The sequence below is a fragment of the Bacillus sp. ABP14 genome (assembly GCF_001831375.1).
GTDB lineage: Bacteria > Bacillota > Bacilli > Bacillales > Bacillaceae_G > Bacillus_A > Bacillus_A paranthracis.
Window position 1 is genome coordinate 640,343 of record NZ_CP017016.1, and the last position, 57,671, is coordinate 698,013.

The 57,671-nt window shown below is 35.5% G+C and carries 56 protein-coding genes and 1 pseudogene (2 of these 57 running past the window's edge); 40 read left to right on the forward strand and 17 right to left on the reverse strand.

All coding sequences use genetic code 11. The annotated features are described in order from the left end of the window. Window positions 1-79 carry the 3' end of an alpha,alpha-phosphotrehalase gene (gene treC / locus BGI23_RS03275; protein ID WP_070805209.1) on the forward strand. It extends 1,583 nt beyond the left edge of the window, so 79 of the gene's 1,662 nt are visible here — the last part of the coding sequence; its start codon lies off the left edge, out of view; it ends in the stop codon at window positions 77-79. A 31-nt stretch (window positions 80-110) separates the two neighbouring features. Here treC and gerKC read toward each other — a convergent pair whose 3' ends face one another. From gerKC to gerKA, 3 genes are read right to left on the reverse strand one after another with little or no spacing between them, the layout of a single operon-like run. Next, window positions 111-1,235, reverse strand: a complete 1,125-nt coding sequence (gene gerKC, locus BGI23_RS03280; RefSeq protein WP_070805210.1) for a spore germination protein GerKC — start codon at window positions 1,233-1,235, stop codon at window positions 111-113. Continuing rightward, a complete protein-coding gene (locus tag BGI23_RS03285; protein ID WP_070805211.1) occupies window positions 1,216-2,322 on the reverse strand; it encodes a GerAB/ArcD/ProY family transporter in 1,107 nt (368 codons plus the stop codon). The genes gerKC and BGI23_RS03285 overlap by 20 nt, the downstream gene beginning before the upstream one ends. After that, a complete protein-coding gene (gene gerKA / locus BGI23_RS03290; protein WP_070805212.1) occupies window positions 2,303-3,805 on the reverse strand; it encodes a spore germination protein GerKA in 1,503 nt (500 codons plus the stop codon). The genes BGI23_RS03285 and gerKA overlap by 20 nt, the downstream gene beginning before the upstream one ends. A 149-nt stretch (window positions 3,806-3,954) precedes the next feature. Here gerKA and BGI23_RS03295 point away from each other — a divergent pair, with 149 nt between their 5' ends. The 12 genes from BGI23_RS03295 (at window position 3,955) to BGI23_RS03350 (ending at window position 15,036) form a co-directional block, all read left to right on the forward strand. After that, on the forward strand, window positions 3,955-4,611 hold the full coding sequence (locus BGI23_RS03295; protein ID WP_070805213.1) for a CPBP family intramembrane glutamic endopeptidase: 657 nt from the start codon (window positions 3,955-3,957) through the stop codon (window positions 4,609-4,611). 23 nt (window positions 4,612-4,634) lie between these two features. Then, complete coding sequence (locus BGI23_RS03300) at window positions 4,635-5,606, forward strand: phosphotransferase enzyme family protein (protein ID WP_070805214.1); 972 nt, start codon at window positions 4,635-4,637, stop codon at window positions 5,604-5,606. 157 nt (window positions 5,607-5,763) lie between these two features. Further along, window positions 5,764-7,224 (forward strand): alanine/glycine:cation symporter family protein, encoded by a 1,461-nt coding sequence (locus BGI23_RS03305; protein WP_070805215.1) that lies wholly within the window; start codon window positions 5,764-5,766, stop codon window positions 7,222-7,224. 136 nt (window positions 7,225-7,360) lie between these two features. After that, complete coding sequence (locus BGI23_RS03310) at window positions 7,361-8,089, forward strand: amino acid ABC transporter ATP-binding protein (protein WP_074564835.1); 729 nt, start codon at window positions 7,361-7,363, stop codon at window positions 8,087-8,089. Window positions 8,090-8,101: 12 nt separating this feature from the next. Further along, window positions 8,102-8,932, forward strand: a complete 831-nt coding sequence (glnH, locus tag BGI23_RS03315) for a glutamine ABC transporter substrate-binding protein GlnH (RefSeq protein ID WP_000916481.1) — start codon at window positions 8,102-8,104, stop codon at window positions 8,930-8,932. 70 nt (window positions 8,933-9,002) lie between these two features. Continuing rightward, a complete protein-coding gene (locus BGI23_RS03320; protein WP_001112662.1) occupies window positions 9,003-9,659 on the forward strand; it encodes an amino acid ABC transporter permease in 657 nt (218 codons plus the stop codon). Further along, a complete protein-coding gene (locus BGI23_RS03325) occupies window positions 9,660-10,304 on the forward strand; it encodes an amino acid ABC transporter permease (RefSeq protein ID WP_070805217.1) in 645 nt (214 codons plus the stop codon). 204 nt (window positions 10,305-10,508) lie between these two features. Beyond that, window positions 10,509-11,930 (forward strand): amino acid permease, encoded by a 1,422-nt coding sequence (locus BGI23_RS03330; protein WP_070805218.1) that lies wholly within the window; start codon window positions 10,509-10,511, stop codon window positions 11,928-11,930. Beyond that, window positions 11,905-12,282: an OsmC family protein gene (locus tag BGI23_RS03335; protein ID WP_046198908.1), complete on the forward strand. Its 378-nt coding sequence runs from the start codon at window positions 11,905-11,907 to the stop codon at window positions 12,280-12,282. Before BGI23_RS03330 ends, BGI23_RS03335 begins: the two co-directional genes overlap by 26 nt. 161 nt (window positions 12,283-12,443) lie before the next feature. Further along, entirely contained in the window at window positions 12,444-12,929 is a 486-nt protein-coding gene (locus BGI23_RS03340) for an HIT family protein (protein WP_157441014.1), read from the forward strand. Window positions 12,930-13,088: 159 nt separating this feature from the next. Beyond that, window positions 13,089-13,646 carry an RNA polymerase sigma factor gene (locus BGI23_RS03345; RefSeq protein ID WP_046198906.1) on the forward strand — a complete coding sequence of 186 codons (558 nt, stop codon included), beginning with the start codon at window positions 13,089-13,091 and terminating at the stop codon, window positions 13,644-13,646. Then, entirely contained in the window at window positions 13,612-15,036 is a 1,425-nt protein-coding gene (locus BGI23_RS03350; RefSeq protein ID WP_070805219.1) for a DUF4367 domain-containing protein, read from the forward strand. Before BGI23_RS03345 ends, BGI23_RS03350 begins: the two co-directional genes overlap by 35 nt. Before the next feature lie 41 nt (window positions 15,037-15,077). Here BGI23_RS03350 and BGI23_RS03355 read toward each other — a convergent pair whose 3' ends face one another. Then, complete coding sequence (locus tag BGI23_RS03355) at window positions 15,078-16,061, reverse strand: helix-turn-helix transcriptional regulator (RefSeq protein ID WP_172801678.1); 984 nt, start codon at window positions 16,059-16,061, stop codon at window positions 15,078-15,080. A 64-nt stretch (window positions 16,062-16,125) separates the two neighbouring features. Between BGI23_RS03355 and BGI23_RS03360 the strand changes: the two genes are divergently transcribed. After that, the gene (locus BGI23_RS03360; RefSeq protein WP_070805221.1) at window positions 16,126-16,647 is read left to right on the forward strand and encodes a dihydrofolate reductase family protein; all 522 of its coding nucleotides are present in this window, start codon (window positions 16,126-16,128) and stop codon (window positions 16,645-16,647) included. A 13-nt stretch (window positions 16,648-16,660) separates the two neighbouring features. On the opposite strand, the gene BGI23_RS03365 is transcribed toward BGI23_RS03360, so the two are convergent. Together BGI23_RS03365 and BGI23_RS03370 are read right to left on the reverse strand one after the other, a co-directional pair. Next, window positions 16,661-18,052 (reverse strand): sensor histidine kinase, encoded by a 1,392-nt coding sequence (locus BGI23_RS03365; RefSeq protein WP_070805222.1) that lies wholly within the window; start codon window positions 18,050-18,052, stop codon window positions 16,661-16,663. 11 nt (window positions 18,053-18,063) lie between these two features. Continuing rightward, entirely contained in the window at window positions 18,064-18,741 is a 678-nt protein-coding gene (locus BGI23_RS03370) for a response regulator transcription factor (RefSeq protein ID WP_070805223.1), read from the reverse strand. Between the two features lie 173 nt (window positions 18,742-18,914). Here BGI23_RS03370 and BGI23_RS03375 point away from each other — a divergent pair, with 173 nt between their 5' ends. From BGI23_RS03375 to BGI23_RS03390, 4 genes are all read left to right on the forward strand, one after another. Then, window positions 18,915-20,162, forward strand: a complete 1,248-nt coding sequence (locus BGI23_RS03375; protein ID WP_070805224.1) for a cell wall-binding repeat-containing protein — start codon at window positions 18,915-18,917, stop codon at window positions 20,160-20,162. A gap of 300 nt (window positions 20,163-20,462) precedes the next feature. Beyond that, window positions 20,463-21,914 (forward strand): SulP family inorganic anion transporter, encoded by a 1,452-nt coding sequence (locus tag BGI23_RS03380; RefSeq protein WP_070805225.1) that lies wholly within the window; start codon window positions 20,463-20,465, stop codon window positions 21,912-21,914. A 65-nt stretch (window positions 21,915-21,979) separates the two neighbouring features. After that, window positions 21,980-22,402, forward strand: a complete 423-nt coding sequence (locus BGI23_RS03385) for a universal stress protein (protein WP_070805226.1) — start codon at window positions 21,980-21,982, stop codon at window positions 22,400-22,402. A 208-nt stretch (window positions 22,403-22,610) separates the two neighbouring features. Next, entirely contained in the window at window positions 22,611-22,736 is a 126-nt protein-coding gene (locus BGI23_RS03390) for a DUF4027 family protein (protein ID WP_080776439.1), read from the forward strand. Between the two features lie 103 nt (window positions 22,737-22,839). Here BGI23_RS03390 and opp4A read toward each other — a convergent pair whose 3' ends face one another. The 6 genes from opp4A to glpT form a co-directional block, all read right to left on the reverse strand. Further along, window positions 22,840-24,621 (reverse strand): oligopeptide ABC transporter substrate-binding protein, encoded by a 1,782-nt coding sequence (gene opp4A, locus BGI23_RS03395; protein ID WP_070805227.1) that lies wholly within the window; start codon window positions 24,619-24,621, stop codon window positions 22,840-22,842. Window positions 24,622-24,635: 14 nt separating this feature from the next. Next, the gene (locus BGI23_RS03400) at window positions 24,636-25,541 is read right to left on the reverse strand and encodes an ABC transporter permease (protein WP_000880733.1); all 906 of its coding nucleotides are present in this window, start codon (window positions 25,539-25,541) and stop codon (window positions 24,636-24,638) included. A gap of 18 nt (window positions 25,542-25,559) precedes the next feature. Next, window positions 25,560-26,528, reverse strand: a complete 969-nt coding sequence (opp4B, locus tag BGI23_RS03405) for an oligopeptide ABC transporter permease (protein WP_000265445.1) — start codon at window positions 26,526-26,528, stop codon at window positions 25,560-25,562. Between the two features lie 14 nt (window positions 26,529-26,542). Beyond that, window positions 26,543-27,469: an ABC transporter ATP-binding protein gene (locus tag BGI23_RS03410; protein WP_001196379.1), complete on the reverse strand. Its 927-nt coding sequence runs from the start codon at window positions 27,467-27,469 to the stop codon at window positions 26,543-26,545. Continuing rightward, window positions 27,456-28,475, reverse strand: coding sequence for an ABC transporter ATP-binding protein (locus BGI23_RS03415; RefSeq protein WP_000795378.1), 1,020 nt, complete (start codon window positions 28,473-28,475; stop codon window positions 27,456-27,458). Before BGI23_RS03415 ends, BGI23_RS03410 begins: the two co-directional genes overlap by 14 nt. Before the next feature lie 283 nt (window positions 28,476-28,758). After that, a complete protein-coding gene (gene glpT / locus BGI23_RS03420) occupies window positions 28,759-30,108 on the reverse strand; it encodes a glycerol-3-phosphate transporter (protein WP_000466370.1) in 1,350 nt (449 codons plus the stop codon). A 272-nt stretch (window positions 30,109-30,380) separates the two neighbouring features. Here glpT and BGI23_RS03425 point away from each other — a divergent pair, with 272 nt between their 5' ends. From BGI23_RS03425 to BGI23_RS03475, 11 genes are all read left to right on the forward strand, one after another. Next, window positions 30,381-30,839, forward strand: coding sequence for a MarR family winged helix-turn-helix transcriptional regulator (locus BGI23_RS03425; RefSeq protein ID WP_001132364.1), 459 nt, complete (start codon window positions 30,381-30,383; stop codon window positions 30,837-30,839). A gap of 19 nt (window positions 30,840-30,858) precedes the next feature. Beyond that, window positions 30,859-32,472, forward strand: a complete 1,614-nt coding sequence (locus BGI23_RS03430) for an MDR family MFS transporter (RefSeq protein ID WP_000437635.1) — start codon at window positions 30,859-30,861, stop codon at window positions 32,470-32,472. 116 nt (window positions 32,473-32,588) lie between these two features. Next, entirely contained in the window at window positions 32,589-33,581 is a 993-nt protein-coding gene (rbsR, locus tag BGI23_RS03435) for a ribose operon transcriptional repressor RbsR (RefSeq protein ID WP_157441016.1), read from the forward strand. A gap of 13 nt (window positions 33,582-33,594) precedes the next feature. Next, entirely contained in the window at window positions 33,595-34,491 is an 897-nt protein-coding gene (gene rbsK / locus BGI23_RS03440; RefSeq protein ID WP_070805228.1) for a ribokinase, read from the forward strand. Then, complete coding sequence (rbsD, locus tag BGI23_RS03445; RefSeq protein WP_070805229.1) at window positions 34,488-34,883, forward strand: D-ribose pyranase; 396 nt, start codon at window positions 34,488-34,490, stop codon at window positions 34,881-34,883. The genes rbsK and rbsD overlap by 4 nt, the downstream gene beginning before the upstream one ends. An 18-nt stretch (window positions 34,884-34,901) precedes the next feature. Then, window positions 34,902-36,386, forward strand: a complete 1,485-nt coding sequence (gene rbsA / locus BGI23_RS03450; RefSeq protein ID WP_070805230.1) for a ribose ABC transporter ATP-binding protein RbsA — start codon at window positions 34,902-34,904, stop codon at window positions 36,384-36,386. Window positions 36,387-36,388: 2 nt separating this feature from the next. Next, on the forward strand, window positions 36,389-37,324 hold the full coding sequence (locus tag BGI23_RS03455; RefSeq protein WP_001074633.1) for an ABC transporter permease subunit: 936 nt from the start codon (window positions 36,389-36,391) through the stop codon (window positions 37,322-37,324). Window positions 37,325-37,338: 14 nt separating this feature from the next. Next, on the forward strand, window positions 37,339-38,265 hold the full coding sequence (rbsB, locus tag BGI23_RS03460; protein ID WP_000758976.1) for a ribose ABC transporter substrate-binding protein RbsB: 927 nt from the start codon (window positions 37,339-37,341) through the stop codon (window positions 38,263-38,265). A 34-nt stretch (window positions 38,266-38,299) separates the two neighbouring features. Further along, window positions 38,300-38,947, forward strand: a complete 648-nt coding sequence (fsa, locus tag BGI23_RS03465) for a fructose-6-phosphate aldolase (protein WP_000667661.1) — start codon at window positions 38,300-38,302, stop codon at window positions 38,945-38,947. A 317-nt stretch (window positions 38,948-39,264) separates the two neighbouring features. Further along, on the forward strand, window positions 39,265-41,664 hold the full coding sequence (gene inhA2, locus BGI23_RS03470) for a M6 family metalloprotease immune inhibitor InhA2 (protein WP_070805231.1): 2,400 nt from the start codon (window positions 39,265-39,267) through the stop codon (window positions 41,662-41,664). Window positions 41,665-41,983: 319 nt separating this feature from the next. Beyond that, window positions 41,984-42,325, forward strand: coding sequence for a hypothetical protein (locus BGI23_RS03475; RefSeq protein ID WP_070805232.1), 342 nt, complete (start codon window positions 41,984-41,986; stop codon window positions 42,323-42,325). Window positions 42,326-42,361: 36 nt separating this feature from the next. Here BGI23_RS03475 and BGI23_RS03480 read toward each other — a convergent pair whose 3' ends face one another. Continuing rightward, on the reverse strand, window positions 42,362-43,534 hold the full coding sequence (locus tag BGI23_RS03480; protein ID WP_070805233.1) for an MFS transporter: 1,173 nt from the start codon (window positions 43,532-43,534) through the stop codon (window positions 42,362-42,364). 225 nt (window positions 43,535-43,759) lie between these two features. On the opposite strand from BGI23_RS03480, the gene bdhA reads away from it, so the two are divergent. From bdhA to BGI23_RS03510, 6 genes are all read left to right on the forward strand, one after another. Next, window positions 43,760-44,812, forward strand: coding sequence for a (R,R)-butanediol dehydrogenase (bdhA, locus tag BGI23_RS03485; protein WP_000645822.1), 1,053 nt, complete (start codon window positions 43,760-43,762; stop codon window positions 44,810-44,812). 118 nt (window positions 44,813-44,930) lie between these two features. Next, window positions 44,931-45,275 carry a potassium channel family protein gene (locus BGI23_RS03490; RefSeq protein WP_000948232.1) on the forward strand — a complete coding sequence of 115 codons (345 nt, stop codon included), beginning with the start codon at window positions 44,931-44,933 and terminating at the stop codon, window positions 45,273-45,275. A 253-nt stretch (window positions 45,276-45,528) separates the two neighbouring features. Beyond that, window positions 45,529-46,380 (forward strand): phospholipase CerA, encoded by an 852-nt coding sequence (gene cerA, locus BGI23_RS03495; RefSeq protein ID WP_000731014.1) that lies wholly within the window; start codon window positions 45,529-45,531, stop codon window positions 46,378-46,380. Between the two features lie 58 nt (window positions 46,381-46,438). Beyond that, on the forward strand, window positions 46,439-47,455 hold the full coding sequence (gene sph / locus BGI23_RS03500; RefSeq protein ID WP_255369077.1) for a sphingomyelinase C: 1,017 nt from the start codon (window positions 46,439-46,441) through the stop codon (window positions 47,453-47,455). Between the two features lie 109 nt (window positions 47,456-47,564). After that, window positions 47,565-48,737: an amino acid deaminase/aldolase gene (locus BGI23_RS03505; protein ID WP_070805235.1), complete on the forward strand. Its 1,173-nt coding sequence runs from the start codon at window positions 47,565-47,567 to the stop codon at window positions 48,735-48,737. Beyond that, entirely contained in the window at window positions 48,725-50,038 is a 1,314-nt protein-coding gene (locus tag BGI23_RS03510) for a D-arabinono-1,4-lactone oxidase (RefSeq protein WP_070805236.1), read from the forward strand. Before BGI23_RS03505 ends, BGI23_RS03510 begins: the two co-directional genes overlap by 13 nt. Before the next feature lie 7 nt (window positions 50,039-50,045). Here the strand turns inward: BGI23_RS03510 and BGI23_RS03515 are convergent, their stop codons facing one another. Beyond that, window positions 50,046-51,197 (reverse strand): VanZ family protein, encoded by a 1,152-nt coding sequence (locus BGI23_RS03515; RefSeq protein WP_000127970.1) that lies wholly within the window; start codon window positions 51,195-51,197, stop codon window positions 50,046-50,048. 172 nt (window positions 51,198-51,369) lie between these two features. Here BGI23_RS03515 and BGI23_RS03520 point away from each other — a divergent pair, with 172 nt between their 5' ends. Then, window positions 51,370-51,573, forward strand: coding sequence for a hypothetical protein (locus BGI23_RS03520; protein WP_001268330.1), 204 nt, complete (start codon window positions 51,370-51,372; stop codon window positions 51,571-51,573). Window positions 51,574-51,631: 58 nt separating this feature from the next. Here the strand turns inward: BGI23_RS03520 and BGI23_RS03525 are convergent, their stop codons facing one another. Further along, window positions 51,632-52,444, reverse strand: coding sequence for an undecaprenyl-diphosphate phosphatase (locus BGI23_RS03525; RefSeq protein WP_000434544.1), 813 nt, complete (start codon window positions 52,442-52,444; stop codon window positions 51,632-51,634). Window positions 52,445-52,576: 132 nt separating this feature from the next. Next, window positions 52,577-53,080, reverse strand: a pseudogene (locus BGI23_RS28905) (methyl-accepting chemotaxis protein); the annotation flags it as partial. Window positions 53,081-53,741: 661 nt separating this feature from the next. Here BGI23_RS28905 and BGI23_RS03535 point away from each other — a divergent pair. The 4 genes from BGI23_RS03535 to BGI23_RS03550 all read left to right on the forward strand — a co-directional run bounded on the left by BGI23_RS03535 (window position 53,742) and on the right by BGI23_RS03550 (window position 56,551). Beyond that, on the forward strand, window positions 53,742-55,004 hold the full coding sequence (locus BGI23_RS03535; RefSeq protein ID WP_070805238.1) for a 3D domain-containing protein: 1,263 nt from the start codon (window positions 53,742-53,744) through the stop codon (window positions 55,002-55,004). A gap of 112 nt (window positions 55,005-55,116) precedes the next feature. Beyond that, complete coding sequence (locus tag BGI23_RS03540; RefSeq protein WP_070805239.1) at window positions 55,117-55,332, forward strand: helix-turn-helix transcriptional regulator; 216 nt, start codon at window positions 55,117-55,119, stop codon at window positions 55,330-55,332. Further along, a complete protein-coding gene (locus BGI23_RS03545) occupies window positions 55,329-55,802 on the forward strand; it encodes a DUF2178 domain-containing protein (protein WP_070805240.1) in 474 nt (157 codons plus the stop codon). The genes BGI23_RS03540 and BGI23_RS03545 overlap by 4 nt, the downstream gene beginning before the upstream one ends. Window positions 55,803-55,918: 116 nt before the next feature. Beyond that, a complete protein-coding gene (locus tag BGI23_RS03550; RefSeq protein ID WP_070805241.1) occupies window positions 55,919-56,551 on the forward strand; it encodes a class A sortase in 633 nt (210 codons plus the stop codon). A gap of 29 nt (window positions 56,552-56,580) precedes the next feature. Here BGI23_RS03550 and BGI23_RS03555 read toward each other — a convergent pair whose 3' ends face one another. Continuing rightward, a protein-coding gene (locus BGI23_RS03555; protein WP_000443147.1) for a peptide MFS transporter crosses the window boundary here: on the reverse strand, window positions 56,581-57,671 show its 3' portion. 295 nt of this gene lie beyond the right edge of the window; the window shows 1,091 of its 1,386 coding nt (coding positions 296-1,386); its start codon lies beyond the right edge, outside the window — the gene reads right to left on this strand; it ends in the stop codon at window positions 56,581-56,583.

Sequence of the window (57,671 nt, forward strand, 5' to 3'; positions counted from 1 at the left end):
TTATAAAGATTCCAGCAAGGATATTACAAAACTTAACTTAAGACCATACGAATCAATTGTATATCGATATACGAAATAAAAGGTTGTATGCCTGCGTGGCATACAACCTTTTATTTTAAGACACCACTATACAAAATATTTACGTCTACTTCTGGTTTAAACTTTACTTTTGCATAATCTTTATTCCACTTTTTTTTCTTCCATAAATCAGGATGATACGCGATAAGGTGTCTACCAATCCCAAAAGCATCACAATTTGCTTTTTGTAGTTTATTTGTTATTTTTTTCGCTTCTTTTGTAAGTTGCTTTGATAATTCTTTATTTAGCTTTTTTCTTTCATCCATTTTATAAAGATTATCTCTTGGAGCTTCAAGGGCTATAACTTTTAACTGAAGCTTAATATGAGCATAAACATTTCCTTTTTTATCTGTTGTTATTTTTAAATCTCGTTTTAATTTCCGATTACTCACTTCCATTGTTAAATAGTCAGATGTCTTCTCGGATTCATCGCTAGTAAGTTTTTGAGTTATACGGGCACTTGTTCCCATTTTTCCGGTTAATAATACGAATAAAACAGATTGTTTCAAAGGTAAATGCCCAGTTAATTTATCATTGTTAAATAAAGCTAATCCGTTTGTAATTACTTCTTTTCCTTTTATTTTTATAGAAGGGAGGGTAAAGTCCTTACCGGGATCTAACATTTTTGTAGCAGCTGTTTCTAAAGTTTCTTTTGGAAATACACTCATATCTTCTAAGCTTTTCACTTTTTTCTTTAGAAAATCTCCAATTAGTAAATTTCCTACTTTCTTTTTTTCTAGTATCTCCGATGTTTCACCATCTACTGCAATAAGCTTTACTAAAGCAGTTGGATTTGTTGGGTCCCGAAAGCTGACATCTAAATAGGGTAGTACCCCTTTTTTTAAAATTTTGGTTCCTAGTAATTGAACACCATATTTAAAATAGCGAATATTCCCAGTCACATTTTTTTTTAGGGCATCGCTTGTATCCCTTATGTTATGCCCTGTTGCTGAATGTATTTCATTCTCGAATGAAGATTGTTCTCCACTTGAACTTTTTACGAGCTCAATTGTTTGCTGGAGTTGATTCTCTTCCTTAATATCAGATCCAATACTATAAGCTAACCGTGCTTCCCTTAATGGTTCTTGATCCCAACAGCCGGCAAGGAATGCACTAGTACATAATACAAAAAGTAATTTAACTCTTTTTTTGAACATACTGTTCTCCTTTCTTATTTCTTATTACTGAATAAAGTAGAAATAAAAGAGGGAGGACAACGATGAAAATATACGTGAACTTATCAGTGAAAGTTGAGATTACTTTTAATTCTTCAGGTGTATCTATAAATAAAGCTACACTAAAGGCAATAATACCAACGATTGGGACAGCTTTTTTATGATTAGCAAGATTGAATATATGTCCAATCCCTATAGAAGCAGCGCAGTAATAACTAGCGATAGAAGCTACAACTGTTATCATCCAAATTGGTATGAATAGTAAATCAGTTCGGTCTATAATCCCGATATGCAAGGATCGTAATAAGTAAGCAACTGGTTCTGGAATAAGCTCAATTTGTTTTGGACTAAATACGATAAAGCAAATCCAAACAGTAAAAGTATAAAAAAGGGTTACAAATCCATTCGCGATAGAAATTGCCTTTAGTTTTGCTACAGAACTCCCGTTTACCTTTGGGAAAGCGATAAGAATAATTTCAAAACCATACATAGCTGTAATGGTTTCTTTTGATGCTTGAATAATATTCCACCATCCGGCTTCTGTAAGTGGAAAAATGTAAGAAAAATCAGCCCGTGTAAGCCCCAGTGCAATTAAAAGGGCCATTGGAAAAATGAGAATAGAAGCCATGACATAAAATCGGACGATCACTTTAAACGTATTATAAGCTACATAGCAACAAGCTATTGTAAATAGTATGAGAATTGCGTACCAAGGAGTTGCTTGCAAAATCCATACTTTAATGACATTACAAGCATTCAACATAACCGTCATACCAATAAGAGTAAAGTAAAAAACATAAGCAAAACCTAATAGTTTTCCAAACTTATTACCAAATAGCATACAAACACTTTCATACATATCTGCATCAGGGAATCGTTTTAAGAAAAGCCACATAAGTAAAATAATAAGCTGAATCGCAAGCCCGGCGATGAGCGCGGAAATCCATCCACCACCTTTTGCTATTGGGTGAAGACGGTTAGGCAGGGAAAGTATACCCACTCCAATTTGGCATTGAATAACGAAAAAGGTAAATTGAACTAGCGAAATTTTACTTTGCGTGTTTGTCACCGTCCTCATCCTCTCTCGTTACATGTTGGCGCTGCATTTTTTTCGGTTTTGGATCATGTGGTCGTTCCCAAAATGACCAAATTGGTAGTCTGACAAAAGAATCTTTCATATCTTTAATCCGCATTGGGGCAACAGGAGAAAGATATGGTGTATGAAAAGAATGAAGCTGACATAGGTGAACGAAAGTTATAATGAGACCGAATGATATTCCTACATATCCGAATAGGGCAGCAAGGAGCATTAATGGAAATCGAAGAATCCGAACTGCTGAACTCATATCGTTTGATGGAACGAGAAAAGATGAGATAGCAGTTAAAGCTACAACGATGATCATCGTATAAGAAACAAGTCCAGCTTTTACAATTGCATCCCCAATTACTAAACCGCCTACAATACCAATTGTTTGTCCAACTCGGCTCGGCAAGCGAATACCAGCTTCCCGTAATAATTCGAAAATTAGTTCCATTAAGAGAGCTTCAAAAATAGGAGGAAGTGGTACTTTCTCTAATGAAGCTTTAATTGTATACACAAGTTCGAGTGGCAATACATCAGGATGAAAGGCTACGGTTGCGATATATATAGCTGGTAAGAGAAAAGCAATCAAAAAACTCACTAAGCGAATCATTCGGACGAAAGAACCGACAATCCAGCGGTTATTGTAATCATCTGGTGATTGATAGAAAGCAAATAACGTAACAGGAACGATAAGCGCTGTTGGATCTCCATCAGATAAAATAGCAACTCGTCCTTCCATTAAATTTGCAGCGGTCCTATCTGGACGCTCTGTATTTAATTGCTGCGGAAATGGTGAGAAAGACGTATCCTCTATAAATTCTTGTATATATCCTGGAGGCATAAGTGCATCTGTCTTAATCGTTTCTAACCTTCTTTTTACTTCTGTAACTAAATCGTCATTCGCTATATTTTGCATATAAGCAATTGCCACTTTCGTATGCATTTCTTCACCAAGTGTGAAATATTTAACGACGACGTTTGGACTTTTTATAAGTTTACGAATGGAAGCTAAATTGGTTGCTAAATCTTCTACAAAACCAGTATGTGGTCCACGTACAATGCCTTCATTATCAGGCTCTGCTATATCTCTCTTTAAAGATAAAGCTGTTTCGAAAATACAAAAACTGTCGACTTGTTCATGAAAATATAATGATTTGCCTTGTAATAAAAGTTGCACACCGTAATTTAAATTTGTTTCTTTCTTCATACTTAATGTGGCAAAAGCTTTATCTAAAGACAAATCCGACCGAGTTAATAAAGGCTCAAGAGCTAATTGGTGAATCAAATTTGGGTCTGCTAAAGATTCGATATATAAGATTGTTCCTTTGCCGTTTTGGAAAGGAAGATCTAATTTTTTTATATCGTCTGAATGACAGAGCTTATTTTCGATATAATTAATGTTTTCCGGAAGTGATGGAAACATATGCTTTTGACCCGTACTTTCTTGTTGTTCTTTTTGCTCTGTCATAATTTCCACCTCTTTTAGATAAAGTTACTTCTGTTAATTTTTGCTTTTTGTGAGAAATTTATGCTTGGATTATTTTTGACAAAGTAGCTTGAAAGTTACGTTACGTCATCTTTTATACTATAGAAAATAGGATATAGGGGATGATATAAATGACTTTGAGGTATATGTGGGGATGGAAAGAAGTTTTATATTTATTTATGTTTGTATTTGTTATTGTTCCAGTAACTGTCGAATCCCTTTTTTATAAATATATTTTAGAAGTAATAGGTAACTCACTATATGCTGGAGTATTAATGGGCTTTATAATGGCAGTGATATTTACTACTGTAGTTTATCTTTTTTGTATCAAAAGATATAAACTCTCGTGGAAAGATATTTTATGGACAGTTGGAGCGGTTATTTTCTTAATTGTAGCTAGTATTGCTGTATTAGTGATAATGGAGAAAATGGGTATTTCCTTTGAAAATAGTAAGACGGAGACGGTCCAAAATGATAAATCAATCTATTCATTCTGTATCGCGGTAATTGGAGCAGCAATTATATCACCAATTTATGAAGAGATTTTATATCGAGGTGTTTTTTATACATTTTTTCGTAATAGATATGGCATGCGGGGCGGTATGTTTATCAGTTCCATAATATTTACCGTTGTCCATATTCCAACATATAACACATTACCGGTAAATTTTTTAAGTGGGGTAGTATTTGCTTGGTTATATGAGAAAACAAATTCTATTTTATCGGCTATGATTGCCCACGCATTATTCAATTTCATAGCAGTAATTTTAACATTTATGTCGAATTAAGAAGATATATAGGAGGGATACATATGGAAATAGCTGTAGAACGTATTTTTACGAAAGAGATTTTAAAAAGAGCAGCGAGTTTGTTTCATGTAACAGTGGACGAAAAGCCGCTTGGAGATTTTGAGAATTATATTTTTAAGGCGAAGGGTGATAATGATGAAGATTACGTATTACGTTTAACACATTCTTCTCATCGCTCTAAACAAGAGGTAGAGGCTGAACTAGATTTTTTACGATATGTTGCGGAGAATGGGGCAAAGGTAGCAGGACCTCTTTATTCAACGTCTCGAAATCTTGTAGAAGAAATCGTAACAGAAGATGAAACTTTCTTTTTCGCTTCTTTATTTACATATGCAAAAGGTGAGCAAGTAAAAGGAGCGGAGTCGCCTTATTGGGGAGACGCTTACTTTGAAGCATGGGGAAAAGCGATTGGACAACTGCATCGCCTTACAATGGATTATCCTAAAACAGACTACCGTGATACGTGGGAAGAAGATGAGAGTGGGATTGTTAATGAATTAGAAAATGATCAAGTGAAAAAGATCGCTGCGGTATTAATGGATGAGATAAAGGCCCTTCCAATTGAAAGAGAAACGTTCGGCCTTATGCATGGGGATATTCATCCAGGCAATTTTCATTATGATGGTAAAGAGCTAACAATCTTTGATTTTGATGATGCGGCTTATAATTACTTTATACACGATTTAGCGATGGTTCTTTATTACTCTGTTCTATTTACACCGTGGACAGCGGAAGAGAAGACAGATTTTGCTCGTAAACAATTACAAGTGTTAAGAAAAGGATACGAATATGAACATAAGCTAGAGGATAGTTGGTATGAATCGTTACCGTTATTTTTACGTTTACGCGATATAGGTTTATATGGCACGATCCAAAAGAAGTTTAAAGGGAAAGATATGCCAGATAATTTTCGAAAGTTATCAGAAGAGCTATACGAAAGAATTATAAAAAAAGAAGCAATTGTGAATATATAATACATTCTGTTCAAAACAAAGTATATAAAACAAATATATACTTTGTTTTTTTATACAAAAATATGTTTGTTTTATTAAAATAATATTGTCATAGATTCGGTATACATTTATAATTTTTATATATTCTGAATATTCTTGATAAAAAGGAGGGGGAATATTGGAAGCTTTCGTAAATTGGTTAAATAATATTGTTTGGAGTCCAGCACTTGTTTATTTATGTTTAGGAGCAGGTTTATATTTTTCGGTTCGAACGAGATTTTTACAAGTAAGGCATGTAGGAGAAATGGTGAAGCTGACGTTTCAAGGAGAAAAGTCGGAAGCTGGTGTTTCTTCATTCCAAGCGTTAGCACTTTCGTTATCAGGGCGCGTTGGAACAGGGAATATAGCTGGGGTAGCAACAGCAGTTGCCTTCGGCGGACCAGGAGCTGTATTTTGGATGTGGGCAGTAGCCTTTTTAGGAGCAGGATCAGCTTATGTAGAATCAACACTCGCGCAAATCTATAAGACGAAGCATCAGGGACAGTTTCGCGGTGGACCTGCTTATTACATTGAAAAAGGTTTAGGTGTGAAATGGTATGCTCTAGTATTTGTTGCAGCGACAATTCTTGCAACTGGGCTTTTATTACCAGGCGTGCAAGCAAATAGTATTGCTGTAAGTTTAGAGACAGCTTTTGGAATTAACACTACATTATCAGGGGCTTTATTAGTTGTTGTATTAGCTCTTATCATCTTCGGTGGAGTAAAGAGAATTGTTAACGTAGCGCAAGTTGTCGTACCGTTTATGGCTATTGGATATATTTTAGTAGCTTGTGTTATTGTCGCTATGAATATTGAAAAATTGCCAGAAGCATTTATGTTAATTATAAGAAGTGCGTTTGCATTAGAAGCAGCATTTGGTGGTATTATCGGTTTAGCAATTTCTTGGGGAGTAAAACGTGGTATTTATTCTAATGAAGCAGGGCAAGGAACTGGACCACATGCAGCTGCAGCAGCTGAAGTATCACATCCAGCTAAGCAAGGCTTAGTGCAAGCATTTTCCGTTTACATTGATACATTATTTGTTTGTTCAGCAACAGCATTTATGATGATTATTACAGGCATGTATAACGTATTTGATGCAAGCGGAAAAAACTTTATCGTAAATAAATTAAATGGTGCACAGCCAGGACCGGGATATACACAGGCAGCAGTAGAATCTGTTTTCCCTGGATTTGGAAACGGTTTCGTTGCAATCTCGTTACTATTCTTTGCATTTACAACAATTATGGCGTATTACTACATTGCAGAAACGAATATCGCGTACTTAAATCGTGATAAAGACCGCCCTTGGCTGTCTATGGTACTAAAGTTTGTATTTTTAGGAGCTGTATTCTACGGTTGTATCAAAACAGCAGCAACGGCTTGGGCTTTAGGCGATATCGGTGTAGGAATTATGGCATGGGTAAATATCATTGCGATTTTACTATTACAAAAACCTGCATTAGTTGCATTAAAGGATTATGAAAAGCAGAAAAAAGAAGGAAAAGATCCAGTATTCGATCCAGGGCCATTAGGCATTAAAAATGCTGATTTCTGGGAACATGAATACGGAAAAGATAAGAAAGAAGAAGTATCGTAATGGAATAGAGATGAAAAAGCAAAGGGGAAACCCCTTTGCTTTTTTTATGGGTGAAATGAGGATCAAAGTTATTTTTTTGCTTATTTTTGAATATAAAAAGAATGTACATGCTTTGTTAGGGGAAGGGGGGAGTATGTTGATAGAGTTTCGCAACGTAAATAAATATTATGGCAACTTTCAAGTTTTAAAAGATATTAATGTGCAAGTGAAAAAAGGTGAAGTGGTAGTAGTTGTTGGGCCTTCAGGATCAGGGAAAAGTACATTACTCCGGTGTATAAACCAGTTAGAGTCAATTACAGATGGAGAGTTAATTGTACAAAATACGGAGGTACACAATGCGAAAACAGATATGAATGAATTACGCCGAAATATTGGAATGGTCTTTCAACATTTTTATTTATATCCACATAAAACGGTTCTGCAAAATATTACACTAGCACCTATTAAAGTAAATAAAATTTCAAAAGAGGAAGCTGAGAAAACGGCGATGTTTTATTTAGAGAAAGTAGGAATCCCGGAGAAGGCCAGTGTATATCCACATCAATTATCCGGAGGACAACAGCAAAGGGTAGCGATTGCTAGGGGGCTCGCGATGCAGCCGGAAATTATGCTATTCGATGAGCCTACGTCTGCTCTTGATCCGGAGATGATCGGGGAAGTACTTGATGTTATGAAAACGCTAGCTAAAGAAGGGATGACGATGGTTGTTGTCACGCATGAGATGGGATTCGCGCGGGAGGTAGCCGATCGGATTTTATTTATGGATGATGGCAAAATCATTGAGGATACAACACCGGCACAATTTTTCGCAAGTCCTGAACAAGAAAGAGCGCGTCTATTTTTAAGCCGAGTGTTAAACCATTAAAGGAGGAGTTTTATGCTTAAAATGAAAAAGTTGTTTACGTTAATCGTATTTTCATGTTTATTCGTACTTGTCGTTGCTGGGTGCGGAAGTAAAAAAGATGAGGCGAAAGAAACGAATACGAAGCAAGGCGGGGCTGTTGAGCAAATTAAGAAGCGCGGGAAATTAGTAGTTGGGGTGAAGAATGATACGAACTTATTTGGATTGAAAAACCCTTCAACAGGGCAGGTAGAAGGATTTGATGTTGATGTTGCAAAGGCGCTTGCGAAAAAAATTCTTGGTGATGAAAAGAAATTGGAGCTGAAGGAAGTAACGTCAAAAACACGTATTCCACTATTGAAAAACGGCGATATTGATGCAATTATCGCAACGATGACAATTACAGAAGAACGTAAAAAAGAAGTGGATTTTTCAGATGTATATTTTAAAGCAGGACAATCGTTACTTGTGAAAAAAGGGAGCGATATTAAGAGTATTGATGATGTGAAAAAGGGCGTGAAAGTGTTAGCTGTCAAAGGTTCAACGTCTACAAATAACATTCGCCAAAAATCACCGGAAGCGACTGTATTAGAATTTGAAAATTACAGTGAGGCATTTACGGCGTTAAAAGCAGGGAAAGGTGATGTGTTAACGACAGATAATGCAATTCTTTACGGCATGGCAAAACAAGATTCGAATTATGAAGTTGTAGGGAAAATTTTCACGGATGAGCCGTACGGAATTGCAGTTCAAAAAGGTGCAGATGATTTAACGAAAGAGATTAATAGCTTAATTAAAGACATGAAAGCAAGCGGAGAGTATGACAAATTATATGAGAAATGGATTGGGCAAAAACCAGAGAAGTAAAGTGATAAATAGTAAAAGTGAGAGGATGAGAGTACTCATCCTCTTCTTCTAAAGAAAGAGGGGAGAATATGTGCCTGATTTTTCTATATTAACGAATAACATTGATATGTATTTAGAAGGATTTAAATATACAGTGATGTCTAGTGTCATCGCATTAATAGGCAGTTTTATTTTAGGCATAATATTAGCGGTAATGCGTATTGCACCGATTCGCATTTTAAATTGGTTGGGAGCAACTTTTGTAGAATTTGTAAGAAATATTCCACTCGTATTAATTGCATTTATATTCTATTTCGCTTTACCTGTAGTAGGAATTACTTTAAATGGTTTTGTAGCAGGAACGGTTACGCTTACCGTATATACTGCAGCGTTTATTGCGGAAGTTATTCGCGCTGGTATTTTATCAGTCGCGAAAGGTCAGATGGAAGCAGCACGTTCTTCAGGATTGACTTATACGCAAGCAATGTACCATGTCGTTTTACCCCAAGCGATGAAAATTGTAATCCCTCCTCTAGGAAACCAATTTCTCAATTTAGTAAAAAACTCTTCCATACTCGGAATTATTGCTGGAGCTGATTTAATGTATCAAGGAGACTTAATTTCAACGAAGACATTTGTTACGTTCGATGTGTATATATTTGTCGGGATGTTTTATTTAATATTAACAATTCCGCTCAGTATGCTAGTGCGTTATTTAGAAAAACGCTTAGCAAAGGAGGCGGTGTAAATGGATTTTAAGGGAGCAATAACAGGTGATCATATTCTATTTTTATTAAAAGGATTACTTATAACGCTAGAGGTAGCACTCATAGCAATTGTACTTAGTTTTATTATTGGTAGTGTAATAGGGATATTGCGCTACATGAAAATCCCTATTGTCTCACAAATATTAGGAATTATCGTTGAAGTAATTCGAAACTTACCACTACTATTAATTATATTTTTCACGTATTTTGCACTTCCAGAAGCAGGCTTGAAATTAGAAATTATAACAGCTGCAATTGTTGCATTAACAATATTTGAAGCAGCAATGATATCTGAAATTGTTCGAAGTGGCCTATTATCTATTGAGAAAGGACAGATTGAGGCTGCAAGGTCTTCAGGGTTAACGTATGTGCAAGCGCTTTGGCACATTATTTTACCGCAAGCGTTAAGAAGAATGGTTCCGCCGCTTGTTAGTCAGTTTATTTCATTGTTAAAAGATACATCATTAGCAGTTGTTATATCACTGCCAGAGCTTATGCATAATGCTCAAATTATTAGCGGACAAAATGTAAATTATATGATTCCAACGTTTATAGTAGTAGCTTGTATGTACTTTATCGTAAATTATAGTTTATCAATTTTATCGAGAAGATTAGAACTTCGTTGACTCTTACAATATATGTAAGGGTTTTTCCTTGTTTCTCCTTATTTTCCTCTAAATAGAATCTAAATCTTGCAATAATTCAATTTTTTATATTATTTTATCAGAAAAGTTTTAATTTTATATAGAAAATGTAATCGCTTTCGTGTATATTTTTATTATCAGAAAATTTTAACAAGATATAGGGGTATTGGTAGGGGGAGGATTTAGATGCAGCAACCAACGAATGAGAAATTACATCGTACGATGAAGAGTAGACATTTATTTATGATTGCACTAGGTGGTGTAATCGGAACTGGTTTTTTCTTAGGTTCAGGTTACACCATTAATCAGGCTGGACCAGGGGGAGCCATCCTTTCATATTTAGTAGGCGGATTTATTATGTATTTAACAATGCTTTGTCTTGGAGAGTTAACGGTAGCGATGCCAGTTTCAGGTTCTTTCCAAAAGTATGCGACGAAGTTTATTGGACCAGGAACGGGCTTTATGATCGGCTGGCTATATTGGCTTGGCTGGGCAGTAACAGTAGGATTAGAATTAACGTCAATCGGTTTAATGATGAAAAGATGGTTTCCAAATGTTGATGTTTGGGTATGGTGTCTCGTCTTCGGTGTTATTTTATATGCTTCAAACGCAATTTCAGCGAAAAGTTATGCTGAATTAGAATTTTGGTTTTCTAGTATTAAAGTAATTACCATTCTTGCATTTGTTGTTCTTGGAGGTAGTGCATTATTAGGATTTATATCATATGACGGAAAAGAAGCAGCACCTCTTTTCTCTAACTTTGTAAGCGAAGGTGGATTATTCCCGAATGGACTAGCTGCCGTATTACTTACGATGATTACAGTTAACTTCTCGTTCCAAGGAACAGAGTTAATCGGGATTGCAGCGGGAGAAAGTGAAAATCCAGAAAAAACAATTCCACGCGCAATCCGTAATACAGTATGGCGCATTATGTTATTTTTCATTTTAACAATGACGATTTTAGTAGGATTAATTTCTTGGAAAGAAGCAGGGGTAATTGAAAGTCCATTTGTAGTCGTATTTGATAAAATTGGTATTCCATACGCAGCTGATATTATGAACTTCGTTATTATTACAGCGTTACTATCTGTAGCAAATTCAGGATTATATGCGGCAACTCGTATACTATGGTCACTTGCAAATGAAGGAATGGCACCGAAATCTTTCCAGAAAGTAAATAAGCGTGGTATTCCAATTACAGCATTAGTTGTAACAATTGCTGTAGCTGCTTTATCTTTATTAACAAGTTTCCTTGCAGAAGATACAGTATACATGTACTTATTATCTATAGCTGGTTTATCAGCTGTTTCAAGTTGGATCATTATTGCCCTGTCGCAATTGCGCTTTAGAAGTCAGTATATAAAAGGCGGAGGAAAGTTAGAGGACTTAAAATATAGAACACCGTTATATCCAATTGTTCCTATTTTAGCTTTAATTACAAATAGTATCGTCGTTATTAGTTTAGCGTTTATTCCAGAACAAAGAATGGCGTTATATTGTGGTATTCCATTTATCATTTTCTGCTACATATATTATTATATAAATAAGAAACGGCAGAAACCGATGAAGGTGGAGACAACAAATGAAACTAACCATCAAACAAGATGATATTGAGGCAGATTTATCGTATGGTCAATTAGCGATTGGAAAAGAAAACGGGTATTCACCGTTACAATTACTCATTTCTTCAATCGCAGGATGTAGTGCAATTGTCTTTCGAACAATTTTAGAAAAGAAACGTATTCCATACGATACGTTTACAATTGAAACGGAAATTGGTAGAAGTGAAGCATTATCAAAACCAGTTGAAAGTGTTCATTTGCATTATAAAATTAAAGCACAAAACATTACAGAAGAGAAGTTGGACAAGGCACTGCAACTTGCAGTGAAAAATTGTACGATTGTTCAATCAGTAAAGGATAGTATAAAAGTTACGGAAACGATTGAATTAATAAAGTGAAACTGTAATCAGTGGGAGTGTTTATCCCCACTGATTACTAGTTGAACCAATCGGGCTTTTACGGGCAGTTGATCTCCTATTTCACTTCTTTGCTTTACAGCAGAATTTTGAGATAGGGATCTTACTGCCCGTTAATGCGGGATAAAGTAAAACAGAAAAACGTGAGAATACGGCTCTCACGTTTTTCTGTTTTAGAGAGAGGGGAAAGTATGATGGAATGTTTAGGATGTAAATTAGCAAACGAAGAGGAAAAAATTTATAGAGTATACGAAGATGAGTATGTAACATGTTTTTTAGATCATGCACCTTTCTATCCAGGACATACTTTAATTGTGCCAAAACAGCATGTTGTAGAAGTAGATGAATTAGATGATGTTGTAGCAAAATCCATTATGGATGCTTCTAAGCTTATTGCAAAAGCGATTAAGGCATTATATAAACCAGATGGAGTTACAGTTTGTCAAAATGGTGGAGTATTTAACGAGTTAACACATTACCATATGCATGTCGTACCAAGATATAAAGAGCGCTCATTTGCTGAGTTTTATATGGTACAACCGGGAGAAAAGCAGAATCATAAATTGGAAGAGACACAGAATTTGTTAACAGAAGCGATAGAGCATATGCTGCTTACTGAAAAGGCGTAGCAGTCAGGAAATTTCTAATATTAAAAAGCCCAGTTTCTCAGTTAAAATAGAGAAATTGGGCTTTTGTTTATTTTATTATTAAATTTTATTTATAAATAGATTTTGTAGTGTCACAAAGTATATGGCTCATTCGTTATATAGAGTGAGAGGAGGAATTATATGAAAGTTACAAACAACGATTATGAAAAGATGGAAGAGCTATATGAGTTGTATGAACAAAAGATTTATTATGTAGCGTATTCTATTTTAAATAATATTCAACAGGCTGAAGATGCAGTTCAAGAGACGTTTATTACTCTTTATAAGAACTTGGAAAAGCTCCATAGCTTGAGTACAGAAGAGCTTAAACGATACATTTTGAGGGTTGCGAAAAACAAGGCGATTGATAGCTACCGGAAAAATAGACGACATGAAACATTTTTAGAAGAATATGAAAGAGAATCAGCAGAAGCAGTAGATGAAAATATTGAAGAGTGGGAAAAACGTGTAATGTCCGAGGTTCAAATTGATGCATTGTTAAAAGAGTTAAATGAGTCTAATAGACAGGTGTTTAAGTATAAAGTCTTCTATAACTTAACGTATCAAGAAATTTCAAGCGTCATGGGGATAACGGAGGCTAATGTCCGCAAGCAGTTTGAGCGTGCTCGAAAAAGAGTCCAAAATATGATAGGAGGTATACAACATGACGAATTCAAAGAACTCCAAAGAAATATATGAACTTGCTGAAAAAATTGCTTTAGATGATTTTGATAAACTCGAAGAACAACATGAATTTTCACATACATATACGCGCAAAAAGAAATTGTTTATGGAAGAAATGAAGCTGAAAGACGAGAAGCCACAGAAAAAGCGTAAAAAACATCGGATGTTAATTGCTGCTGCTTGCTTATTGATTGGTATGCCGACAACCGTTTTTGGTGCAGTGAAAGTTTATAATATGATTGTCCAAAAACAAAATTACGAAGTAAATGTTTCAGTAACAAATAAGGACTCGCAAAAGAGTAATAAGTGGTATAAGTTGAAGGTTGGTAAATTGCCAGAAAATATGGAAGCAATTGATGATAGTGCTATGAAATATTCATTTAAAGATAACAACGCAATGGGGGGATTTTCATTCGCTCTTTCGAGAGTGGGAGAAAATGCGGATTTTCAAACTTTATATTCAAAAAGTTATGAAGAAAAAGAGATAAATGGCAGGAAAGCAGTAATTGTTCATAAAGAAACTGGAAACAACAACGTAATGTTTGACAGAAAGGTCTTTCTCTTTTTTGAGAAAGAAGGGATTATGTTAGAAAGTTATATTGGATCCGATGTAAACGAAGAACAAATGATAGATGTGTTAGGGAGTATTTCACTTGAGCCTACGTCAAAAGGAAAGGCATCATATATAGCAGATTATGATGAAAATCGCTTTACCAAAGCAGCTGAACCGAAAGAAAATAAGGTGATTCCATTGAAAAAAGATAGTAAACGACTATTTCATATAGGACAAAAGGTTCCAGTAACGATATCTATGGATAACAGCCAAATTGAATATGTGATAGAAAAAGTTGAAGTCTTTGATTCAATCAAAGATTTTAAACAAGAGAACTTTAATGAACTTGGCCTAGAGATATTAAGCAAGAATAAGGCTTTAGATCAGACGGGAAAATTACTATCGTACAGACGAGAGGAATATAAATTAGGGAATGGTAAAGAGTCAATTGATACATTAGTAGATTCCAAATTAGTTAATGTTAAATTTGTCTATTTAACAACAACAGTGAAAAATATTGGTAAAAAGTCGACAGAAGAAATCTATATGCATCCATCTATAAAACAGCTTAAATTTGAAGGGAATGCATGGAACTACGCTAAAGAAGAAGGAATGGACGCAACGCGTATTATGACGGGTGAAGTTGATTACTTGGAACCTCACGGAGACGGAAAAAGCTTTTATAATATTGGCAGTATCCGACCAGGAGAAACGGTAAAAGTTAATTTAGGTTACTTTGTAGATGAGGATAAACTAGAGTCAATCTTTCTGGATGCTTTCAATTACAGAGGGGCTGGCGACACTGAAAATATGAATGCGAAACATCGTTGGTGGTTTGATATTCGTCAATAGTAACAAAGAGACTAAAAAGCTGCTTATATTTAGCAGCTTTTTTAGTCTCCATACATATGTAAAACTTCTTTCGCACGCATACGTAAACCATCTATCAATTCTTTCGGTTCTAAAACTCGTACATCTTTCCCAAGTCTGTAAAATAAAGGGGTAATAAAGTTTATTTCACCTTTATCAATTGTTGAATGTATATATCCTGTCCCGTCTTCGTTTACTACTACGAATTCTTCAAGATAAGGAACGCTTTTACATTGGCGTACACCTTCTGTTGTTAGTAAAACATGTAACTGAGTAGGACTATGTATTACGTTAGAGTTAGAGGCAAACCACTCTTCTAAATTCATGAACGTACTTTCATTTTCTTCTGTTGATAATATAGAAAGAATACGATCAACGCGATACAGTAATACTTTTTTTCTGTTGAAGTCATAGGATGGTAAGTACCATAGCCCGTCATGAGCGTATACACCGATAGGATGAACATGTTTTGTTTTTAACCCCGATTTAGATTCGTATTGAAAGTGTAAATTTTTATTTTCAATAGCCGCGGTTAGTACTTCATTTAAAAGAGGTGTATCAATCGTTCTCTTCGGATTCCAGAAAGCAATATAAGAGCGTATTTTATCAACTTTCGCTTTCGCATCATGTTGTAGAGAGCTGTACAGTTTGTGTGTAACGGAATTGATTTCTGTATTAAAAGGTAAGTTTCTGTAGTAGCTTAAAGATTGAAAGGCAAAAAAGATGGAGACTGCTTCTTCTTCCGTAAATAAAATAGGGGGGATGACTCTATTCGTTAATACTTTATAGCCGCCGTTACGACCTTGTTCAGCGTAAATGGGTAATCCCATATCACTCAAGTCTAAAATATATCTATGGACAGTACGAACAGAAATATTAAATTCGTTAGCTATTTCTTGCGCTGTAAATGTCTTTTTCGCAGAAGCAAATATAAGAATATCTAATAAGCGTTTAGCTTTTGACAAATGTATCACCTTTTTTCTTTTTAACATGACATAAATTGTCATGTTTTATTGTTAGTATATTGTTTATATCACATGTTATCAAGATGAGATGCAAGGAGGAAAAGAGATGTCACGTGAAATCGTTTTATTTATTGCAGCTAGTTTGGATGGATATATTGCGAAAGAAGATGATGATTTACAGTGGTTAATGGAAACAGAAGGAGAGGGAGATAACGGTTATACAGAAATGTATGAAACAATTGATACGATAATCATGGGAAAAAGAACGTACGATTATGTAGTAGAGCATATGGATACATTCCCGTATGTAGATAAAAAATGTTATGTTTTTTCTAACTCAGAAAAAGGTTCAAACGAACACGTGGAGTTTGTAAATGAAGATGTAGTCGAGTTTACAAAAAGGTTGAAAGAGCAAGAAGGATCTAAAATATGGATGGTCGGTGGAGGAAGTTTATTAAGAGAATTCTTTAAGAATAATCTAATTGATGAATATGTTGTTACAATTACACCTCATATATTAGGTTCTGGAGTGCCATTATTTCAAGACAAGAACCCAGAAATCCATTTAACTTTAACGGATATGAAACGTTTTGGGCAATTTGTAAACTTATATTATAAAGTAAAATGATAAAGAAACACGACTACTGATGGTAGTCGTGTTTCTTTATAGATGGCAATGAAATTGTAAAACAAGACCCGTGATCGACTTCGCTCGTTACAGTAATAGTTCCGCCGTGTAGTTCTATAATTTCTTTCACGATAGATAGCCCTAAACCAGTCCCACCGGTAGCTCGTGATCTTGCTTTATCTACTCGATAAAAGCGTTCGAAAATGTGAGGGAGATCTTCAGACGGAATACCTTCGCCTTCATCTTCAATTGTAATAGAAATATGTTTATGTTCTTCTGTAACAGAAATGTTTATATGAGAATGTTCTTTTGAATGTCTATAAGCGTTATTTAAAATGTTCATCACAACTTGTTCGAATCGTTGTTCATCTAGGTTCACTAGCAGTGTAGGAGGACAAGAGAAAGAAACTCTAATGTGTTTTTCTTTATATATGGCATTTACTTTTTCAGCTATGCGAGTCAGGAAGGTGTGTAAATATACTTCCTTTACTTGAATAGAAAAGTTATGTTGCTCCATTTGTGCCAGTGAAAACAAATCTTGAACTAAGTTTGTAATGTAATCAGACTCGTCTTTTATAATAGATAAATATCGTAAACGTTGCTTGGGAGATGTGGTTTCTTTTAAAGCAATGTCAGCGTAACCTCTTACGTATGTCAAAGGTGTTCGTAATTCATGAGCAACACTTGCTAGAAATTCACTTCGCTCTGTTTTCATATAATGTAAATCATTAGCAAGCGTTTGAATTGATGAGGCTAGTTCACCAATTTCATCATTTCGATTAGTCGTTAACGAAACGGATAAATCGCCTTTACTCATTTTTTCAGTGGCATGTTTCATGTGTAACAATGGTTTTGTTAACAACCGTGATAAGAGAAAGATAGTAATGGCTGTTAATAGAAACGTAATGACTCCGGCAATAATGAATTGTATTGTTAGCCCATTCACCATTTTTTCAATAGATTCTGTCCCAAGAAACATGTACACATAGCCTTCATGTTTTCCATCTACTACAATGGGACTAACTGTACATATATAATTAGATGTTTTCCAATGATTTTCTATAATTGCGCCTTCATGATCTGTCCGTGTTTGCATCTTTTCAATATGCTTTTTTATAGTAGTATTTATTTCGTTGGATTTGGCTAGTACATCCTTATTTGCATTTGTAATAACAACAGTCGTTTCGGCTTCGGATTCCATTAGCGCAACATGTGAGATTGTTTGCTTATCAAAATACTTTTCAAGGACATCTCTGTGACTATTTCCGCGCTTTAATAAAGCTGTCATTTCTTCATTTACTCTAGTGTTTACGAGACTATAATAGAGCGAAACAAATAGAACACTTTCAATTAAAAGTGTGACAATTAAAAAATAAAATCCGAATTGAATAGAGATTCGTTTCATGACTTTGCTCCTTAATGTTCGATATCAATCCATCGATAACCAACTCCGTACACAGTTTTTAAATGATCATCAATAGGGAAATTTACTTTTCGTAATTTATCACGCAAATTACGAATATGTGAATCGACTGTTCTATCTTCTGTATTTGTATTTAATCCCCAAATTCGTTCAATGAGCTGATCACGGTTTAATACGTAGTTCACATGACGTAAAAATAATCCGAGTAAAGAGAATTCGATTGGAGTAAGAAGAAGTTCTTCATTATGGACAGAAACGGAGTGCTTCGCTTCATCCCATACAATCCCGTGATATTGAATTTGTTTATGTTCATTTGTGCGCCTTAAAACAGCTTCAATTCTTGCGAAAAGTTCCTCCTCATGGAAAGGTTTCGTTACGTAATCATCCGCTCCGATTTTTAATCCTTGGACGACATCTACGGTTTGATCACGAGCGGTAACCATAATAATAGGAACGTTACTAAATGAGCGGATTTTTCTGCACGTTTCCCATCCGTCCATCGTTGGCATCATAATATCGAGTAAAATAAATTTAAAGTTTTGATTTTCTATATGTGAAATCGCTTCTTCTCCGGATCGTGCACATATGCAGTTATATCCAATTGGAGTAAGATAAAGCGTTAATAATTCAAGCATTCTCGGTTCATCGTCTACGAGCAGTATATCAATCATAGAGAGCCCTCCATATATAATCTTTACTTAAATTGTAATGCAAAATCATGAAGAAATGGTGCAGATTATCATGCATCTGCATAATTTCTTCAGAATTGCTTGTTATTGTAAAGTTGAAATTCCATTTTAGGTAATGATATTGGCTCGAAAACGATTTATACGGAGGCGGTATAGTGAAAAAGATGACCCGAATCTTTGGGATAACAATAATTACAGCAGTTGGTCTTGCGGCATGTGGACAAACAAATACAGATCATAAAAATCATGAATCTAAAGAAGAGAAGAAAACAGAGCAGAAGGAAATGAAAATGAATCAGGAGGTAACTGCACCGAAAGAAATGAATCAAGGTGCATCAAATGATTTATTAACAACAAGTTTAAAAAATGTAACGAGATTAAACACAAATGATCCTCTGCAAATGGCAGTATTAGCTTCGCAGACGATATGGCCAGCAACGCATAAAGAGAATCAGCCAGGCGCTGTTATTTTAGTACCAGTAAACGAGTGGCAATTAGGTATTGCAAGTGCAGACCTTATTCATCATCCGAATAACGGACCGATTTTATTTATAGAAAAAGAAAAGGTACCCGAAATGACGTTAAAAGAAATAAAACGGCTAAATCCGCTCGGAACGAAAGATGGAACACAAATTATGGTGATGGGGGATGTCGGTGCATCAATCCTTGAGCAATTAAAAGATTATAAAGTAAAGCAAATAAAAGAAACGGATCCAGCTATCTTTGCAAAAGATGTTGATAAAGAGTATGCGGATATAACAGGCAGTTATCCGAATAGCGTTATTATCGGTTCGTCTGAAGAAGAAGGACGTTTATATACAACACCAGCTGTAAACTGGATTTCTCATATGCCAGAACCACTACTTTATACAGAAAAGAATAAAGTGCCAGAAGCGACGATAGAGGCATTAAAGATGAGAAAAGATAAAGCAAATATATATTTACTAGGACCAGAAAAAATCATTTCAAAAGAAGTAGAAAAAGGGTTAAGCAAATACGGGAAAGTAACGCGTATTAGTGGAGAGACTCCAGTAGAAAATTCTATTACATTTGCAAAGTTTAAAGATGAAAAAACAAAATTTGGATGGGGGTTCACGAAACCAGGTCACGGTGTATCATTTGTTTCAAGCAAAACACCAGACTTGGCAGTTGCAGGAGCACCATTTTCACATATGGGTAAACATGCCCCCGTCATCTTATTAGAGGAAGGAAAAGCTTCACAACCAGTGTATGATTTCCTTGCTACTATTCAACCGAAGTTTAAAGATGACCCAACACTTGGCCCGTACAATCATGGATTCTTATTAGGAAATACTGAAAATATTTCATTTGAAACGCAAGGTATATTGGATGAGAGGCTAGAGATTGTGCAAGAAAGTGGTCAAGGGCACGGTGGACATTAATGAAATGAGAGAAGACGCTATGAAGGTAGCGTCTTTTTTAGGAAACTTTTACATAGCGAAAAATCCTCTACTCGTTATATAATAGCCTTCGTGCAGTCGGCTAGATTTTCTTATGGAGAAAATCAAATGATAAAGTGAAACTTTAATCATTGGGGGGCATCCCCCAATGATTATTAACCTTCACCAATCGAGCTTTTATGGGCAGTTGATCCCCACCTAACTTCTTTGCTGTCTCTGAATTTTGAGGTAGGGTCTTACTGCCCGGCAAATAGCGGGGTAAAAGAGTAGAGGAGTGGTATTTTGTTTCAAACGATAAAAAATGATTGGTTCTCCAACGTGAAAGGGGATGTGCTATCAGGAATAGTTGTTGCTTTAGCGTTAATCCCTGAAGCAATTGCTTTCTCTGTTATTGCAGGTGTGGATCCGACCGTAGGCTTATACGCAGCCTTTTGTATTGCAGTTACCATTTCATTTGTTGGTGGAAGAACTGGAATGATTTCAGCTGCAACAGGTGCGATGGCATTATTAATGGTAACGCTCGTTAAAGATCATGGTTTGCAATATTTATTTGCTACAACAATAGTAACAGGTATTGTCCAAATTATTTTCGGCGTATTCAAACTGAGCTCATTTATGAAGTTTGTTCCGAAATCTGTTATGAGTGGTTTTTTAAATTCACTTGGAATTTTAGTTTTTACAGCACAATTGCCACATTTTAAAAATGCAACTTGGCAAATGTACGCGCTTGTCGCATTAGGACTTGTAATTATATATGTATTTCCACGTATTACGACGGTTGTACCGTCTACACTTATTTCCATTATTATTGTGACAAGTATTGCAATTATGAGCGGATTACAGTTAAAAACAGTAGGGGATATGGGAAGTTTGCCGAAAGAATTACCGTTCTTTAGTATTCCAGACGTGCCTTTTACACTTGAGACATTAGGGATTATTTTACCGTACGCAGTTATGCTTGCAATTATCGGTTTACTAGAGTCTTTATTAACAGCTTCAGTTTTAGATGATATGACGCATACGGAAAGTAATAAACATAAAGAAGCACGTGGGCAAGGTATTGCAAACATTGTTGCTGGTTTCTTCGGAGGAATGGCAGGATGTGCAATGATTGGACAATCTGTTATTAATATTAAATCAGGTGGACGCGGTCGTTTATCGACGTTTGTAGCGGGCGGATTTTTAATCGTATTACTATTCGTTTTAGGTGACTATGTCGTGCATATTCCGATGGCAGCTTTAGTTGCAGTTATGATTATGGTTTCAATCGGAACATTTGATTGGAACTCTGTAACAACGATTCATAAAGTACCAAAAGGAAATGCATTTGTTATGATTGTAACAGTTGTGGTGGTCTTAATTACACATAATTTAGCATTAGGTGTAATTATCGGAACAGTAATTAGTGCGGTTTTATTTGCATTCAATATGGCAAAGATTCACGTGAAACATTTATATATTGAAAATAAGAAAATATACGAAATTCATGGCCAACTTTTCTTCGCATCTACGGCAGATCTTATCAATAATTTTTCATTTGAGGAAGATGTAAAAGAAATTGAGTTGAATTTTTCTCACGCACACATATGGGATGATTCAGCAGTGGCATCAATTGATAAAGTTATCATGAAGTATGAACAAAGTGGCGTGAAAGTCAGTATAACAGGATTAAATGAACGTAGCGCAAAACTTGTTACAAATTTAGCTACTTATAATAAAAGAATTGCTAGTTAGAAGCCTCCTTTTTAGGGGGCTTTACTATATAATATGAGTAGGATAAGGAAAAGGGGATTCAGCATATGTATAAACAAATTATATTAGCATGTGACGGTTCTGAACATGCACTTCGAGCAGCGGAACATGCAACATATATTGCGAAATGTAGTGAAGAAACAAATGTTGAAGTTGTGTACGTAGTAGATAATAGAACAGCAAAATCAGATATTATACAAGGCCAAACGGATTTAGAAACAGTATCAGCTAGTCGAAAAGATAAATTAAAAGAGATTGAAGGTTTATTAAAGAAAGAGAACATTTCTTATAAAATTACGATATTACATGGCGATCCAGGAGATACAATTGTTCAATACGTAAATACAGGAGATATAGATCTTGTTATTGCTGGGAGTAGAGGGTTAAATACATTGCAAGAAATGGTGCTTGGTAGTGTCAGTCATAAAATAGCAAAGCGTGTGAAATGTCCGGTAATGATTATTAAATAAATTGAGTGAGATATTCTGTAGTGTAAGCAGGGCCTTGATATAATTCAAGGTCTTTTTTGACGTATAGAAGGGGAGAGTGTGGACATAATAGATATATAAGTTTTAGAAAATATTAACTTACAAATTTGTAAGTTTGTTGTCAGAAAAATCGATGTTATGACAATTATTCCATTGGTAAAATAAAAGTATCGAAGGGGAGAGAGGGAGGATGAAAAAGATGAAAGCATTTCAAGATTTATCATATAGCCAAGGTGTCGGTCTTATTTGTTTAGGGGGATTTGCTGCATCTGTTACGTTAGCTGTTGTAATAAAGATGATTCATCAAATCTTTTGATTTTAGAGTGGGGAAGGAATTGGTTGTTATAAATAGTCAGAAAAGGATTGTAAATAAAAAATAGCTCTTAGCAGTAAGTAAATGCTAAGAGCTATTTTTATGATTATTTTTCTACTTCTGGCTTCTCACTTGTTACAGTAACGTCTTTCCAATGTGAAGTTATTTGATTCACTTCAGCATTGACATCAAAATCTTTTACGCGCTTATTAACACCTGTTAAATCAAATGTGTAATGAATTGGAATCATCGGTGCTTCGTCATGAATTAATTTTTGCCATTTATCGTATACTTCTTTACGATATTTTTCATCAGTAGCTTTTTCTGATAATCCAGCATCTAATAACTTCGTATTTTCATCATTTACCCAGCGCTGATAGTTAAAACCAGCATTTTTACCCCATAGACCAGAAAGGTCAGGATCAGAACCAGTATTCCAAGCACCAGAGAAAATATCAACCTTTGGATCATCTTTTTTAATCATTTCACGCATAGCATTAAATTCATGTAAGCGTCCATCAACAAGTTCTACTTTTAAGCCGATATCCTTCCAAGATTGAATATAGAATTTAGCCAGTGGTTCACTTGTTTCACTACCGTTACTAGCTAAGAAGTTAATTTTAAATTCATTACCTTTTGGATCTTCACGGAATCCGTCACCATTTTTATCTTTATAGCCAGCTTCATCTAATAGTTTTTTCGCTTTATCTACATCTAAGTTATATGCGCCAGCATTGTTATTATGGTACTTTGGCATAGATGGTGGAATTGGAGAGTTAGCTGGAACACGAAGTCCGTGATATACTTTTTCTCCTAATTTTTCTCTATCAATTGCATAAGCCATTGCTTGACGTAAACGAACATCTTTGAACTTATCGTTATCCATTACAGCTTCATTCTTTGCTTTGTCCATATGTCCAAATTTAAATCCGATATAAGTGTAAGCAAGCGCAGTTTTTCCTACTAGTTGTGTATTTTTTAATTTACTTACGTTTGGATATTGATCAGCAGTAATTGATGCAATATCAATATCACCTTTTTTCAGAGATGCACTAACAATAGATGGATTTACAACTTTTAATGTTACATTTTTTAGTTTAGGTTTGCCAGCCCAGTAATCATCGAAGCGCTCATACTCAACTGATTCACCAGGAACAATTTTCTTCACTTTAAATGGTCCGAATCCAATTGGATTTTGACGGATCTTATCAGATTCAGCCAGTTTTTCAATTGGTACATCACCTAAATATTTTTTAGGTGTAGGATATGTCCAAATACCAGTTTTCAGTGAAGGGTTTACTTCTTTATAAGTAATTGAAATTGTTTTTGGGTCGACTACTTTAATACCAGAGATTTTGTCAGCTTTTCCAGCGTGATATTCTTCCATACCTTCAATCATTTGCATTTGTGTATCGTAACGGATACCTGTATATTTACTATTACCAATGATTAAGTAAGAATATTCTAAATCCTCAGCAGTTACAGGGTTACCATCGTGCCATTTTACATTATCTTTAATCTTAATAGTAATTGTTTTTTTATCTTCAGAAATTGTATACGTTGCAGCACCGTCATTTGTGATTTCCCAGTTTTTATCTGAAGCTAATAAACCTTCATCAAAGAAATCCATAATTTCTGAATCTGGAGCAACTTCATACAATACTCTACTTAAAACACCAGCGAAAGGTGAATTTGAAACGAGTCCATAAGTTAATGATCCGTCTTTAATTTCTTTACCATCATTTTTTACAGCAGCACTAAATTTATTTGTTTCTACTTTTTTCGTATTTGCCTTTTTGCTACCGCTATCAGCACCCCCACATGCAGATAGTAATAATGTTGAAGCAGCAAATGTACTTAGTACTTTGTACAATTTTGGTTTGTTCATAACTTCTCCACCCCTTAACCTTTTCTTTGTCTCGCATCAGCCGCACGTTTTAACGCTTGACCAATAAAATTTATACACAGCATCAACACTAAAATCATGATTGATGCGGGTAACCAAATCCACCATTTTTCTTGCAATACATCTGGGTTTGTTGCGTAACTTACAAGTGTACCAAGACTCGGTGTGCTTTCTGGTAGACCGAAGCCTAAGTAAGTCAAACTAGATTCAATCCCGATGTTACCAGCAAGATTTAATGTAATATTTACGATAATAATAGAGCTCAAATTAGGTAATATTTGCTGGAAGATAATTTTCCAATTTGGTGTTCCTAACGTTTTTGATGCAGATACGTAATCAAGTTCTTTCTCCGTTAATACTTTAGAGCGTATAAGCCTTGCTTTTCCGACCCATAAGAAAGCCGTCATTATGAGAATAAATGTAGTAATATTGAAAGTTGGAACGAGTGAGATAAATACGATAACAATCATTAAGAATGGTAAAATCATCATAAAGTCGATAAAACGCATGATGATGTTATCAACAACTCCTCCAAAATAGCCAGCAATTAGTCCCATCGTAAGACCGATAAGGGTTGATAAAAGAGTAATGGCTAAACCAACTGTAAAGGAATTACGTGTACCAATAATTAATTGTCCGAAAATATCACGGCCTCCATAATCAGTTCCTAGCCAATGTTCAGCAGAAGGAGGATCATAAATGGCGAACAGATCGACTCGAACGATATCTTCTTGTTTCATAATAAATGAAGTTGTATAAACGGCTATTAATATTAAAGCTAAAAAGAATAGGGAAAACATTGCTAGTTTATCTTTACGAAATTCGCGCCACATAATGGAGAAACCAGAAGGGCTCTTTTCGTAATGAATGACTTCAGTTTGTTTTTCAGGATTTGCTAACATAACGTTTCTTCACCTCCATTAATCAATACGAATACGTGGATCAACGATGCTTAGAATAATATCGGAAAGAAGAGTCCCGAGTAGCGTTGCGAATCCAGTAAATAATACAAGAGCAGTTACGACACTGAAATCACGTTGAGTAATAGATTGGAAAAATAGTTGTCCAATTCCTGGGTAGCCGAAAATATTTTCTAGAATAATAGAGCCACCAACTAAACCTGTAATTTCATATCCTAAAAATGCTGCAATTGGTAAAAATGAATTTCGTAAAATATGTCTGGAATATACTTTAGATTCTGGTACACCTTTTGCTTTTACTGTGCGTACAAAATCTTTATGTTTCGTATCAATAATTTCACTTCGTAAATATTGTACAGTTCCTACAGTGCCAATTAATGCCCCAGATAAAGCTGGTAAAATCATATGATTTAATTTACTTAAATAGTAATCAAATGATCCGGCTGCCACTTGTGGATCAACGCTACCACTTGTAGGGAAGATCGGGTATAAAAAGCCGAATAAGAATAACATTACTAATCCGAAAATAAATAGGGGTGTACCAAATCCTAAAAAGTTATAGAGTGTAATGAGTCGATCAGCCCACGTATCATTCCAACGCCCACTTATAACGCCAAGTGGAATGGCGATTAAATAAGTAAGAATAAGAATTAGAAGAGCTAACAGCACTGTATTACCAAGGCGTTCCCCAATAATATCTGTTACTTGTATTTTATGTGCGTAAGAAATACCGAAATCCCCTTGTACGGCGTTTGAAATCCACCTTACATATTGTGTGGGAATAGGATCATTTAACCCAAGTTTCTCACGTTGTTCTTCAATTACTTTTGGATCGGCTTTTGGGTTTGCTAGTTCAGCGCCACTTAATGCATCACCTGGCATTGCTTTAGCAAGTGTAAAGACGAGTACGCTTAATACGAATAATTGCGGTATCATAACTAAAATCCGGCGTAATATAAATTTCCACATGTTTTATCACTCCCTTATGGTAATGCCACCCGGTGAGTTGGCGAGATTGGTTTTAAATCGTAAGCACGTCCATTTTCATTGAAATAATTTTCGTATGATTTTTCGTACTCAGCGCTTACTTCACGACGCAATTTACGCTGTTGTTCGCGGTTTTCCGGACGAATATCAGGAATAGCTGATATTAGGCGCTTCGTATAGATGTGCTGTGGGTTATTATAAATTTCAGCACTAGTTGCTTCTTCCACAATGCGTCCGCGATACATAACACCGATACGGTCACACATATGGCGAATTACACCTAAATCATGACTAATAAATAAGTATGTTAGTCCGAGTTCAGATTGTAAATCTTGTAAGAAGTTTAAAACTTGCGCTTGTACTGACACATCAAGTGCAGATACAGGTTCATCTGCGATAATAAGCTTCGGTTTTAGTGTAAGTGCGCGTGCAATACCAATCCGCTGTCTTTGTCCACCGGAAAATTCATGAGGGTATTTATAAATAGACTCTGGATTTAAGCCAACTTTATCAAGATAATCTTGAACAGCTCTACGCTCTTCATCAGGTGAGAGTTTCTCAAAATTCCGAAGTGGTTCAGCGATAATATCCATAACACGTTTCTTTGGGTTTAAGGATGAATAAGGATCTTGAAAAATCATCTGAATATCTTTTCGTTGTTCTCTTAGTTCTGAGCGACTTAATTTTGTTAAATCTCTATTATTAAAATGAATGCTACCGCCTGTTGCTTTTGTTAAGTGCATAATTGCTTTTCCAGTTGTTGATTTGCCGCTCCCAGATTCCCCAACGATTCCGTACGTTTCGCCAGGTTGTAGTTCGAAGCTTACGCCATCAACAGCACGAACGTAATCTAATGTACGACCGAAAACACCACCTTTAATTGGAAAGTGTACTTTTAAATCTTCTACTTTAAGCAGTGCCATGAGTTACGTCATCTCCTTTCTTATCTTGGAAGTTAAAATGTTTGTAGCAAGTGCAACGTACCCAATGGTCTGGTTTTACTTCATGTAAAACGGGATTTTCTTCATGTTGATCAGGTCTAATCCACGGAATTCGTGCTTGGAATCGACAACCTGTGCGAGGTAACTTAGCTAATGTCGGCACAACACCTTGAATAACATGTAATTTTTCCTTTTCAGCATACGCAGATGGAATAGAGTTTAATAGAGAACGAGTATATGGGTGAAGAGGGTTATTAAAAATTTCTTCAACTTTTCCTGTTTCTACAACTTGTCCAGCGTACATAACGACGATACGATCGGCTGTTTCTGCGACAACACTTAAATCGTGAGTAATTAAAATAATGCCCATTTTCGTTTGTTCTTGAATAGATTTTAGTAAGTCTAAAATTTGTGCTTGGATGGTTACGTCAAGAGCCGTTGTTGGCTCATCTGCAATAATAAGTGCTGGGTTACAAGCAATTGCAATTGCGATAACAATTCTTTGTCTCATTCCGCCAGATAATTCATGTGGGTATTGTTTATATGTAAGTTCTGGTTTTGGAATACCAACTTGATGAAGTAGTTCTAAGGTGCGTTCTTTCTTTTCAACTTTTGAAAGGCTTGTGTGGTAGTCTAAATTTTCTTCGATTTGTTTTCCAACTGTCATAAGAGGATCGAGTGCTGTAAGAGGTTCTTGGAAAATCATACCGATGTTTGATCCGCGTACTTTATTCATCTCTGCGGCTGACATCGTTAGTAAATCCTTATCTCTATAGTTAAGCTGCCCTTGTAATTTTGTATTTGCTTCATTATGCAGTCGCATAATGGAAAGGGCAAGTGCACTTTTTCCGCAACCTGATTCACCAACTATCGCGACAATTTCATTTTCATGGACAGTTAACGAAACATCATCAACTGCGGCATGATATTGATCTTGTATGCGAAAGGAAGTCTGTAAGTTTTCAATGCGAAGAAGTGGATTCTTCATGGCTATCCCTCCATCTTTCTGAAAAGACTAAATATTTTGTATGTTGTTGTTATTTTAATATAAATTGACAATGTTTGACAAGCATAAGTTGAGAAAATATTCAAAAATCTTTTTATATAGAGATTGGATGCATGTATATAAGTAGTTGAAGCGCTTTGAAAACGCTAACATGTATAAGAGAGGGAAATAAATCTTTTGTAAGAAAAAAGTATTATATGTAGAAAAAAGAGAGACGTTCTGGAAAGAACAGTCTCTCTTTTTTTGATAAGAATAATATTAGTGCTTAAGCTTGCTTTTGTTTTGGAGATCCTGTCTTTAAAGTAAGAGCAAGGAAGAACATTGCAAGTACACAAGATACAAGTAATAAGATGAATCCACCATCCCATCCGAATGCATCGACGATAAAGCCCATAGCGGCACTAGCGAAAGCTGCTCCGCCTAAGTAACCGAAGAAGCCAGTTAATCCAGCTGCAGTTCCAGCCGCTTTCTTTGGTGCTAAGTCAAGAGCGTGTAGACCAATTAACATAACAGGTCCGTAAATTAAAAATCCAATTGCAACAAGTGCGATACTATCAACCATTGGATTACCAGGAGGGTTTAGCCAGTACACAAGAACGGCGATAAATACACCAACCATAAATAAAATACCAGCAGGTGCGCGGCGTCCTTTAAATAGTTTATCACTCATCCAGCCGCAAAGAAGTGTACCTGGAATACCAGCCCATTCATATAGAGCATAGGCTGTACGTGAACTACTATGAGTAAAGCTTTTTTCTTCTACTAAATAAGTAGGAGCCCAGTCTACAACACCGTAACGTACGAAATAAACAAAAACGTTTGCAATAGCGATGTACCATAAAAATTTATTGTTTAATACGTATTTAAATAAAATTTCTTTTACCGAAAGTTCGCGTTCGCGATCTTGTACTTTTTCATCTGGTGGATATTCTCCAGTATGTTCTTCAATAGAAGGTAATCCGCAAGATTGAGGTGTATCTCTCATCGTAATTAATACATAAATACCAACTAAAATTGAAAGAATACCTGGGAAGTAAAAAATACTTTTCCAGTCATTTGCAAAGAAATATAACCCTAATGTTACAAGGGAAGGCATAAGTGCGCCACCGACATTATGAGCGACGTTCCAAATAGACATTTTTGTACCACGTTCACTAATAGAGAACCAGTGAACCATTGTACGACCACAAGGAGGCCATCCCATCCCTTGTACCCATCCATTTAAAAACTGAAGTACAAACATAAGTATAATGCTCGTTGTAATGAAAGAAAATGAGCCGAAAATAATATTAATGATACCTGATAAAAATAGTCCAGCTGCTAAAAAGTAGCGAGGATTACAACGATCGGATACGATACCCATAAGAAATTTACTTAATCCGTAAGCGATAGAAACTGCTGAAAGGATAACCCCAAGCTCCCCTTTACTAAAGCCTTGTTCAATTAAGTATGGCATTGCTAGTGAAAAGTTTTTTCGAACAAAGTAGTAACCTGCATAGCCGATGAAGATACCTAAAAATACTTGTAAACGTAATTTACGGTATTCACTATCAACGCGATCAGCTGGTAAGCGTTCCGCGTGGGGCGCAGGTTTAAAGAATTGTGTGAAAAACATAAAATGAAAATCCTCCCCAAATTAATTCGAAGTGTCGTAAGTCAGAGAGAATATAAAAAGGCCATGAAATATAAAAAAGTTTCCTTTTTTATGATTCATAGCCGTGTACTCCGATTCTCCGTGACTGTCAATATTAACTTCGTCGAAAATTATACAACTTTGTGACAAAAATGTAAACGTTTTTACGGATAAAAAGTATTGACGGATTTTGTTCGTCGGATTAATATTTAAATACATTAAATATTTTATTGTTTAAATAAGAGGTGGATAACATGCCAAATGATATGACGCATATCGATAAAATTCAAGCTCTTGCCTTTTCGATTGGAAAGAAAATGCAGACAGAGTTATTAGAACAAATGCAAGCAACAGGACTTACACCACCGCAGTTTTATATTTTAAAGATTTTAGATCATTATGGAGCTTCAAGGGCGACAAAATTAGCAAAAAAGATGTATGTAAAGCCTAGTGCAATTACAGTGATGATCGATCGCTTAATTGACCAAGAGCTTGTAGAGCGTTATCACGACAAAGAGGACCGTCGTGTTGTCGTCATTGAGTTAACCAAAAAGGGGAAAGCTAGAGTAGAAGAGGCAATGACCGCTCGTAATGAGCACATTGCAAAATATTTCTCACATTTAGAATTACAAGAAAGAGAAGATTTGTTACGCCTCTTTGAGAAGTTAGAAACAATTATTTGCGGGACACAAGAGAAAAAAGAGAATAACTAAGAGGAATTGAGGAGATTACATGGAGCAACAAGAAAATATAAATAGAAAGTTGTTGTTAATCGGTTTAATCATTGCGATGCTATTTGCTGCCTTAGATGGAACAATCGTTGGTACAGCAATGCCACGTATCGTTGGTGAACTAGGCGGATTAAGCTTAATGACGTGGTTAACAACAGCTTATATGTTAACATCAACGACAGTTGTACCAATCGCAGGTAAATTAGCGGATTTACTTGGCCGTCGTAACGTATATATAACAGGGCTAGTTATCTTTATGGTTGGCTCAGCATTATGTGGTATGGCAAATGGTATGACAGAATTAATTATTTTCCGTGGTATTCAAGGTCTTGGCGGCGGTATTATGATGCCGATGGCTATGATTATTATTGGAGATATGTTCACGGGGAAAGAACGTGCGAAATGGCAAGGTATTTTTGGTGCGTTATACGGTCTTGCTTCTGTAATTGGACCACAAGTGGGTGGTTGGATTGTAGATGCAGTGAACTGGAGATGGGTATTCTACATTAACTTGCCAGTTGGTATTTTAGCAACAATCTTTATTGCAATGGGATTAAAATCACATAAACAAACAGGACCAATTAAAATTGATATCGCTGGGATCTTTACGATGATTCTCGGTGTTGTAAGTTTATTACTTGCATTAACGTTTGGTGGAAAAGATTACGCATGGGATTCTTGGCAAATTATCGGGTTATTTGCATTAGCTCTAATTGGTATAGTTAGCTTTGTTATCGTTGAAACGAAAGCAGAAGAACCCATTTTACCGATGCATTTCTTTAAAAATCGTACATTTACATTACTAAATGCGATTGGATTCTTTATGAGTATTGGAATGTTCGGTGCGATTATGTTCGTACCATTCTTTATGCAAGGAATTGTAGGAGTAAGTGCTGCTGAATCAGGAACAATTATGACGCCAATGATGATTACAATGATTGTGATGAGTATTATTGGCGGGCAACTTGTATTAAAAGTTGGCGTAAAACCACAAATTATTACAGGAATGCTTATAATGGCCGGAGGGTTCTGGTTATTAACAACGATGGATATGCACACAACTAAATTGACTGCTACTTCTTATATGATGGTTATCGGTTTAGGAATGGGTCTTGTAATGCCGACATTAACATTAGCGTTACAAGAAAGCTTCCCGAAAAAAGATCTTGGTGTCGTAACATCATCAAGTCAGTTCTTCCGTCAAATCGGCGGAACATTTGGTATTACAATTTTAGGATCAATCATGAATAACACTTCAGGTACAACGTTAACAAAAAATTTAGTACCTGTATTAGATACATTCCCAAAAGAAGCGGGACAAATGGTAACGAAATTTAAAGATATGATTCATACAGATCCGCAAGGCTTATATTCAATGTTATTTAGTCCAGAGGCATTAAAACAAATGCCAGAAGCATTCGCTAATAGCATTGTACCAATTTTGAAAAACTCTTTAGTAGACTCACTTCATACTGTATTCTTAACAGGATTAGTATTTATCGTAGTAGGCGCTATCTTTACGATTTTCTTACAGAAGATTAAACTGTCAGATCGTAAAAAAGATGCTGAAGAGCCAGCTACAGAGGAAAAAGAACAAACTGTATCCTATTCGTAATGAAAAAGCATCGCCTTATGGCGGTGCTTTTTTGAGTATAACCTTAAAAGCTTTTTCGTGAGAAATGATTGACGTATTTCTAGAAATACGTTATATTATTTTCTGTAAACGGTTACATGAAATGGAGAGAAAAGAAAATGAGTACGATTAAAGACGTTGCGAAATTAGCGGGAGTATCTGTTGCGACCGTTTCCAGAGTGTTAAATAAAAATGGATATGTTCATGAAGATACGTTAAAGAAAGTAGAACGAGCGATTGAGATGCTAGACTATAAGCCTAGTACAGTAGCGCGTTCACTGTATAATAAAAAATCTCGTTTAATTGGCTTAGTTGTTCCAAATATCGTGAATCCATTCTTTCCAGAAGTTGCACGTGCCGTAGAAGATGTAGCGCATAAGCAAGGGTATACAGTTGTACTTTGTAACTCTGATGAAAGTTTAGAGAAAGAAAAGCAATATATTGATGTACTTAGGCAAAATAATGTAGATGGATTTATTGTAGCGACAAATCCACAAAATAGTGTGAATTACATGAACTTGTCAGTACCAGTCGTTGCAATTGACCGTATGTTTAATGAGCGTATACCTGCTGTGTATGCAGATAACTATGCGGGAAGTCAGGCAGCGACAAAGTTATTAATAGATAAAGGCTGTAAACATATTGCGCATATTCGTGGACCGCGTGACGTAAGTACAGCGAATGAACGTTTTGAAGGCTTTGTAGACGTTATTACGCAAAATAATCTTTCTTACATGATTGCAGAGAGTACATTTGATCCAGCTAATAGTGAGCGTGTAGCGGTGGAACTATTAGAACAATACCCGCATATTGATGGAATTGTTGCTGGGAATGATTTAATTGCAATAGGTATCGTAAAGGCTGCGCTTCAAAAAGGGATTTCTATTCCGGATGATTTACAAATTATCGGATTCGATGGAATTTCTTTAACAGAGATGATGTATCCATCTATTACAACTGTTGCACAGCCAATTTATGAAATGGGGAAAATTGCAACAGAACTGCTGTTAGAGCAGATGGAAGGAAACGTATTAGAAGAGAAACACTATCGTTTACCGATTGAAATTATAGAACGAAATACAACGAAATAAGGAGATGAAATAGATGCCAAATATTGCAGTAGTAGGTAGTATTTCAATGGACTTAGTGGCTGTTTCAAAAAAACGTCCGAAAGCAGGAGAAACAGTAATTGGTGAAGCATTTCATACAATTCCAGGAGGAAAAGGAGCTAACCAGGCGGTTGCTGCAGCTAGATTAGGCGCAAATGTAGCGATGGTTGGAGCGGTAGGAGACGATAATTATGGAACTGTAGTTAGAAAAAATTTAGAGAACGAACGCGTTTTTATCGACTATGTGGTACCGGTTACAGATGTAGCGACCGGAATTGCTCATATCGTTTTAGCAGAAGAGGATAACAGTATTGTTGTCGTGCAAGGGGCGAATGCTCTTGTCAATGAGTCGGTTGTAAATCGTTCAAAAGATCTTCTTATAAAAGCTGATATGGTTGTGCTTCAACTAGAGATTCCGCTTGAAACAGTAAAATATGTATTAGCTATTTGTGAGGAACACAAAATCCCGGTTATGTTAAATCCAGCGCCAGCACAAGTGTTATCAGAAGATATTTTAGAAAAGGCAACTTATATTACGCCAAATGAACATGAGTGCCGCATCGTATTAGATGATTTCACATCGCCAATTGAAGATTTACTAGCTAAATATCCAAATAAACTATTGATGACAGAAGGTTCTAACGGTGTACGTTTCCATAATGGTACGGAGATTGTACATGTTCCTAGCATTGCTGTTGATGTAGTAGATACGACTGGAGCTGGTGATACATTTAATGGTGCATTAGCAGTTGCGCTTTCTGAAGGAGAAACACTTCAAAAAGCAATTCGTTTTGCGAATATTGCTGGTGGTCTTTCTGTAACGAAACTTGGGGCGCAAGGCGGTATGCCAACGAGAGATAAAGTACGTGAAGTGCAGGTGATTGTCGGATGAAGAAGCACGGCGTATTAAATAGTGAGATTGCATCAATCCTTGCTTCACTTGGGCATACGGATACGATTGTAATTGCTGATTGCGGTTTACCAATTCCTGACGGAGTAAAAAGAATTGATTTAGCTGTTGAAATAGGAAAACCTAGCTTTTTAGATGTATTGCAAGTGGTAGCTGATGATATGGCAATTGAAAAAGTGACGTTAGCAGAAGAGGTTATTAACAATAATGCGGAAATAAATAAAGAGATTGAGCTGAAATTAGTAGAGCCAGCGTTTGAATATGTATGTCATGAACAATTTAAAGAGCATACAAAGAAAGCGAAAGCTATTATTCGTACAGGTGAGGCTACGCCTTATGCCAATGTAATTTTACATGCAGGCGTGATTTTTTAATAAAGGGAAGTGATGGGAATGCGTATTGAAATGAAAAATATTTCAAAGGCGTTCAATGGCAATCCTGTTTTGAAGAATGCACAGTTTATGATTGAAACAGGAGAAGTCCATGCATTGATGGGGGAAAATGGAGCGGGTAAATCAACGCTCATGAAGATTTTAACAGGTGTATACAAAAGAGATGGTGGAACGATCACGATTGATGGACAAGAACGAACTTTTAAAAATGCGAAAGAAGCTGAAGAGTACGGTATTGCATTTATACATCAAGAATTGAACATATTACCGAATTTAACAGTAGCTGAAAATATGTTTCTCGGTAAAGAGTTAATGTATGGGAAGACAGGTATTTTACGTACGCGTCAAATGAACGCGATTGCGCAGCAGCAACTAGCAGAGTTAGGATTACATGTAAAAGGAGCTATGTTGGCAGGAGAGTTATCGGTTGGACAACAGCAAATTATCGAAATTGCGAAAGCATTAATGACAAATGCAAGCGTTATTATTATGGATGAGCCTACAGCTGCATTAACAGATCGTGAAATTGAAACGTTGTTTACTGTCATTAATAAATTACGTAAAGAAGGCGTTTCGTTCGTTTATATCTCACACCGAATGGAAGAAATCTTTTCAATATGCGATACCATTACGATTTTACGTGATGGGGAATACGTCGGAAAGAGATCCATTCCGGAAACATCGTTTGATGAAGTAGTGAGTATGATGGTGGGACGCAGCATTGGTGAACGTTACCCAGAACGAAATAGTCAAATTGGCGATGTGATTTTTGAGATGCGTAATGGAACGAAAAAAGGGAAGTTTGAAAATGTATCGTTTCAGGTGAGAAAAGGTGAAATCCTTGGTGTTGCTGGTTTGATGGGAGCTGGCCGTACAGATATTATGAAAGCGATATTTGGATACGAACCTTTAGATTCTGGCCAAATTTTTATAAATGGACAAGAAGTAAAGATTGATAGTCCGATAGATGCGATTAGACAAAGAATAGCTTTTATTACAGAGGATAGAAAATCTGAAGGATTAGTGCTAGATTTCTCAATTCGAGAAAATTTAGCTTTACCGAATTTAGAAAGTCTTTCAAAGGGAAGCGTCTTAAGTAACGAACTAGAACAACAGTTTACAGCGGACATGATGAAACTTCTTAATGTGAAAGCATCTAGTGGAGAGCAAGCTGTGAAATCTCTTTCTGGTGGAAATCAGCAAAAGGTTGTTATTGCAAAATGGTTAGGTATCCACCCGCAGTTACTCATTTTAGATGAGCCAACAAGGGGTGTTGATGTTGGAGCGAAAAAAGAAATTTACTCTATTATGAATAAGCTTACCGAAGAAGGAGATGCCGTTATTATGGTATCATCTGAGCTTCCAGAAGTTTTAGGGATGAGTGATCGCGTTCTTGTTATTCATGAAGGAAAAGTCGGCGGCATTTTAGAGAAAGGTGAGGCATCACAAGAGTCTATTATGGCATTAGCTACAGGGGGAGAGTAAGGATGGCTAAGAAGGGGAATGTATTACAACAACTTGGGTCTTTAATTGGACTAGCGCTAATTATTGTAGTAATTACGGCTTTAAATCCAGCGTTTATTGAAATTCCAAATTTATTTAATATACTGCGACAAGTATCGATTAATGCGCTTATTGCATTCGGAATGACCTTTGTAATTTTAACAGGGGGTATTGACTTATCGGTAGGTTCTATTTTAGCATTATCAAGTGCACTTGTTGCTGGAATGATGGCAAGTGGCATGGACCCGTTCCTTGCGATGGCAGTTGGATTATTAGCTGGTCTTGTAATGGGAATTGTAAACGGTATCATCATAGCGAAGGGAAAAGTAGCTCCATTTATTGCGACGTTAGCAACAATGACTATTTTTCGCGGGTTGACGCTTGTTTATATGGACGGACGTCCGATCACTGGTCTTGGTGATCATTTAATGTTCCAAATGTTTGGCCGCGGTTATTTTCTCGGTATTCCAGTACCAGCTGTTACAATGATGATCGCTTTCGCAGTGCTGTACTTCATTTTGAAGAAAACGACATTTGGTCGCCGTACATTTGCAATTGGTGGAAATGAAGAAGCAGCAGCATTATCAGGTATTAATGTTACGAGAATTAAAGTAATGATTTACGGTCTTTCCGGAATTTTGGCAGCGCTTGCAGGTATTGTCTTAACATCACGACTAGATTCTGCACAGCCGACTGCAGGTACTTCTTACGAATTAGATGCAATTGCAGCAGTTGTATTAGGTGGAACTAGTCTTTCTGGGGGAAGAGGATGGATCGTTGGTACATTCATCGGTGTACTTATTATCGGTGTACTAAATAACGGTTTAAATTTATTAGGTGTATCTTCTTTCTTCCAACAAGTTGTAAAAGGACTTGTAATCTTACTAGCTGTATTAATTGATCGCCGAAAAGAAGCGTAATGGAGGGACAGTTCATGAAGAAATGGTTACTTATACTCGTTGCATGTATTATGGTCATTACTGCTGGTTGTTCAATGGAACCACCAGAATGGGCAAAGGATTCTAGCGATAAAGGTCGAAATAAAACTATTAAAGTTGGATTCTCTGTTTCAACTTTAAATAATCCCTTCTTTGTAACTTTGAAAAAAGGTGCAGAAAAGAAAGCGAAAGATAGTGGCATCGAATTGATTGCTGTTGATGCACAAAATGATGCAGCAAAGCAAACAAATGATGTTGAAGATTTAATTCAAAAAGGTGTCGATGTAGTTGTTATTAATCCAACCGATTCAGATGCTGTTGCTTCAGCAGTAAGTGCGGCAAATGCAGCGAATGTTCCTGTTATTACAGTAGACCGCGTTGCAAATTCAGGTAAAGTTGTTTCTCACATTGCCTCTAATAACATTGAAGGTGGTCAAATGGCTAGTGATTACATTCGTGAATTAGTCGGCGAAGGAGCAAACGTTGCTGAGTTAGAAGGAATCCCTGGTTCTTCTGCTGCTCGCGAGCGCGGGAAAGGATTCCATAACGTAGCTGATAAGTCTTTAAAAGTAGTTGCTAAACAAGCGGCTGATTTTGATAGAGCGAAAGGATTATCTGTTATGGAAAACATTTTGCAAGCGAATAGCGACATTAAAGCCGTGTTTGCGCACAACGACGAAATGGCATTAGGGGCACTTGAAGCATTGAAGTCTGCTGGAAAAACGGATGTAGTCGTTGTTGGATTTGATGCAACAGAAGATGCTGTGAAAGCGGTTAACGATGGGCGTATGGCTGCAACAGTTGCTCAAAAACCGGAATTAATCGGAGAGAAGGCGATGCAAACAGCAAAAGAGATCACGCAAGGTAAAAAAGTGGACAAATCTATTCCGATTGAATTAGAGCTTATTAAGAAAAACAAATAAATATAAAATGAAAATTAGGAAGGAAGAATAACAAATGAAATTCTTTATTGATACAGCAAACATTAACGAAATTAAAGAGGCAAATGCATTAGGCGTATTAGCTGGAGTAACGACAAATCCATCACTTGTAGCAAAAGAAGGCGTAGACTTCCACGAGCGCATTCGTGAAATTTGCAACGTTGTAGAAGGACCTGTAAGTGCAGAAGTAATTAGCTTAGAAGCAGATAAAATGATCGAAGAAGGAAAAGAGTTAGCGAAAATTGCTCCAAACGTTGTTGTAAAAGTTCCAATGACAACAGAAGGTTTAAAAGCAGTAAAAGCGTTCTCTGACTTAGGAATTCGTACAAACGTTACATTAGTGTTCTCAGCAGTTCAAGCATTACTTGCAGCTCGTGCTGGTGCAACATACGTTTCACCATTCTTAGGTCGCTTAGATGATATCGGTCATAACGGTATGGACTTAATTCGCCAAATCGCAGAAATCTTTGCAATTCACGGCATCGAAACAGAAATCATCGCAGCATCTGTACGTCACAGTGTTCACGTAACTGACGCAGCATTAAATGGTGCACATATTGCAACAATCCCAGCAAACGTAATTGCTTCATTAGTGAAGCATCCACTAACAGATCAAGGAATTGAGAAATTCTTAGCTGATTGGGAAAAAACACAAGAGAAATAATAGAAAATCAAGAATCCTAGTTTAAGTGACTAGGATTCTTTTTTTGTATTTAAAAGAATTTTCATGCAATTTTGCATATTGTCTTTTAAATTTGTTATATAAACTATTTAATATATACAAATCACTCTTTATTTTTCATATTTTGATATAGACAGATAGAGAGTCTGACCAGAAAACTGGAGGGCATGATTCTATAACAGAAAGCTTAATGTTTATAGAATTATGCCTTTTTATATAGGGAGGGCAGAAAGTAGAGCTTTTGATTTAAATGCACTTATTTATCTGAATTTTAAGTTTTATAAAAGGAGAGAAATAGAATGAGAAGAAAAGCGCCACTTAAAGTGTTATCGTCATTAGCAATTGCGGCAATTATCGGATGTACATCTGTAATGAGTGCTCCATTAGCGTACGCAGAAACGCCAGCAAAAGAGAAAGAAAATGTATCTACAACACCAATTGATTACAATTTAATTCAAGAAGATCGTCTAGCGGAAGCTCTGAAAGAAAGAGGAGAAATTAATCCAGCATCTTCTAAAGAAGAGACGAAAAAGGCTGTAGAGAAATATATTGAAAAGAAACAAGGGGACCAGGCAAATAAAGAAATTCTTCCAGCTGATACTGCTAAAGAGGCATCTGATTTCGTGAAAAAAATAAAAGAGAAAAAAATGGAAGAAAAGGAAAAGGTAAAGAGACCTGAAAAAAATGTTAGCCCTGAGCAAAAGCCTGAACCAAATAAAAAACAATTGAATGGGCAAGTTCCAACATCTAAAGCAAAGCAAGCGCCATATAAGGGGTCTGTTCGAACGGATAAAGTATTAGTATTACTTGTTGAATTTAGTGATTATAAACATAATAATATTGATCAAACACCAGGATATATGTATTCGAATGACTTTAGTAGAGAGCATTATCAAAAGATGTTATTTGGTAATGAACCATATACATTATTTGATGGTTCGAAAGTAAAAACATTTAAACAATATTACGAAGAGCAGTCTGGTGGTAGTTATACGACAGACGGATATGTAACGGAGTGGCTAACTGTTCCAGGAAAAGCATCTGACTACGGTGCTGATGGTAGCAGTGGCCATGATAATAAAGGTCCAAAAGGCGCACGTGATTTAGTGAAAGAAGCTTTACATGCAGCTGCTGAGAAAGGATTAGATTTATCTCAATTTGATCAGTTTGATAGATATGATACAAATGGTGACGGGAATCAAAATGAGCCTGACGGTGTAATTGATCATTTAATGGTAATCCATGCTGGTGTTGGTCAAGAAGCTGGTGGAGGTAAATTAGGCGATGATGCCATTTGGTCACATCGTTCAAAATTAGCAGTAGATCCAGTAGCAATTGAAGGAACAAAATCAAAGGTAGATTACTTTGGTGGTAAAGTAGCAGCACATGATTACACAATTGAACCAGAAGATGGAGCAGTAGGTGTATTTGCGCATGAATTTGGACATGACCTTGGCTTACCAGATGAATATGATACGAAATATACTGGAACCGGTTCACCTGTCGAAGCTTGGTCATTAATGAGTGGGGGAAGCTGGACAGGGAAAATTGCAGGAACAGAGCCAACTAGTTTCTCACCACAAAATAAAGATTTCTTACAAAAGAATATGGGGGGCAACTGGGCAAAAATTTTAGAAGTAGATTACGATAAAATTAAGCGTGGTGTAGGAGTTCCTACATATATTGATCAAAGTGTTACGAAATCAAATCGTCCAGGCGTTGTACGTGTTAACTTACCAGGTAAAAGTGTAGAAACGATTAAACCGGAGTTTGGAAAGCATGCATATTATAGTACAAGAGGGGATGATATGCATACAACGTTAGAGACACCATTCTTTGATTTAACAAAAGGAACAAATGCAAAGTTTGATTATAAAGCAAATTATGAGTTAGAAGCAGAGTGCGATTTTGTTGAAGTTCATGCAGTAACAGAAGATGGAACGAAAACATTAATTGATAGACTTGGAGAAAAAGTAGTCCAAGGAGATAAAGATACAACAGATGGAAAATGGATTGATAAATCATATGATTTAAGTCAATTTAAAGGAAAAAAAGTGAAACTGCAATTCGATTATATTACAGATCCAGCTGTAACATATAAAGGTTTCGCGATGGATCATGTAAATGTAACAGTTGATGGACAAGTAGTATTTTCAGATGATGCAGAAGGACAGTCGAAAATGAATTTAAATGGTTTTGTTGTTTCTGATGGGACAGAGAAAAAAGCTCATTATTACTACTTAGAGTGGAGAAACTATGCAGGATCAGATAATGGATTAAAAGCAGGAAAAGGTCCAGTGTATAATACAGGTCTTGTCGTTTGGTATGCAGATGATAGCTTTAAAGATAACTGGGTTGGGGTGCATCCAGGTGAAGGATTCCTTGGTGTTGTAGATTCGCATCCAGAAGCATTTGTTGGCAATTTAAACGGAAAACCAACTTACGGTAACACAGGTATGCAAATTGCAGACGCTGCATTTTCATTTGATCAAACACCAGCATGGAGTGTAAATTCATTCACACGTGGACAGTTTAACTATTCTGGATTACAAGGTGTTACAACTTTTGATGATTCAAAAGTATATAGTAACAACCAAATTGCAGACGCAGGAAGAAAAGTTCCGAATCTTGGACTTAAATTCCAAGTTGTTGGACAGGCAGATGATAAATCAGCAGGCGCTGTTTGGATTAAACGTTAATAACAGAAAAGCACATTCTTCATATGGAGAGTGTGCTTTTTAAATTGTACAGTAAGTTATTATTTTAGCTGATGTAATACAAGTGTCTGTTTATCTGTAGTGTATCAAGTTATGTAGGGAAAGGAAATATTTCCGAGGAAATTGTCGAAGTATCGTCGGTATTTATACACTTTTTTTGTAAAAGAAGAACTGTAGTATTGCCATTACAGTTTAATTTATTTACATTGTTACTTGGCTATACACAAAAGTAATATATTCGGCAATAAAAGAGCGCTACTTGGATAGTGCTCTTTTTTATGAATAGAAAGGAGTGAGTAAAATGAAAGAAGTAATTGAATGTCCACAGTGTGAAGGGAATATTACTGCGCAACATATTATGGATCTCCCGCATCCTTTTTCATTCAGGTGTCCACATTGTAAAGTGAGGCTAAAAGAAATGAGGATCACACCGTGCTTAATATTAGCAGCAATTTGTATTATTCCACTATTTATTATGATTGGAGAGAGTATTAAGGAATTACTAGTAAAATATTTTTCTATTATAGACGGTGTACCAACTGTACTTATTTTCTTCTTATTTTGTTATCCATTGTATTATCTCTATGAAAAATATAATGCCATATTGTTTATTAAATACGGCTTGTTGAAAGTTAAAAGTTGAATAGGAGTTTATCATTAAAAAAAGACAATGATGGAATTATCCTATCATTGTCTTTTTTACTTTGTCTCTACCTTTTACTTTGCTTCTTACGTAAATCATTCCGGCAAATGTTAATAAGAATGCAGTTCCAATAACGAAGCTGACGCTAGGGGATGCCCCGATTGCTCCAACTGTAAAGGATCCAGCAACAACTCCTAATGAGAAGAAAGCATAAAACAATCCGAATGCTTTTCCACGTTTATCATCTGTCGTATTTTCAACAAGTAATGCATTTATCGATGGGAAAAGAATAGCGAATCCAATGCCATAAATCATCATAACGATAAAGAGCATGCCTTTTGTTGCAAATAATCCAAGTAAAGATAACGCTAATGCCATTACTGCAATACCAATTAGTATTAGTTTTGAACGATTAAATCGATCGTAAATACGATTTGTTGGCAGTAAGAAGAAGAGGATAGCGGTAATACCGAATACACTTAACATCATGCCTGTTGTAGATGCTTTAAGTGCTAATGCCTCAACTTTCACTGGTAACATATAAGTGACAATTCCTTGTGAAAACATGAGTGTGAAAGCACCAATATATGCCTGTAATAACGGTTCTGATTTCAATAGTTCAAACATATCTTCTTTGTTCATCATTTGTGTTCTTGAAGTATCTTTTCTTGATACGTTATTTGGTAAGAAGAAGAGAGATACGATTGTACCAAGAACCATTAAAATAGAAATGGTAATGAACACCCACTCTATACCAGCAGTTGCTTTCATAATACCGCTGAAGGCAGGTCCTACAATTGCCGCTGTTCCAACAGCAGCACCAGATAGAGCCATTGCCTTACCTTGTCTTGCTGCATTTGTTTGTTTTGATAAAAAAGTAAAGGCAGCAGGAATTAAAAATCCGTCACTAAAGCCATGCATAAAGCGCACAACTAATAGTTGTTCACCACTTTGAGCAACAGTGTATAACAAGACTATGAAACTCGTAAGTCCCATGCTTATATAAAGTATTTTTTTTGCACCAAATTTATCGACAGCAGCGCCAGCAATAATATTACCGATCATATTAGCAAATGAGTACATGCCAACAACTAGCCCAATAATAAGAGGGGATCCTCCGAGACTTTGAGCGAACGTACTCATAATAGGTAATTGTGAAAATGTATCTAGAAACGCTACGATAACAATAAAGTAAATAAAATATTTCAAGCGATATTCACCTCTCCTATGCTATTATGGCATAATGCTAATTTCAACCGCAATGAAATTGAATTAACAGATGTGGAAAAAAGTACAAAGTGACAAAATATTGAACGTTATTTGTTAAAATTTAGTGGGAACGAGATTGTTTTTTTGAAATATATGGATAGAAGTATTATAATAGATTTGTAAACTTCACCAGGTTAATTATATACATAGAGAGGGATGTATAAAATGAAAGCATTACTTTGGCATAATCAACGTGATGTAAGAGTAGAAGAAGTACCAGAACCAACTGTAAAACCAGGAGCAGTTAAGATTAAAGTGAAATGGTGTGGTATCTGCGGGACAGACCTGCATGAATATTTAGCAGGACCTATTTTTATTCCAACAGAAGAGCATCCATTAACACATGTAAAAGCACCGGTTATTTTAGGTCATGAGTTTAGCGGTGAGGTAGTTGAAATCGGTGAAGGCGTTACATCTCATAAAGTGGGAGACCGCGTCGTTGTAGAACCAATTTATTCTTGTGGTAAATGTGAAGCTTGTAAACATGGACATTACAATGTTTGTGAACAACTTGTTTTCCACGGTCTTGGCGGAGAAGGCGGCGGTTTCTCTGAATATACAGTAGTACCAGAAGATATGGTTCACCATATTCCAGATGAAATGACGTATGAACAAGGTGCACTTGTAGAACCAGCAGCTGTAGCAGTTCATGCAGTACGTCAAAGTAAATTAAAAGAAGGGGAAGCTGTAGCAGTATTTGGTTGTGGTCCAATTGGACTTCTTGTTATCCAAGCAGCTAAAGCAGCAGGAGCAACTCCGGTTATTGCAGTTGAACTTTCTAAAGAGCGTCAAGAGTTAGCAAAATTAGCAGGTGCGGATTACGTATTAAATCCAGCTACTCAAGATGTATTAGCAGAAATTCGTAACTTAACAAATGGTTTAGGTGTAAATGTGAGCTTTGAAGTAACAGGTGTTGAAGTTGTACTTCGTCAAGCAATTGAAAGTACAAGTTTCGAAGGACAAACTGTAATTGTTAGTGTATGGGAAAAAGACGCAACAATTACTCCAAACAATCTTGTACTAAAAGAAAAAGAAGTGGTTGGTATTTTAGGATACCGTCATATCTTCCCAGCTGTTATTAAATTAATTAGCTCTGGTCAAATTCAAGCAGAGAAATTAATTACGAAAAAAATCACAGTAGATCAAGTTGTTGAAGAAGGATTTGAAGCACTTGTAAAAGATAAAACACAAGTGAAAATTCTTGTTTCACCTAAATAATATAGAATAGTAAAAAGTAGCTCTTTTCTAGAAATAGAAGAGGGCTACTTTTTTTCTGTACAGAAAGGTGATAGACTTTCCTGTAACTACAGGTATTTTGTTTGGAAGGGGAAGTCTCATGCTTTCATTTATGTTGACATTGAAACGAATGCTAAAAGCTTGTTTACGAGCGTGGAAAGATAAAGAATTTCAAGTATTATTCGTATTAACATTTTTAACATTAACATCTGGTACGATTTTTTATAGTACAGTTGAAGAATTACGTCCTCTTGACGCTTTGTATTTTAGCGTTGTGACGCTGACGACTGTCGGTGATGCGAATTTTAGCCCGCAAACTGATTTTGGGAAGATATTTACAATCTTATACATATTTATTGGGATTGGATTAGTATTTGGATTTATTCATAAGTTGGCAGTTAATGTACAACTGCCGAGTATATTATCGAATAGAAAAAAAGAGTAAAGCATGTGGGTGCTTTACTCTTTTTTTACATTAGTTTAGATAAGCCTTAATAATAGTTTATTAAAATGAAAGTGTATTCATTCATTATATTCACTGTGTATAAAGTTATAATGATATGAACATTTGCATATTTTGATTTAGTAATAGAAATTTCGTGAAAGGTGGGATATTCTAGTCATAGGTTAACCGGACGACATCATAGGATCCTAACAAAAAGTTTACAATAATTCGATTATAAAATGGAGGATTTCAGATGAAAAAGAAAGTACTTGCTTTAGCAGCAGCTATTACAGTAGTAGCTCCTTTACAAAGCGTTGCATTTGCTCATGAAAACGATGGGGGAAGTAAAATAAAAATAGTTCACCGCTGGTCTGCTGAAGATAAACATAAAGAAGGCGTAAATTCTCATTTATGGATTGTAAACCGTGCGATTGATATTATGTCTCGCAATACAACACTTGTAAAACAAGATCGAGTTGCACAATTAAATGAATGGCGTACGGAGTTAGAGAACGGTATTTATGCTGCTGACTATGAAAATCCTTATTATGATAATAGCACATTTGCTTCACATTTCTATGATCCAGACAACGGAAAAACATATATTCCATTTGCAAAGCAGGCAAAAGAAACTGGCGCTAAATATTTTAAATTAGCTGGTGAATCATATAAAAATAAAGATATGAAACAAGCATTCTTCTATTTAGGATTATCTCTTCATTATTTAGGAGATGTAAACCAACCGATGCATGCAGCAAACTTTACAAATCTTTCGTATCCACAAGGATTCCATTCTAAATATGAAAACTTTGTAGATACGATAAAAGATAATTATAAAGTGACGGATGGAAATGGATATTGGAACTGGAAAGGTACAAATCCAGAAGAGTGGATTCATGGAGCGGCAGTAGTAGCGAAACAAGATTACTCTGGAATTGTAAATGATAATACGAAAGATTGGTTCGTAAAAGCAGCTGTGTCACAAGAATATGCAGATAAATGGCGCGCTGAAGTTACGCCAATGACAGGTAAGCGATTAATGGATGCACAACGTGTTACTGCTGGATACATTCAGCTTTGGTTTGATACGTACGGAGATCGTTAAGTATTTAAAAAAGGTCAAATCTCACAATAGAGTATTTGACCTTTTTATTACTATACACATGGAGGGATGGAACGTGAAAGGTAAATTGCTAAAAGGTGTACTTAGCCTTGGGATTGGTTTAGGAGTTTTATATGGAGGATCTTCAGCTCAAGCAGATACGTCTACAGATCAAAACAACATTTTGAAAGTGATGACGCATAATGTGTACATGCTATCAACTAACTTATATCCGAATTGGGGACAAAGTGAGCGTGCTGATTTAATTGGGGCGGCAGATTATATGAAGAATCAAGACGTTGTTATATTAAATGAAGTGTTTGATAATAGTGCTTCAGATCGCCTTTTAGGAAATTTGAAGAAAGAATACCCAAATCAAACAGCTGTATTAGGTCGTAGTAACGGAAATGAATGGGATAAAACGTTAGGTAGTTATTCAGCTTCAACGCCTGAAGATGGAGGCGTTGCAATCGTGAGCAAATGGCCGATCGTTGAAAAGGTTCAATATGTATTTGCAAATGGATGCGGGCCGGATAATTTATCGAATAAAGGATTTGTATACACGAAGATTAAGAAAAATGATCGTTTCGTTCATGTAATTGGGACGCATTTGCAGGCAGAAGATAGTATGTGCGGAAAAACTTCACCTGCATCTGTACGTACAAACCAGTTAAAAGAAATTCAAGATTTTATTAAAAATAAAAATATACCAAATGACGAGTACGTCCTATTTGGTGGTGATATGAATGTGAATAAAATAAATGCTGAGAACAATAGTGACTCAGAATACGCATCAATGTTCAAAACATTGCACGCTTCTATTCCATCTTATACGGGACATACAGCAACTTGGGATGCGACGACAAACAGTATTGCAAAATATAATTTCCCTGATAGTCCTGCCGAGTATTTAGATTATATTATTGCAAGTAAAGACCATGCGAACCCGTCATTTGTAGAGAATAAAGTGTTACAACCGAAATCTCCACAGTGGACTGTTACATCATGGCTCAAAAAATATACGTATGATGATTATTCTGATCATTATCCAGTAGCAGCAACTATTTCTATGAAGTAGTTCTAAAAAAGTTTCTTCTTAAATAGGAAGAAACTTTTTTATTTTGTAGAGGAGATTCCAACTTTCTTTCCAATATGTATAAGACATATAGAGAAGAGGAGAGAAATATGTGGATCGAGGAATTTTTAAAGAAGTTCCATTACCGTGTGCATTTTTGGATGAAGTAGCTTTAGATAGAAATATTCAATTGATTATAGAATTAAGTGGCAATAAGAAGATTCGTATAGCGAGTAAATCGTTACGTTCTGTTCCGGTTATGCAAAAGATTTTAGCTGCAAATGAACGATTTCAAGGTATTATGTGTTTTTCACCTAGGGAAGCTTTATTTTTAATTGAACAAGGATTCAATGATTTATTGCTCGGATATCCTGCTTATGATGAAAGAGCGTTACATGAAATAAGTTTGCTAACAAAGCAAGGGCTCATTATAACTTGTATGGTGGATTGTGAAGATCATATTGTTTATTTAGAAAAAATTGCTGAGAAGTCTAAAGGATGTTTTCGTGTTTGTTTAGATATTGATATGAGCAGCCGTTTTTTTAAGTTTCATTTTGGTGTCAAAAGATCACCGGTAAAAGATGTGCAAGGTACTTTGAAAATAGTAGAAAGGGTGAAAGAATCATTATTTTTAATACTAGATGGTGTAATGGGATATGAAGCCCAAATTGCTGGGGTAGGAGATCGCATACCGAATCAACGAGTGAAAAGTAAAGTGATTTCACATTTAAAGAAGAAATCAGTGTTAGAAGTTAAAGAAAGAAGAGGACATATCGTAAAAGAAATACAAAATATGGGTATTGAACTAAGATTCGTAAATGGGGGAGGCACAGGAAGTATAAAAACAACTGAGCAAGATCATTCAGTTTCAGAGATTACAATAGGTTCGGCTTTTTATGCCCCGAAGCTGTTTGATTATTATAAAGAGGTGCAATTTCATCCAGCTGTCGGGTTTGCTTTACCAGTTGTGCGTAAACCAGCCCCAACAATTTACACTTGTCTAGGTGGTGGATATATTGCCTCAGGCGCAATTGGGAAAGATAAAGAACCTGAGATTTGGAGGCCGAATGGTGCGAAACTATTAGCTTTAGAAGGCGCTGGTGAAGTGCAAACACCGATTTTTTATAACGGTGAGGAACGAGTAGAGATAGGAGATTCTATCTTATTTCGTCATAGTAAAGCTGGCGAATTATGTGAGCGGTTTCCATTTTTATATCGTGTGAAAGAAGGAGAGATTGTTGGGGAGTATTCAACATATCGGGGGGATGGCCAATGCTTTCTATAAAGGGACAGAAATGGAGAAATTGGACAGGGAATGTAGAAGGAACACCGCATTATACGATGTATCCAGAAAGTATACAAGATGTAGTAGAAGTTATAGAGCTTGCGCGAAAGAAAGGGAAGAAAATTCGTGTTGTCGGTTCAGGACACTCGTTTACACCTCTTGTGCAAACGGAAGAAATTTTAGTTTCTTTAGATGAATTGAAGGGAATTGTGAATATTGATACGGAGAAGATGATTGCCGAAGTATGGGCAGGAACAAAGTTACATGACTTAGGGAAGTTACTTGCAGAAAAAGGTTATGCGCAAGAAAATTTAGGGGATATTGATTCACAATCAATTGCAGGAGCGATTAGTACGGGGACGCATGGAACGGGTATTACCTTTGGAAGTTTATCAACACAAGTTATAGAGATTACGGCAGTTTTATCTACAGGTGAGAGTATGGTTTGTTCGGAAACGGAGAATGTACAATATTGGAGAGCTTTTCAGTTGTCGCTTGGAATGTTAGGTATCATTGTAAAAATAAAACTGAAGGTTATTCCAGCCTATTCACTCGTTTATAAAAGTGAAAAACAGTCATTATCTACTGTAATGAACAAGCTAGAAGAATATAAGAAGAATCGCCACTTTGAATTTTTTGTTTTTCCTTATTCAGATGAAGTGCAGGTGAAAGTTACAAACGAAACAACGGGCAAAAAAAGTGATTTGAAATGGCATAAACTAAAAGTAGAGTTACTAGAAAATAAGATGTTTTCTTTGTTATCTAAAGGATGTAAATGGTTTCCTTCTATAAGTAAAGGAGTAAGTCGATTATCGGCTAAAGCTGTACCGAATACAAAAATAATTGGTCCGAGTTATGAAGTATTTGCTACATCGCGTGCGGTTCCATTTTATGAAATGGAGTATAGTGTTCCTGCAAAGTATATGCAGGCGGTTGTAGAAGAAATTTCAAACCTTATTGAAAAGAAAAAGTATAAAGTGCACTTCCCAATTGAATGCCGTTATGTGAAAAGGGATGACATATGGCTCAGTCCAGCGTATGGAAGAGATTCTGCGTATATAGCGGTTCATATGTATAAAGGTATGAAGTATGCTGCTTATTTTGGTGAGGTGGAGAAAATTTTTCTAAAGTATGAGGGACGCCCGCATTGGGGGAAAATGCATACGTTAATGTACGAAAAATTACAAAATATATATCCAGAATTGCATTCGTTTCTAAAGGTGAGGAAATTATTAGATGAAGCAGAAATGTTTTCAAATCCTTACACAGAAAAGTTATTTACGATTATGAAAAAAAGCTGACAAAGTATTACTTGTCAGCTTTTTTTAGTACGATCGCATTTCTTGTTTGACTAATTCGCTCGTAAAATAGTAACTTATCACGACTAAATACATGTAATAAAACATGAATAATAAATAGACCGTTAATTACGAGTTGGAATAATAATATAACTACTAATACTAAAGGCTCTTTAAGATTTAAGATAGAGCTACTAGAAAGAATATAATTGATTCCACCTAAAACGAAATAGAATATACCATAACGGATGAATAGTTCCTTCAACGTAATACGATCTGATTGTCCTTTCACGTAAATACGAAGCAATGCTTTACCGATTGTCTTTCCATTCGTAAAGTATGGAATGATAATAAAGTAAATAAAGATCGAACACGTTATGAAAATGAGTTCGTATATGTTCGTGTAAGATTGAATATTAGAAACAAAGAAAGAATTTCCTTTGTTTTTAATGACAGGTACAACGATGGATAAGAAAATCCAATCAATTTGCATCGCGATAAAGCGACGAACGAATCCGACTGGTTTCGTTTCCAAATCAATATGACTATCTAATTCGCTTGCTTTCGGAAGGAAGTACGTAAAAATTGGTGCAATGATAAAGCCGATTACGCCGCCTAATGTATTTAAAAACAGATCATCTATATCAAATAAGCGGTACGCACAATTGTATATACCGTATAGTCCAGTCACTTGTGTTAGCTCGAAAAAGAGTGAAAGACAAAAAGAAATACAAATTGTTTGTAAGAAACTACGTCGGAAATAATACCGTAAGTAAATACCGAATGGAACGGTTAATAGAACGTTAAATGCTACTTGTAAAAACGCAGATTCTTTTAATAGGTAGAAATAAGTAGCTGGTTTCGTTAAAATTGCCGAAGTATGATTACTAATTTCTTGTATGAAATAAAATGGTGATAGTTGCATGTGTTGTGTATTAGCCGGTTGTAGGCTACAAGTATCATATGTTTGTGGTAACGGCAAAATCACAAGAAAATAGGCATTTAATAAGTAAAGTAATAATGAGTACAAAATAAATGAACGCCATTTATTTAAATAACCGTACTTTCGGTAGTTAAATATTAAAAAAGGTATTAAGAGGAACATTGCTAAAATAGGAAATAAAATAAATGCTGTTTTTATTGGAAATATATATGCAGTCAAAATGAAGCTCCTTTCAATGAAAATTCGTTTATCATTATAACGTTAAAAGAAGCGTAAAACAAAATTAAAATATTTCGAAATAGAAAAAATTACAAATTTCAACGGAATTAAGTTATACTAAATTTAATATAATGATATTATGATTATTATAAGTTGAGAGAGGGTACAAAATATGCGATATGAGCTTTTTTCTGTAAGTGGGGATCATATTACAACTTTTGAAAGTGCATGGCGTTTTCAAGAGGGAGAACAGATTTTTGTTCATGATGATCAAATAAAACGAAATTTTATTATTATCCGCCTAACGCATGATGTATTTCAACAAAATAAACATGTTATTCGTTTGTATTGTCAAGAAAAGAAAGTATATGCATAAAAAAACGAGTCGTTCTAGTGTAATAGAATGACTCGCTTTTTGATTTGTAAGTTTCACCTTATAAGAAAATAAGAGTAAGTACACCTACGATAATGCAATAGAAAGAGAAATATTTTAAATTTCCTTTTGCCATAATGTTCATAAACCATTTTAACGAAATATACGTCATAATAAATGTTGCGATAAATGCAACGACATATGGTACGAATAATGTGTCTAGATTTGGATCTTTTGCAATGTCTGTAATACTTAGTAATAAACCACCTAAGCTAACAGGGATATATAGTAAGAATGAGAAACGAAGAGCCGTTTCTTGCTTCATACCAAGTAACATCGCTGCTACGATTGTTGCACCTGATCGGCTTATTCCAGGAATTAGTGCGCAAGCTTGTGCTAATCCGACGATAATTGCGTCTTTCATAGAAAGATCGCCATCATTTTTACGTCCACGCAAGTTTCTAATAATCCAAAGTCCGACAGCGGTAATAAGAAGGGAAATCCCAACCATTTTCACACCTTTTAAGTACTGATCGATGTAATCTTTAAATAAAACACCAATAACACCTGCTGGAATGGTCGCAATAACAAGGTAAATAATAAAGAAGAAATCTGATTTTGCATCTTCTGCTCTTGTAAATATATAAGATAGACCATTCTTTGTTAGACGAATTAAATCATTTCTATAAATAAGTAATACAGCTAATAATGAAGCTGAATTAACAAGTAGTTCAAAGCTAAACCCTTCGATTTTTAGTCCTAGCAAATGCTGTGCTAAAACGAGGTGACCACTTGAAGAAATCGGAATCGGTTCTGTTAGTCCTTGGAACAGACCAAGAATTAAATATTTTAAAATGTAGTGAAATTGTTCCATAATAACCTCCTTGTTTAATAGTCGAAAGAAACAACTTGTCCATTATAACAAAGATACGGATGAATATTGAGAAGAAATAAATATTCGAAATATAATAAAAATCCCTTATAGCAGTATAAGGGATTTTTATTATTAATGAGAAACTACTGTTTCTTCAAGACTTTTCGTTAATTGAACATCGACTTTCTCAGCATCATGAATGTGATTCATAATAGTAGTATTTAACTTTTGGAACATTTGTTGTGTATTAGCGAATTCTCGTAATATATCATCATTACAAGTTTTTTGGTTTTCAATAGCTTTAATAACATTAGTAGCACCGTTTTGTAACGTTTGAATCATAATTAAAATATTTTCGATTCTAGCGTTTGTATCGGCACTCATTTCTACACCTTCATCGACTAAATGCAAATTATCTTTTGTATTATCGTATGCTTTTTCAATTTCTTCTTGAATTTTTTTCGTTAAGTTGCCGATGTTTTTTGTACTTTCAGCGGTACTTTCTGCTAGTTTTCTTACTTCATTGGCAACGACAGCGAACCCTTTACCGTGTTCTCCAGCACGAGCAGCTTCAATGCTTGCATTTAAAGCAAGTAAATTTGTTTGTGCTGCAATGTTTTGGATGACTTCTACAATTTGCTCAATTTCTTTTGAGCGTTCACTTAAATGATTCATACTATTAGACGTGCGCTGGGATTGTTCACCTAATTTATTAATTACAATAAGTAAACGATGAACAGATTCTTTTCCTTCGTTAGAACAATCAATAATTTCTTCAATAGATTGAATTAAGCTTTGTTCTTTTTGTAACATTTCGTTATTCAATTCATTGGAATGTGTAGTGCGTGTTGAAACATTTTCGAAACATGAGCTTAATTGTTGAACTAAATTTTGAAGTGTATTGTGCTGGTTATTTACAAGTTTATGTTCTTGAACAACGCTTTGTACACGATCGTGGATAGAAGAAATAGTCTCTTGTTTTTCGATATCCTTTTGTTTTAATTCTGCTTCTAGTTCTTGTATACGATTTTCTAATTGATCAATTTTATGTTGGAGTGATTTCTTTTGAGTAAACATATATTTATTTCAACCGCCTTTAGAAGTTATATTTTCTCTATATTTGGATTTTAGCATCTTTTATAATTTTTAAATATAGGAATTGTTAAATATTTAAGAATCTATTACATTTTATGCATAATTCCCTTTTTTTCGTCATGAAAAATAAACTGTATTTAATGGTATTGTAAACAAACTGTAAAATAAATCATGTATAACTGTATAAGAAGGGAGTCGGATTATGAACTATTTTAAGCGAATCAGTAGTCTAGTATTAGCAGGAATTATAGGTCTTTCTAGTACAGTCGCTGTTAAAGCAGAGTCAAACGACGAGAAACTTAACAACATGCAACAGCAATTGCAGCAAAACGATGCAGAAATGCAAAAGAAAGAGCAAGAGAAGCAAGCTGTTAGTAAAGAAATTCAAGGTATCGAAAACGAACTACATAATTTAAATAATACAATTGCAAAAAATAAAGAGGATCAAGCTGCTATTCAACGTAAAATTGATGAAACACATAAGCAGATTGAACAAAAAAAGGAAGAAATTGTCGTTTTAGAGGATAAAGTCCTTGCTCGTAAAGATATTATGAGAAAACGTATGGTTTCTGTTCAAAACAGTTCAAATACAAGTTTAGTAGTAGAAGTTGTAGTAGAGTCAAAAAACTTTGCAGATTTCTTACAACGTATGAACGCAGTTTCTACTATTTTAGAAGCTGATAAAGAAATTTTACGTCTACAGGAACAAGATCTTCGTCAAATTGAAGCAGACAAGAAAACAATTGACGAAAAAGAAGCATCTTTAGTAGTAGACAAACAAAAATTAGCAAAAGCACAAGCTGATTTGCAAGATAACTTGAAAAAGCGTCAAGCTAACTTACAAACAGTTCAAGCTAAATATAATCAGGTTGCAAGCCAACTTAATTTAGCAGCAGAAGAAAAAGCTAAAATCGAATCAAACATGAAAGCAGTACAAGAAACAATTGCTCGTGAGCAAGAAGCAGCAAGAATTGCAGCGGAAGAGCGTGCGAAAGCAGAAGCAGCTGCAAAAGCTGAGCAAGAAGCTTTAGCGAAAGCGCAAGCGGAAATTGCTGAAAAGCAAAAGCAGGAAAAAGCTAGTAAACCAGCGGAACCTGTTGCTGTAGCGAAAAATACAGAAACAGAGTCTAAGCCTGATACGAAACCAGCTCAAGGTGGAAAAGAATTTTACGTAACAGCAACGGCTTATACAGCTGATCCATCTGAAAATGGCTATAAACCGGGTGAAACTGTAAAATCTAAGTTAGGACATAATTTAACTGCAAATCCAAACATGAAATTAATTGCTGTAGATCCATCTGTTATCCCATTAGGTTCTACTGTATATGTAGAAGGATATGGAACTGCAATTGCTGGAGATACTGGTAGTGCAATAAAAGGGCATATCATTGATTTATTAATGCCAAATTCAGCTCAAGCTAATGAATGGGGTAGAAGAACAGTTAAAGTTAAAATTTTAAATTAATATGTAATCCAACTTTACAATACGTAAAGTTGGATTTTTTTGTGAAAATAATGTTAAGTTGAGTTTACATTTTGTTAAGGTTAGCATACAATGTAAATGAGAGGTGGTAAATTTGACCATTTTAAATAGAGTGAAGGAATTAAGAGCGCGGTTTAATTTTTCGCAAAGTGTATTAGCAGAAAAGGTTGGAGTGACGAGACAAACAATCGCGGCAATTGAAAAAGGGGATTATGTTCCTTCTTTGTTATTAGCACTTACGATTTGCGATGTATTCGAGCTCAAGATGGAAGATGTGTTTGTTTTAAATAAGGAGGGGGGAAGAGGATGAATAGACTTGTATTTTCCTATATGTTGAATGTACTCTTAATGGTATTAGCAGGTTGGGCATTTATTGAGTTGTATTATTTTACTATCGAAGTTGCGAATTTTATTCAAACGAAGAGGGTACCATTTGAAGTTTCGGTGAGTTTAATGCCAATAGGATTGCTTTTAATATTTGGTATTGTATCGACTGTTCTTTATAAAATTCAAAAGAAAAAATATAAAGAGCTATCATATTGGATGTTTCCACTATTATTTCCTCAAGAAGACGAGCGGGAAAAGACAATTACAGAAAAGGCTTGTCGTACTACATTTATGTCACTATGGTACGTGTTGCCTTGTGCGGTTGGTTTTTTAACGCTTTCTCCAATTGCTAATCTATATGTTCCTGCATATCCAATATATATTGCATTTAGTATTTTCTTTATTCAAATGACAATTTTCCACGTATCTTTATATCGAAATAAAATCGTTTAAAAAGAAACCTTCTTGCACCGGCAAGAAGGTTTCTTTTCAGCTTATACTTGTACATATAGCAATATTATCTTATCATTTTAAATAGAGTAAGATTTTGTAACGGAAAGGAATTGTATATGAATAAGCAAAGAATTTATAGTATAGTAGCAATCCTCCTATTTGTTGTAGGTGGTGTATTAATCGGCAAGCCATTTTATGATGGATATCAAGCTGAAAAGAAACAAACTGAAAATGTACAGGCTGTCCAAAAGATGGATTATGAAAAACATGAGACGGAATTTGTAGATGCTTCGAAAATTAATCAACCAGACTTGGCAGAAGTAGCGAACGCATCTTTAGATAAGAAACAAGTAATTGGTCGTATTTCGATTCCAAGTGTTTCATTAGAACTTCCTGTTTTAAAGTCTTCTACTGAGAAAAATCTATTATCAGGTGCAGCAACAGTAAAAGAAAATCAAGTAATGGGAAAAGGTAATTACGCATTAGCAGGACATAACATGTCTAAAAAAGGTGTTTTATTTAGTGATATAGCGTCTCTAAAAAAAGGCGATAAAATTTATTTGTATGATAATGAAAATGAATATGAATATGTGGTTACTGGTGTATCTGAAGTAACTCCTGATAAATGGGAAGTTGTTGAGGATCACGGGAAAGATGAAATAACACTAATTACATGTGTATCTGTGAAAGATAATTCTAAACGTTATGTTGTTGCTGGTGATTTAGTAGGAATGAAGGCGAAGAAATAAAAAAGATGAGGGGAAATCCCTCATCTTTTTTAATCCATCCATTTTACTAACTTCTTAGAAATTAATAATAAAACACAACCTAAAACGATTGCTACAGCGCCAATTACTGTAAATACTTCAGCATATCCAAGTGAAGTTGTGAAGCTTGCAAGTTGTCCGCCTAAAATGTTAGCGATACCTGAGCTTGCCAACCATACTCCCATTAATAAAGAAGCAAGTTTTACTGGGGCAAGTGCACTAACCATTGATAGTCCAACAGGTGATAAGAATAGCTCACCTAACGTATGGAAAAGATACGTAAAGACGATAAATAGTAAGTTTGCTTTTTCTGTAATGTTATGTTCATCACTACCTGTTTTTAATGTAGCGATAACGAGAATGATATAACCGATACCGAGCAAGATCATACCAAGTCCCATTTTAGTTGGGATTTTTAAATCTCCACGCTTGCGAGTTGCAAGTTTTGCCCATAATGCTGAAATGACTGGAGCGAGTAAAATAATAAATAATGGATTGACCGATTGGAACCAAGATGTTGGAACTTCCCATCCGAACACAGAACGGTCTACAAATTTGTTTGTATATAATGTTAATGAGCTACCAGCTTGTTCGAAGCCAGCCCAGAAGAAGACAACGAAGCATGTTAAAATGACGATAACTGCAGTACGTTGTTTTTCCTTTTTTGTTAACGGTGTATCTCCAACTGATGGTTGTCCATCTGTTGTTTGTAAATCGCGAGTTGGTTTTTTACCGATATCACCAAGGAAGCGATTTGATAATGTTGTAAATAAAATTTGTCCAATGATCATTCCGATTGAAGCGGCTAAGAAACCGTAACGGAATCCGTAATGTACAACGCCATCAACCGTTGTTTTGAATAAATTTTCTGATAAAAATCCGCAAACGAGTGGAGCTAAAAATGATCCGACGTTAATACCCATATAGAAAATGGTAAATGCACTATCACGTTTTGGATCGTTCTCTTCGTATAATTCCCCAACCAGTGTAGAGATGTTCGGTTTGAAGAATCCATTACCGATAATAATAAGCGCTAATCCGAGGTATAGGCCGACTTGGTTTTGCAAGGCAAATAGTGTAAGGTTACCGATTGCCATTGTTA

Excerpts from the sequence above, each read along its gene's own strand:
- BGI23_RS03300 (WP_070805214.1), top strand. The coding sequence starts at position 4,635 with ATGGAAATAGCTGTAGAACGTATTTTTACGAAAGAGATTTTAAAAAGA.
- BGI23_RS03475 (WP_070805232.1), top strand. The coding sequence starts at position 41,984 with ATGAAAGAAGTAATTGAATGTCCACAGTGTGAAGGGAATATTACTGCG.
- BGI23_RS03400 (WP_000880733.1), bottom strand. The coding sequence starts at position 25,541 with ATGTTAGCAAATCCTGAAAAACAAACTGAAGTCATTCATTACGAAAAG.
- BGI23_RS03345 (WP_046198906.1), top strand. The coding sequence starts at position 13,089 with ATGAAAGTTACAAACAACGATTATGAAAAGATGGAAGAGCTATATGAG.
- BGI23_RS03355 (WP_172801678.1), bottom strand. The coding sequence starts at position 16,061 with ATGACAATTTATGTCATGTTAAAAAGAAAAAAGGTGATACATTTGTCA.
- BGI23_RS03365 (WP_070805222.1), bottom strand. The coding sequence starts at position 18,052 with ATGAAACGAATCTCTATTCAATTCGGATTTTATTTTTTAATTGTCACA.
- BGI23_RS03335 (WP_046198908.1), top strand. The coding sequence starts at position 11,905 with ATGAAACTAACCATCAAACAAGATGATATTGAGGCAGATTTATCGTAT.
- glpT (WP_000466370.1), bottom strand. The coding sequence starts at position 30,108 with ATGTTTTTCACACAATTCTTTAAACCTGCGCCCCACGCGGAACGCTTA.
- rbsR (WP_157441016.1), top strand. The coding sequence starts at position 32,589 with ATGAAATGGAGAGAAAAGAAAATGAGTACGATTAAAGACGTTGCGAAA.
- BGI23_RS03525 (WP_000434544.1), bottom strand. The coding sequence starts at position 52,444 with ATGGAACAATTTCACTACATTTTAAAATATTTAATTCTTGGTCTGTTC.
- BGI23_RS03520 (WP_001268330.1), top strand. The coding sequence starts at position 51,370 with ATGCGATATGAGCTTTTTTCTGTAAGTGGGGATCATATTACAACTTTT.
- BGI23_RS03325 (WP_070805217.1), top strand. The coding sequence starts at position 9,660 with ATGGATTTTAAGGGAGCAATAACAGGTGATCATATTCTATTTTTATTA.
- glnH (WP_000916481.1), top strand. The coding sequence starts at position 8,102 with ATGCTTAAAATGAAAAAGTTGTTTACGTTAATCGTATTTTCATGTTTA.
- BGI23_RS03490 (WP_000948232.1), top strand. The coding sequence starts at position 44,931 with ATGCTTTCATTTATGTTGACATTGAAACGAATGCTAAAAGCTTGTTTA.
- BGI23_RS03385 (WP_070805226.1), top strand. The coding sequence starts at position 21,980 with ATGTATAAACAAATTATATTAGCATGTGACGGTTCTGAACATGCACTT.
- opp4A (WP_070805227.1), bottom strand. The coding sequence starts at position 24,621 with ATGAACAAACCAAAATTGTACAAAGTACTAAGTACATTTGCTGCTTCA.
- BGI23_RS03455 (WP_001074633.1), top strand. The coding sequence starts at position 36,389 with ATGGCTAAGAAGGGGAATGTATTACAACAACTTGGGTCTTTAATTGGA.
- fsa (WP_000667661.1), top strand. The coding sequence starts at position 38,300 with ATGAAATTCTTTATTGATACAGCAAACATTAACGAAATTAAAGAGGCA.
- BGI23_RS03430 (WP_000437635.1), top strand. The coding sequence starts at position 30,859 with ATGGAGCAACAAGAAAATATAAATAGAAAGTTGTTGTTAATCGGTTTA.
- BGI23_RS03350 (WP_070805219.1), top strand. The coding sequence starts at position 13,612 with ATGACGAATTCAAAGAACTCCAAAGAAATATATGAACTTGCTGAAAAA.
- rbsA (WP_070805230.1), top strand. The coding sequence starts at position 34,902 with ATGCGTATTGAAATGAAAAATATTTCAAAGGCGTTCAATGGCAATCCT.
- rbsK (WP_070805228.1), top strand. The coding sequence starts at position 33,595 with ATGCCAAATATTGCAGTAGTAGGTAGTATTTCAATGGACTTAGTGGCT.
- BGI23_RS03415 (WP_000795378.1), bottom strand. The coding sequence starts at position 28,475 with ATGAAGAATCCACTTCTTCGCATTGAAAACTTACAGACTTCCTTTCGC.
- gerKC (WP_070805210.1), bottom strand. The coding sequence starts at position 1,235 with ATGTTCAAAAAAAGAGTTAAATTACTTTTTGTATTATGTACTAGTGCA.
- sph (WP_255369077.1), top strand. The coding sequence starts at position 46,439 with ATGGAGGGATGGAACGTGAAAGGTAAATTGCTAAAAGGTGTACTTAGC.
- BGI23_RS03410 (WP_001196379.1), bottom strand. The coding sequence starts at position 27,469 with ATGGCACTGCTTAAAGTAGAAGATTTAAAAGTACACTTTCCAATTAAA.
- bdhA (WP_000645822.1), top strand. The coding sequence starts at position 43,760 with ATGAAAGCATTACTTTGGCATAATCAACGTGATGTAAGAGTAGAAGAA.
- BGI23_RS03390 (WP_080776439.1), top strand. The coding sequence starts at position 22,611 with ATGAAAAAGATGAAAGCATTTCAAGATTTATCATATAGCCAAGGTGTC.
- BGI23_RS03295 (WP_070805213.1), top strand. The coding sequence starts at position 3,955 with ATGACTTTGAGGTATATGTGGGGATGGAAAGAAGTTTTATATTTATTT.
- BGI23_RS03510 (WP_070805236.1), top strand. The coding sequence starts at position 48,725 with ATGCTTTCTATAAAGGGACAGAAATGGAGAAATTGGACAGGGAATGTA.
- BGI23_RS03360 (WP_070805221.1), top strand. The coding sequence starts at position 16,126 with ATGTCACGTGAAATCGTTTTATTTATTGCAGCTAGTTTGGATGGATAT.
- opp4B (WP_000265445.1), bottom strand. The coding sequence starts at position 26,528 with ATGTGGAAATTTATATTACGCCGGATTTTAGTTATGATACCGCAATTA.
- BGI23_RS03370 (WP_070805223.1), bottom strand. The coding sequence starts at position 18,741 with ATGATTGATATACTGCTCGTAGACGATGAACCGAGAATGCTTGAATTA.
- BGI23_RS03535 (WP_070805238.1), top strand. The coding sequence starts at position 53,742 with ATGAACTATTTTAAGCGAATCAGTAGTCTAGTATTAGCAGGAATTATA.
- gerKA (WP_070805212.1), bottom strand. The coding sequence starts at position 3,805 with ATGACAGAGCAAAAAGAACAACAAGAAAGTACGGGTCAAAAGCATATG.
- BGI23_RS03330 (WP_070805218.1), top strand. The coding sequence starts at position 10,509 with ATGCAGCAACCAACGAATGAGAAATTACATCGTACGATGAAGAGTAGA.
- inhA2 (WP_070805231.1), top strand. The coding sequence starts at position 39,265 with ATGAGAAGAAAAGCGCCACTTAAAGTGTTATCGTCATTAGCAATTGCG.
- BGI23_RS03425 (WP_001132364.1), top strand. The coding sequence starts at position 30,381 with ATGCCAAATGATATGACGCATATCGATAAAATTCAAGCTCTTGCCTTT.
- rbsB (WP_000758976.1), top strand. The coding sequence starts at position 37,339 with ATGAAGAAATGGTTACTTATACTCGTTGCATGTATTATGGTCATTACT.
- rbsD (WP_070805229.1), top strand. The coding sequence starts at position 34,488 with ATGAAGAAGCACGGCGTATTAAATAGTGAGATTGCATCAATCCTTGCT.
- cerA (WP_000731014.1), top strand. The coding sequence starts at position 45,529 with ATGAAAAAGAAAGTACTTGCTTTAGCAGCAGCTATTACAGTAGTAGCT.
- BGI23_RS03550 (WP_070805241.1), top strand. The coding sequence starts at position 55,919 with ATGAATAAGCAAAGAATTTATAGTATAGTAGCAATCCTCCTATTTGTT.
- BGI23_RS03545 (WP_070805240.1), top strand. The coding sequence starts at position 55,329 with ATGAATAGACTTGTATTTTCCTATATGTTGAATGTACTCTTAATGGTA.